The 57671-nt window shown below is 68.1% G+C and carries 43 protein-coding genes and 1 tRNA gene (2 of these 44 running past the window's edge); 26 read left to right on the top strand and 18 right to left on the bottom strand.

Annotated elements, in window-relative coordinates; translation table 11 throughout:
• The 5 genes from ABZ827_RS12020 to ABZ827_RS12000 all read left to right on the top strand — a co-directional run.
• Positions 1-1199 carry the 3' portion of an ArsA family ATPase gene (locus ABZ827_RS12020; protein WP_357236626.1) on the top strand. 94 nt of this gene lie to the left of the window's left edge, so only the last 1199 of its 1293 coding nucleotides appear in the window; its start codon lies off the left edge, out of view; its stop codon occupies positions 1197-1199.
• Positions 1196-1720: a hypothetical protein gene (locus tag ABZ827_RS12015; protein ID WP_357236200.1), complete on the top strand. Its 525-nt coding sequence runs from the start codon at positions 1196-1198 to the stop codon at positions 1718-1720. The genes ABZ827_RS12020 and ABZ827_RS12015 overlap by 4 nt, the downstream gene beginning before the upstream one ends.
• Positions 1717-2694 carry an ROK family protein gene (locus ABZ827_RS12010; RefSeq protein WP_357236199.1) on the top strand — a complete coding sequence of 326 codons (978 nt, stop codon included), beginning with the start codon at positions 1717-1719 and terminating at the stop codon, positions 2692-2694. The genes ABZ827_RS12015 and ABZ827_RS12010 overlap by 4 nt, the downstream gene beginning before the upstream one ends.
• 894 nt (positions 2695-3588) lie before the next feature.
• Positions 3589-4314, top strand: coding sequence for a lysophospholipid acyltransferase family protein (locus ABZ827_RS12005; protein ID WP_357236198.1), 726 nt, complete (start codon positions 3589-3591; stop codon positions 4312-4314).
• A gap of 21 nt (positions 4315-4335) precedes the next feature.
• Positions 4336-5061 (top strand): phosphoribosylanthranilate isomerase, encoded by a 726-nt coding sequence (locus tag ABZ827_RS12000; protein ID WP_357236197.1) that lies wholly within the window; start codon positions 4336-4338, stop codon positions 5059-5061.
• Here the strand turns inward: ABZ827_RS12000 and ABZ827_RS11995 are convergent.
• Positions 4970-5854: a hypothetical protein gene (locus ABZ827_RS11995; RefSeq protein ID WP_357236195.1), complete on the bottom strand. Its 885-nt coding sequence runs from the start codon at positions 5852-5854 to the stop codon at positions 4970-4972. The two genes, ABZ827_RS12000 and ABZ827_RS11995, sit on opposite strands and share 92 nt — an antisense overlap.
• A complete protein-coding gene (locus ABZ827_RS11990; RefSeq protein WP_357236194.1) occupies positions 5851-7164 on the bottom strand; it encodes a hypothetical protein in 1314 nt (437 codons plus the stop codon). The genes ABZ827_RS11995 and ABZ827_RS11990 overlap by 4 nt, the downstream gene beginning before the upstream one ends.
• Positions 7165-7331: 167 nt before the next feature.
• Here ABZ827_RS11990 and ABZ827_RS11985 point away from each other — a divergent pair, with 167 nt between their 5' ends.
• Both ABZ827_RS11985 and ABZ827_RS11980 read left to right on the top strand, forming a co-directional pair.
• The gene (locus ABZ827_RS11985; RefSeq protein WP_357236192.1) at positions 7332-8090 is read left to right on the top strand and encodes a sporulation protein; all 759 of its coding nucleotides are present in this window, start codon (positions 7332-7334) and stop codon (positions 8088-8090) included.
• A 396-nt stretch (positions 8091-8486) separates the two neighbouring features.
• Complete coding sequence (locus tag ABZ827_RS11980; RefSeq protein WP_357236190.1) at positions 8487-9764, top strand: FAD-binding oxidoreductase; 1278 nt, start codon at positions 8487-8489, stop codon at positions 9762-9764.
• Between the two features lie 125 nt (positions 9765-9889).
• Here the strand turns inward: ABZ827_RS11980 and ABZ827_RS11975 are convergent, their stop codons facing one another.
• Both ABZ827_RS11975 and ABZ827_RS11970 read right to left on the bottom strand, forming a co-directional pair.
• Entirely contained in the window at positions 9890-10306 is a 417-nt protein-coding gene (locus ABZ827_RS11975) for a cytochrome c oxidase subunit 4 (protein WP_357236188.1), read from the bottom strand.
• 13 nt (positions 10307-10319) lie between these two features.
• Entirely contained in the window at positions 10320-11408 is a 1089-nt protein-coding gene (locus ABZ827_RS11970) for a cytochrome c oxidase subunit II (RefSeq protein WP_357236625.1), read from the bottom strand.
• A 342-nt stretch (positions 11409-11750) separates the two neighbouring features.
• Between ABZ827_RS11970 and asnB the strand changes: the two genes are divergently transcribed.
• Positions 11751-13694, top strand: a complete 1944-nt coding sequence (gene asnB / locus ABZ827_RS11965) for an asparagine synthase (glutamine-hydrolyzing) (RefSeq protein WP_357236186.1) — start codon at positions 11751-11753, stop codon at positions 13692-13694.
• A gap of 83 nt (positions 13695-13777) precedes the next feature.
• Here asnB and ABZ827_RS11960 read toward each other — a convergent pair whose 3' ends face one another.
• Together ABZ827_RS11960 and ABZ827_RS11955 are read right to left on the bottom strand one after the other, a co-directional pair.
• The gene (locus tag ABZ827_RS11960; RefSeq protein ID WP_357236184.1) at positions 13778-14749 is read right to left on the bottom strand and encodes a carbohydrate kinase family protein; all 972 of its coding nucleotides are present in this window, start codon (positions 14747-14749) and stop codon (positions 13778-13780) included.
• A gap of 417 nt (positions 14750-15166) precedes the next feature.
• Positions 15167-15523, bottom strand: a complete 357-nt coding sequence (locus ABZ827_RS11955) for an iron-sulfur cluster assembly accessory protein (protein WP_357236182.1) — start codon at positions 15521-15523, stop codon at positions 15167-15169.
• A 251-nt stretch (positions 15524-15774) separates the two neighbouring features.
• Here ABZ827_RS11955 and ABZ827_RS11950 point away from each other — a divergent pair, with 251 nt between their 5' ends.
• The 6 genes from ABZ827_RS11950 (at position 15775) to ABZ827_RS11925 (ending at position 20734) form a co-directional block, all read left to right on the top strand.
• A complete protein-coding gene (locus tag ABZ827_RS11950; RefSeq protein WP_357236180.1) occupies positions 15775-16455 on the top strand; it encodes a DUF3043 domain-containing protein in 681 nt (226 codons plus the stop codon).
• A gap of 7 nt (positions 16456-16462) precedes the next feature.
• Positions 16463-17029: a bifunctional adenosylcobinamide kinase/adenosylcobinamide-phosphate guanylyltransferase gene (gene cobU, locus ABZ827_RS11945; RefSeq protein ID WP_357236179.1), complete on the top strand. Its 567-nt coding sequence runs from the start codon at positions 16463-16465 to the stop codon at positions 17027-17029.
• A gap of 209 nt (positions 17030-17238) precedes the next feature.
• Positions 17239-17910, top strand: a complete 672-nt coding sequence (locus ABZ827_RS11940; protein WP_357236177.1) for a maleylpyruvate isomerase family mycothiol-dependent enzyme — start codon at positions 17239-17241, stop codon at positions 17908-17910.
• Between the two features lie 176 nt (positions 17911-18086).
• The gene (gene cobT / locus ABZ827_RS11935) at positions 18087-19154 is read left to right on the top strand and encodes a nicotinate-nucleotide--dimethylbenzimidazole phosphoribosyltransferase (RefSeq protein WP_357236175.1); all 1068 of its coding nucleotides are present in this window, start codon (positions 18087-18089) and stop codon (positions 19152-19154) included.
• A 25-nt stretch (positions 19155-19179) separates the two neighbouring features.
• Positions 19180-19929, top strand: a complete 750-nt coding sequence (locus ABZ827_RS11930) for an adenosylcobinamide-GDP ribazoletransferase (RefSeq protein ID WP_357236173.1) — start codon at positions 19180-19182, stop codon at positions 19927-19929.
• 91 nt (positions 19930-20020) lie between these two features.
• A complete protein-coding gene (locus ABZ827_RS11925; RefSeq protein ID WP_357236171.1) occupies positions 20021-20734 on the top strand; it encodes an MBL fold metallo-hydrolase in 714 nt (237 codons plus the stop codon).
• 52 nt (positions 20735-20786) lie between these two features.
• On the opposite strand, the gene ABZ827_RS11920 is transcribed toward ABZ827_RS11925, so the two are convergent.
• The 3 genes from ABZ827_RS11920 to ABZ827_RS11910 all read right to left on the bottom strand — a co-directional run bounded on the left by ABZ827_RS11920 (position 20787) and on the right by ABZ827_RS11910 (position 23736).
• Positions 20787-21887 carry a branched-chain amino acid aminotransferase gene (locus ABZ827_RS11920; protein ID WP_357236169.1) on the bottom strand — a complete coding sequence of 367 codons (1101 nt, stop codon included), beginning with the start codon at positions 21885-21887 and terminating at the stop codon, positions 20787-20789.
• A gap of 95 nt (positions 21888-21982) precedes the next feature.
• Positions 21983-23077 (bottom strand): glycine cleavage system aminomethyltransferase GcvT, encoded by a 1095-nt coding sequence (gcvT, locus tag ABZ827_RS11915; protein ID WP_357236167.1) that lies wholly within the window; start codon positions 23075-23077, stop codon positions 21983-21985.
• Positions 23078-23124: 47 nt separating this feature from the next.
• A complete protein-coding gene (locus ABZ827_RS11910) occupies positions 23125-23736 on the bottom strand; it encodes a GNAT family N-acetyltransferase (RefSeq protein ID WP_357236165.1) in 612 nt (203 codons plus the stop codon).
• A gap of 197 nt (positions 23737-23933) precedes the next feature.
• Here ABZ827_RS11910 and ABZ827_RS11905 point away from each other — a divergent pair, with 197 nt between their 5' ends.
• On the top strand, positions 23934-25445 hold the full coding sequence (locus ABZ827_RS11905; protein ID WP_357236164.1) for a leucyl aminopeptidase: 1512 nt from the start codon (positions 23934-23936) through the stop codon (positions 25443-25445).
• A gap of 105 nt (positions 25446-25550) precedes the next feature.
• Here ABZ827_RS11905 and ABZ827_RS11900 read toward each other — a convergent pair whose 3' ends face one another.
• Entirely contained in the window at positions 25551-25904 is a 354-nt protein-coding gene (locus tag ABZ827_RS11900; RefSeq protein ID WP_357236162.1) for an oxidoreductase, read from the bottom strand.
• A gap of 253 nt (positions 25905-26157) precedes the next feature.
• On the opposite strand from ABZ827_RS11900, the gene sucB reads away from it, so the two are divergent.
• The 6 genes from sucB (at position 26158) to ABZ827_RS11870 (ending at position 31509) form a co-directional block, all read left to right on the top strand.
• Positions 26158-27900 (top strand): 2-oxoglutarate dehydrogenase, E2 component, dihydrolipoamide succinyltransferase, encoded by a 1743-nt coding sequence (gene sucB / locus ABZ827_RS11895; RefSeq protein WP_357236160.1) that lies wholly within the window; start codon positions 26158-26160, stop codon positions 27898-27900.
• Between the two features lie 11 nt (positions 27901-27911).
• On the top strand, positions 27912-28802 hold the full coding sequence (locus ABZ827_RS11890) for a TIGR01777 family oxidoreductase (RefSeq protein WP_357236158.1): 891 nt from the start codon (positions 27912-27914) through the stop codon (positions 28800-28802).
• Positions 28799-29326 (top strand): N-acetyltransferase family protein, encoded by a 528-nt coding sequence (locus ABZ827_RS11885; protein WP_357236156.1) that lies wholly within the window; start codon positions 28799-28801, stop codon positions 29324-29326. The genes ABZ827_RS11890 and ABZ827_RS11885 overlap by 4 nt, the downstream gene beginning before the upstream one ends.
• 2 nt (positions 29327-29328) lie before the next feature.
• Positions 29329-30102 (top strand): lipoyl(octanoyl) transferase LipB, encoded by a 774-nt coding sequence (gene lipB, locus ABZ827_RS11880; protein WP_357236154.1) that lies wholly within the window; start codon positions 29329-29331, stop codon positions 30100-30102.
• Positions 30099-31121, top strand: coding sequence for a lipoyl synthase (gene lipA / locus ABZ827_RS11875; protein WP_357236153.1), 1023 nt, complete (start codon positions 30099-30101; stop codon positions 31119-31121). The genes lipB and lipA overlap by 4 nt, the downstream gene beginning before the upstream one ends.
• A 100-nt stretch (positions 31122-31221) precedes the next feature.
• Positions 31222-31509, top strand: a complete 288-nt coding sequence (locus tag ABZ827_RS11870) for an antibiotic biosynthesis monooxygenase family protein (RefSeq protein WP_357236151.1) — start codon at positions 31222-31224, stop codon at positions 31507-31509.
• 139 nt (positions 31510-31648) lie between these two features.
• Here the strand turns inward: ABZ827_RS11870 and ABZ827_RS11865 are convergent, their stop codons facing one another.
• The 3 genes from ABZ827_RS11865 to ABZ827_RS11855 all read right to left on the bottom strand — a co-directional run bounded on the left by ABZ827_RS11865 (position 31649) and on the right by ABZ827_RS11855 (position 33140).
• Positions 31649-32539: a hypothetical protein gene (locus ABZ827_RS11865; RefSeq protein WP_357236149.1), complete on the bottom strand. Its 891-nt coding sequence runs from the start codon at positions 32537-32539 to the stop codon at positions 31649-31651.
• 228 nt (positions 32540-32767) lie between these two features.
• A tRNA-Met gene (locus ABZ827_RS11860) sits at positions 32768-32844 on the bottom strand.
• A gap of 92 nt (positions 32845-32936) precedes the next feature.
• On the bottom strand, positions 32937-33140 hold the full coding sequence (locus tag ABZ827_RS11855) for a hypothetical protein (protein ID WP_357236148.1): 204 nt from the start codon (positions 33138-33140) through the stop codon (positions 32937-32939).
• A gap of 114 nt (positions 33141-33254) precedes the next feature.
• On the opposite strand from ABZ827_RS11855, the gene ABZ827_RS11850 reads away from it, so the two are divergent.
• Positions 33255-33830, top strand: coding sequence for a hypothetical protein (locus ABZ827_RS11850; protein WP_357236146.1), 576 nt, complete (start codon positions 33255-33257; stop codon positions 33828-33830).
• Positions 33831-33928: 98 nt separating this feature from the next.
• Here the strand turns inward: ABZ827_RS11850 and ABZ827_RS11845 are convergent, their stop codons facing one another.
• The gene (locus ABZ827_RS11845) at positions 33929-34564 is read right to left on the bottom strand and encodes a LysE family translocator (protein ID WP_357236145.1); all 636 of its coding nucleotides are present in this window, start codon (positions 34562-34564) and stop codon (positions 33929-33931) included.
• 339 nt (positions 34565-34903) lie between these two features.
• Here ABZ827_RS11845 and ABZ827_RS11840 point away from each other — a divergent pair, with 339 nt between their 5' ends.
• Genes ABZ827_RS11840 through thiO form a run of 3 tightly spaced genes read left to right on the top strand, consistent with a single transcriptional unit; the run spans position 34904 to position 37522 of the window.
• On the top strand, positions 34904-35542 hold the full coding sequence (locus ABZ827_RS11840; protein ID WP_357236144.1) for a hypothetical protein: 639 nt from the start codon (positions 34904-34906) through the stop codon (positions 35540-35542).
• Position 35543: 1 nt separating this feature from the next.
• Positions 35544-36308 carry a glucose 1-dehydrogenase gene (locus tag ABZ827_RS11835; RefSeq protein WP_357236142.1) on the top strand — a complete coding sequence of 255 codons (765 nt, stop codon included), beginning with the start codon at positions 35544-35546 and terminating at the stop codon, positions 36306-36308.
• A complete protein-coding gene (gene thiO / locus ABZ827_RS11830; RefSeq protein WP_357236140.1) occupies positions 36305-37522 on the top strand; it encodes a glycine oxidase ThiO in 1218 nt (405 codons plus the stop codon). The genes ABZ827_RS11835 and thiO overlap by 4 nt, the downstream gene beginning before the upstream one ends.
• On the opposite strand, the gene ABZ827_RS11825 is transcribed toward thiO, so the two are convergent.
• The gene (locus ABZ827_RS11825; RefSeq protein WP_357236139.1) at positions 37408-38529 is read right to left on the bottom strand and encodes an FAD-dependent oxidoreductase; all 1122 of its coding nucleotides are present in this window, start codon (positions 38527-38529) and stop codon (positions 37408-37410) included. The genes thiO and ABZ827_RS11825 overlap by 115 nt on opposite strands.
• 16 nt (positions 38530-38545) lie before the next feature.
• On the opposite strand from ABZ827_RS11825, the gene ABZ827_RS11820 reads away from it, so the two are divergent.
• Entirely contained in the window at positions 38546-39931 is a 1386-nt protein-coding gene (locus ABZ827_RS11820; protein WP_357236138.1) for an FAD-binding oxidoreductase, read from the top strand.
• Positions 39932-40192: 261 nt separating this feature from the next.
• Here ABZ827_RS11820 and ABZ827_RS11815 read toward each other — a convergent pair whose 3' ends face one another.
• The 3 genes in view from ABZ827_RS11815 to ABZ827_RS11805 are tightly spaced (at most 8 nt apart) and all read right to left on the bottom strand, a layout consistent with a single transcriptional unit that may run on beyond the window.
• Complete coding sequence (locus ABZ827_RS11815; protein ID WP_357236136.1) at positions 40193-41773, bottom strand: MFS transporter; 1581 nt, start codon at positions 41771-41773, stop codon at positions 40193-40195.
• A gap of 8 nt (positions 41774-41781) precedes the next feature.
• Entirely contained in the window at positions 41782-52605 is a 10824-nt protein-coding gene (locus tag ABZ827_RS11810) for a type I polyketide synthase (protein ID WP_357236134.1), read from the bottom strand.
• On the bottom strand, positions 52602-57671 hold the end of the coding sequence (locus tag ABZ827_RS11805) for an SDR family NAD(P)-dependent oxidoreductase (RefSeq protein ID WP_357236132.1). 5799 nt of this gene lie beyond the right edge of the window; the window shows 5070 of its 10869 coding nt (coding positions 5800-10869); its start codon lies beyond the right edge, outside the window; it ends in the stop codon at positions 52602-52604. Before ABZ827_RS11805 ends, ABZ827_RS11810 begins: the two co-directional genes overlap by 4 nt.

Genomic DNA, 57671 nt, shown 5'->3' with positions numbered 1-57671 from the left:
CCCTGGACCAGGCGCATTCCCTCGGGGACGCACTGGGCTTCCGGTTCGCGCACGATGCCGGCGCGGTTCCCGGGATCATCCGGGTGGTCCCCGGCCTCGAAGTGATCGAACTCGATTCGCTCGCGCTGCTCGAGGAGCGTTTCCGGGACGTCGCCGATGTGCTGGCGGCGGATCCGGGCCACGACCACGGGTTCGATCTGGGTGCCCTGGACCCGGCCGAACTCACCGGTCTGCCCGGGGTGCAGGAGCTGCTGCTGCTGGTGGAGATCGCCCAGTACGCGGACGACGACGAGTGGGATGTGATCGTCCTGGACTGCCCGCCCACCGCCGATATGCTGCGCATCGTCACCGCCCCCGAAACCCTGCTCGGCTATCTGGACCGGATCTGGCCACCGCACCAGCGGATGATGAGCGCGGTCGGCACCGACCTGCGGCGCGCGGTCCTGGCGGCGACGACGCAACGGATCGTCGCCGCCGTCACCGAAGTCCGCGACCTGCTCGCCGACCGGGACCGCACCAGCGCCCGGTTGATCACGCTGGCCGAACGGGTGGCGGTCGCGGAATCCGCGCGAGTGCGGTCGGCGACGGCATTGCTCGGACTCCGCTTGCAGGCGGTCGTGGTGAACAAGGTGCTGCCTGCGGTACCGCCGCCGGGTCCGGAGCCGCAGCATCCCGCGGTGCGCTGGTATATGCACCGCTACGCCGAACAACTGGATGTGATCGGCGGCCTGCGCCGGTCGATGCCGGAGATCCCGATTCTGGTCGCGGCCCATACCGGCGCCGAACCGGTGGGCATCGCCCCGCTCGCGGGACTGTCGTGTGTCGTCGCGGCCGAGGGTGCGGTGTCCGAGAGCGGCACCGGCGGCGACGATTCCGTTCGATATGACAGCGGCCCCGGTATGCGCGACGATGCGGATTCGGCGGACCCGGTTCCCGCCGCCGCGGTGCCCGCCGTCCGATTGGAATCGGGCGCGGGGTTGCATTCGGTTTACGCGCTGCGTATCCAGCTTCCGGTGGCGGATCCGGCCACGCTGCGCCTGGGACGAGTGGAGGACGATTTGATCGTGGGAGCCGACGGCGTCCGCCGGCGATTACGCCTGGCGCCGGTACTACGGCGCTGCACCGTCAGCACCGCCGAACTCGACAACGGATACCTCGTCATCCGTTTCCGCCCCGACCCGCAGGAGTGGCCGAAATGACCGGGACCGACTATCGGCAGCCGGAGGGCATCGCCGAATTCGCCGACGAACTCCGCCTGCTCGCCGAAGCCGTGCTCGAACGAGTCGAGCCGGTGCTGCGCGACGCCGCTGCGGACGGCAAACCCGAGTGGAACAACTGCACCTGGTGCCCGCTGTGCGCCGCGGCCGCTTTGGTCCGCGGGGAACAGCACGAGGTCCTGGCGACTATCGCGGCACACGGTACAGCGATCGTGACCGTCCTACGGGAAGCTCTCGCCGGGGCACCGGTCGATCCGGTGACGTCGCATGATCACGGCACGGGAACCGCTGCCGCCGAAGATAATTCGCCCGGCCGGCCGACCGGACCGGCCGCGACCGACACCGCAGGCACCGATACCGGCGAACCGGGCGGCGAATCCGGCGCGGCGGCGGGCACCGGCACCGGTGACGCGGAACCGGCCGGCCCGGGCAGGCCGAGTTCCCGACGCGCCGCGCCGGGTAGATCCCGATACGTCGGCATACCCGTCAATATCAAGCCATGACCACCTCCTCCGGTTCGCGCACACCACTCACCGTCGGTGTCGATATCGGGGGTACGAATATCCGGGCCTCCGTGGTCGACGGAACCGGCGAAGTACTCGATACGGTGCAGTGCCCGACTCCGCATTCGGCCCCGGCCCTGGAAGCCGCGCTCGACCGCGCCGTCCGCGATCTCGGTGACCGGCACCGCATCGACGCTGTCGGCCTGGCCGCCGCCGGCTTCATCTCGGCGGACCGCAGCACGGTGCATTTCGCCCCGCATCTGCCCTGGCGGGACGCACCGGTCGCGAAACGCCTGACCGATCGCCTCGGCCTGCCCGTCCTGCTCGAACACGATGCCAACGCGGCGATGTGGGCCGAATACCGATTCGGTGCCGCCGCCGGCGGCCACAATGTGGTCCTGGTGGCCATCGGCACCGGAATCGGCGCGGCACTACTGATCGACGGCGCACTGTACCGCGGAACGCACGGTGTCGCACCGGAACTCGGGCATCTGCAGGTCGTCCCCCAGGGCCGCGACTGCGGCTGCGGTAAACGGGGGTGCTGGGAACGCTACTGCAGCGGAACGGCTTTGGCCGAGACCGCGATCGAACTACTGGCCACCGATTCCACGCCGTCGATGCTGGCGAAGGAGGTCGTCGCCGATCCGGGCGCGCTCACCGGCCGCCGGGTCGCCAATGCCGCCCATGACGGTGATCCGCTGGCACTGCGGGTGATGGCCGAGTTCGCCCGCTGGCTCGGGCTGGGCCTCGCGTTCGTGGGCGATATCTTCGACCCGGACCTGGTGGTGATCGCCGGCGGGGTGAGCAGTTCGGCACCGCTGTTCCTGGATGAGGCCCGCGAGGAATACGCCGCCGCGATAACGGGTCACGGGTACCGTCCCCTGGCCCGGATCCGGACGACCCAGCTGGGTGAGGCCGCAGGGATGATCGGTGCCGCCGAGCTCGCCCGCACTTCCCTGATCGCCGGGCGCTGAGTGGACCATCCGTGAAGGGGCAGGCCGTAATTTTGGAGCCGCTCCGCGGCTCGAGGTGGGGCCCTATTAACCCGGTTCTTCACTCCCGGCGCTCAGTCGCTGCGCTCCTTCGCTCTGGTCGCTCCAGAACCGGGCGGGCCCCACCCGGAAATGCTGACCCCCTGCGAAATGGTGTGGGAAGTCTGCGCTCAGTCGGTGCAGGCCCGGCGGACACAGCCTCCCCCGGCCGGAACGAACGGGCCGAACGCGAGCAGCGACCGACCGACCGACGAGTTAAAGACCCACGAATGAGCCCGGCTCCCACTCTTCGAGTTTGGTCAACCTTCGCGGGCGGGGCCCGCCCCGCTTCTGCAGCGACAGAGCGAGGGAGCGCAGCGACCGAGCGGCGGAGTGAAGAAGCGGGGTTAATAGGGCCCCGCCCTCGAGCCGCGGAGCGCCTCCAATAACACAGCCCGCCCCTTCACAGTTGGTCTACCTCCCGCTCCTCCGCGGCTGGTCTACCTCCCGGCCCTCCGCGAAATGGTGTGGGGAGTCTCCGCTCAGTCGGGGCAGAACCTGCGGACACAGCCGCCCCTGCCGGAACGAACGCGAGCAGCGACCGACCGGCGAAGAGTAAAGAACCGCAGATGAGCCCGGCTCCCCATTCTGCAAGGTTGGTCCGCCTTTGCGGGCGGGGCCCGCCCCGCTTCTGCAGCGACAGAGCGAGGGAGCGCAGCGACCGAGCGTCGGAGTGAAGAAGCGGGGTTAATAGGGCCCCGCCCTCGAGCCGCGGAGCGGCTCCAATAACACAGACATAATTAACACGGCTGGGCTTGGATGGCGTCTGTGACCGGCGGTAGAGTCGGGACCCGAGGCTCTTCATACTGCGATCCCGGTTCCCGGAGTAAGGACGTCATGTTCTACTGGCTGCTCAAGTTCGTGCTGCTGGGTCCGTTCATCCATCTCTACAACAGGCCCGAGGTGGAGGGCGTCGAGAATATCCCGGCCGACGGCGCGGCCATCATGGCGGGAAATCATCTTTCCTTCGCGGATTGGCTTTTCGCTCCGCTGTCGAGCCCCCGCCGGATCAACTATCTGGCCAAGGCCGAGTACTTCCACAGCCCCGGTCTCAAGGGGCGGTTCCAGAAATTCTTCTTCAGCGCCTCCGGCCAGTATCCGATCGATCGCAGCGGGGCCGACGCCGCCGAGGATGCGCTCATCGCGGCCCGTACCCTGCTGGACGAGGGTCGGCTGGTGGGTTTGTACCCGGAGGGCACCCGGTCCCCCGACGGCCGGCTGTACAAGGGCAAGACCGGTATGGCCCGGCTCGCGCTGGAAACCGGGGTTCCGGTGATCCCGGTCGCGGTGATCGGTACCAACGAGGTGAGTCCGCCCGGACCGTTCCGGTGGCGGCGCCGCAAGGTCACCGTGAAGTTCGGCAAGCCGATCGATTTCTCCCGGTACGAGGGTATGGGCGGTAATCGGTTCGTCGAACGCGCGGTCACCGACGAGGTCATGTACGAGCTGATGCGGATGTCCGGCCAGGAGTATGTCGACGTGTACGCGGCCAGTCTCAAAAAGGATGTTCCGTCCGGCCCGGCGTCACATACACCGCGGATTCCGGAGACCGCCGCGAGCTGAGCTCGGGCGTAGCATGATCACGTGACTGTTCGCGCGAAGGTTTGCGGGATCCGGTCCAGGGCCGACCTGGAAACGGCGGTCGGCGCCGGTGCGGACGCCGTCGGATTCATTTCCGGAACAACTCACACCAGCGAAGATGCGCTGACCCCCGAGGTCGCGGCGGAACTGTGCGCCGCCACTCCTTCCCTGGTCAACCGGGTCTTGGTGACCCATCTCGTGGACGCTCACGCCATTCTCGATCTCGCCGACCGGATCGGTGCCGATACCATCCAGGTCCACGGCCTCGTCGATCGTGACACGTTGCGGGCGGTCCACGACGGCGCGCACGGCCGCACCATTGTGCGAGCAGTTCACGTCACCGGTCTCGACGCGGTCGCCCGGGCCACGGATATCGCCGCGGACTGCGATGCCGTACTCCTCGATTCCCGTACCGCCGACCGGCTCGGCGGCACCGGTCGCACGCACGACTGGGCGGTCAGTGCCCTGATCGTCGGCGAACTCGCCCGCCTGGGCCGGCCGGTGATCCTGGCGGGCGGACTGACCGCGGACAACGTCGACGAGGCGATCGACGCTGTGCACCCGTTCGGCGTGGATGTGAACAGCGGTGTCGAAACCGAAACCGGGGACAAGGACTTCTCGGCGTGTGCCGCGTTCGTCAAGACTGCGCACGAGCGCGAGCCGGGCTACCCAGTTCCAGTCCGACGGCCCCGAGCACGAGGACTCCTGCCATCAGGGTCGCCACGGTGATTTCGGAGCCCACCACCATGGCTCCGGCCACCGTCGCGATCACCGCCTCGTTGAGCCCGACAAGTCCCGCGGTCACCTCGTCGAGATGTCGTAGCGCCAGCCAATAGCAGGCAAAACCCGGGCCGAGCAGCAGTGCCCCGATCGCGGCGAGCACCGCCGATTGCCCGGCTGTCGGCCCCTGTCCGATGAGCACCGCCAACCCGAACAGCGGCGTACCCAGTATCGCCGCTGTGAGCAGCTGCAGCCCTGCCGCCGACCCGCTGGGCCGGCCCGCGGATTCCCGGACCACCAGCGTGATCAACCGCGCCACACATGCCGCGCTCAGCAGCGCGAGCGCGCAACCGGCCAATGCGGGACCGAGCGCCGTATCGGCCGGTCGGTGCCCGGCGACCAGCCAGATCGCCGCGCCGATCGCGACCAGTTCCGCCGCGACCGTCACGGTGACCGCCCGCCGGCCGCGCACGATCCGCACCACGATCAGCAGTACGGGTGCCGTGAGGTGCAATGCGACCACCACCGGCAGTGGTCCGATATGCAGGGCGGCGACGTACGACACCAGATTCAGCACCTCGAGTACGCCGAGCCGCAGGAAGAGCCCCGGCGCACTCCGGAAATCTCGCCACGGAGCGGTCCCGCGGACCACCGCGAAGCCCAGTAACACCACCGCCCCGCCCACCGCCACCGGGACAGCCGCGGCCCCCGCGGCACCCACCCCGGCGATGCCCGCGCTGGATGCTCCCCACAGGCTGGTCGCCACGATGAGCAGGAGCAGCCCTCGCCAGGACTCCCTCACGAGAGCAGGAAGGTCACGACCGGCAGGATGACGGCGGTGTAGGCCGCGAACACAGCGGCGGCCGTCCGCCCCTTCGGCACCGACGGCAACCGGGTCGCGATCCCGGTATAGGTGCCGAGCGCGATGAAGAACGTGCCCCACACGACCAGTGAGCGGCTCGCGATCACACCTAGATCGTCGGCGAACAGTAGTGCCAGCAGCGCGATCGTCAGACCGGCGGGAGCCGCCGCGGCCAGAGTGAGCCCACCGGCGTAACTGTTCATCAACACGGTGCGCCCCCGATGGCCCACGACTTGCTGCGCGTCCCTCGGATGAGCACCCTGCTCACGGCAGATGATGTCGAAAACCACCCCCGGATTGACGCGCTCGTTCACCAGCCGGCGCACCGCGAGCATCGCCTCCAGACCCTGCACTGTCGCGAACGAGGTGATGAAACCACCGGCGGAAGTCCGGAACCCGCCACGCACGGCCGAGGCCTCCTGCGTCTCCTGCAGCTCGAGCAGTTCCACCAGACCGCGGCGCACTCCGGGGTCGAAAACGGCACGTTCCTCGGCCGTCACCACAGCACCGACGGCCAGGTGCAGGCCCAGATGGCGCCAAGTGGCCGCCATCAACCCGTCCCGGAACGACTCCTCCTCGGCCCCGGCCGTACCGTTTCGCAAGGCGTACAGCATTCGCTCCACCGTCAGCGTCCGGGCTTTGTCTACTCGTTTCCCTCCTACAGCCGCGATTTCCGGCCGGGACAGCAGCAGCGCGATATGCGCACACGCGTAGACCGGCTGTGCACGGGGATCGTCGTCGAGCATCATCGAGACCACCAGGGAAGTGCCCTGCACCAGCGCCTCGGCCGCCGACTCGTCGGTACCGGCCAGACCGGCGAGCGCGTGCAGGGCGGCCGTGGTGGCCGTGAGCGAGATGGGGCCGACCGACTCGGACAACCGCCATCCGCGACTGTCCGCATCCCGCGTGGCATACAGCTCCCGCAGGCACTGCACCACCACGGGATCGGTAGGCGGCACCCCGAGACAGCCCAGCGCCCGCAACCGCCAGGACAAGTCGATAGGCGACCGGAACACCCACTCACCGCTGTCGGTGTCGACGACATCGCGCCGCACCAGGGTGCGCACCTCGGGCAGCCGCGGAACCGGCCGGCCGGCCGAGGTCAGCGCGACCACGACCTCCGCGGTGTTCTGCGGATTCGGTAGAACATCGGACAACCACCCCCAGCCGGCGCCGCCGTTACGCACGCTGGCCTGACTGCGATGCAGCCATTCGACAGCCCAATCGATCCGCTGCTCGATATCGGACATGCGACCTCCTCCCGCACCGCCGAGGCCGGATTCCCCAGGCGCCCAGGACCGCTGACCACGCTACCGGTACGCTCCGACACGAAACGGGGGATTCGCCGCTGAGCGGCTGATCCGATCACCCCACGGCGATGGACGGATTCGCGGAGGGGCGCAGGGAGAGGGTTCGGATGTTCAAGACGCTGCTGGGCGCGCTCGGCAAGAATTCGGCCGAGGTGGAGACCGAGCTCTTCACACCGGGAGTACAGCCCGGACAGCCGGTCCAAGGGGTGATCCGGATTCGCTGTAAGGAGCGCCCTGTCCACATCAACGGGGTTGCCGTCGAGCTGATCACCCGGGCCGAACGCGAATACGACGACCGGGAGCACCTGGTCGATATGGCGTTCGCGCGGCAGCCGGTGTTCGGGCCGTTCGAACTACTCCCCGGCCACCCGCTCGAAGGCCGGTTCGAGTTGCTGACACCGTGGGAAACGCCGATCACTTTCTACAACGGGCGGCATCTGCACGGCACCGCGGTGGCGGTGCGCACCCGAGTCGATGTGGACGGTGGATTCGACGCCGCGGATACCGATCCCATCGGCGTGGGTGCCCTGCCCGCGCAGCATGTCGTGCTCGCAGCGGTCGAAGCATGGGGTTTCGGGCTGCGGCACGCCGATGTGGAGGCGGGCCGGGTGGACCGGATCCCGCATCAGCTCCCGTTCTTCCAGGAGATCGAATTCGGTCCTTCGCCCGGCTTTCCGGGACTGAACCAGCTCGAGGTGACCTTCCTGGCCGATGCACACGGTATGACTGTGGTGATGGAGGCCGATAAACGCGCTCTCCTGTTCTCCCCGGGGCGCGATGTACATGACGCCCTCCGCGTGGATTTCGCGACTTTCGAACAGGTGAACTGGGTGGATGTGATCGGGCAACGGTTGCGTCTGCTGTAGTCGTGGCGCCGCTTCGGCGTCGCCGGGGGCGGGGCAACCGTGCTCTCGGCGTTGACGATCTGACGTGCTCTCGGCATAGACCATCTGACGCGCTCGGCGTAGACCAATCTGGCCCTGCTTCCAGATGAACCATCCGTGAAGGGGCGGGCTGTAATTTTGGAGCCGCTCCGCGGCTCGAGGGTGGGGCCCTATTAACCCGGTTCTTCACTTCCGGCGCTCAGTCGCTGCGCTCCTTCGCTCTGGTCGCTCCAGAACCGGGCGGGCCCCACCCGGGAAGGCTGACAAACCGGGGAACGTGTGGGTTATGGGGTGGTGCGGGTCATGGTTCGCGGGTGGAGGGGGACGGATCCGTGATTCGATATCGCCGTCGCCGCCGGGCTGTGGTTAGCTCGTGCCATGAGCACGCCGCCCATTGTTTCTCCCGCCGAGTACCTGCCTCGCGACACGGCGGATGTCGTTCGCACCGTGCGGAATTCCAGAGACCAGTCCAGGCCGCTCACCGTCCACGGGGGCGATCCCGCCACCGACGGCCTCAGCCTGCCCGATCAGCAGACGGTGGTCTCGCTGCGCCGCATGAACGCGATCGTCGATCTCAACCTGGGCCGCCGGACCGTCCGGGTCCAGGCGGGCGCCCGGCTGTCCGATATCGATCGGCGGCTGAGCGCGCACGGGCTGGGACTACCGGTGGTCGGCGACCACCGGGATATCACCGCCGGCGGTTTCGCCTCGGTGGGCGGGGTGAGTACCGCCTCGCACCGGTACGGGATGTTCATCGATCAGATCGCAGACCTCGAATACGTCGACACCGACGGCCGGATCGGCACCTGCGGCCGCACCCACCACACCGAACGCTTCCACCGCATCATGGGTGCGGGCGGCCGGGCCGGCATCATCACCGCGCTCACGCTGGAGGCCGTCGAGGTCGACAAGGACAACACCTGGCTGTCCACCGATTCGCACCGGTTCCTCGATTTCGACAGTTTCGTGGACTACGCCTACAACGAGGTCGGCAAACCCCGCGACGCGGTACTGCAGGTGGGCCGCTGGGTCGATACCGCACCGCTCAAAGTGTCCCGACCGGCCGGCACCGGGCAGGTCCAACTGGGCACGGTCCGTTTCGGCCAGTGGTCCAGCCTCTACCCCACCGCGCCGACCCGCTCGCTGCGCGCCCGCCGCGAGGTCGGCAGCCGGGCCCGGAGATCGCTCGGTGCCATCGCCTCGGCCAGCAGCGGCAAAGCCGGTATGCCGGTCCGGAACGCGGCGGCCGGCGCGGTGATGTTCACCCCGAAGGTACTCACACTGCGCGACGCGGAGTTCCTCGCGGATACGGTGATCAGCTCCTCGGAACGCGGCCCCGCCTACCGGGTCGGCGTATTCGCACCGCTGTCCAACTACACCTCGGTCTTCTACCGCCTCTACGATCTGTTCAACGGGCACCGGGAACGCACCGGCTGCTTCACGGTGATCTCGGCGATGACCTACGGCGTGCGCTCGGCCTATCTGCGTGCCGAATCCACGGCCAACAGTCTCCCGGAGACCGACCACGGCCTGATCACCTTCACCTGCCGCCTCCGCCCCTATGCGCTTCCCTCCGAACAACTCCGCGATATCGTCACCGGCATCGACGAGATCTGCCAGTCGGAACACAGCATCCGCTACGAATCCTTCGACTGAATGGCGTAGACCAGTCTCTACACGAGAAACCCCGCCATCCGGGAGGACGGCGGGGTTTCTGCTGAGGCGCACGGGAACGGGCAGGTGAACTACCGACCTTGCGCCGACGAAGACGGCGCCGAAACTCAGTGCTTCTCGGGACCGAGGTAGTACTCGAAGACCAGACCGCCCGCAGCGGTGAGAATCAGGATGACACCCAGCCCGAGCAACCAGGGCTCGAAGAAAGCGAAGCCCAGCGCGGTAACCGAGGCCGCGCCCGCGAGCAGGATCGGCCAGGGGCTGCCCGGGGAGAAGAACCCGAGGTCGCCCGCGCCGTCGACGATCTCCGCGTCTTCGAAGTCCTCGGGCCGCAGGTCGAGGCGGCGGGCCACGAAACGGAAATACGTGCCGATGATCAGGGACAGGCCCGCGGTGAGGACGATCGCCGTGGTGCCGGCCCATTCGATACCGGTGCGTGATTGCGCGGTGAAGAAGCCGTAGATGATGCCCACGATGATGAAGAACACCGTGAGCAGTTCGAACAGTCGTGCTTCGATCCTCATCGGAGATCAGTCCTCACTTGCTCTCGGTGGCATCGGTTTTGAGGGTGCGATCGGTGTTGAACGGCTGCGTCGAGGTGGCCACCGGCGATTCGCCGATGGATTCCAGCGCCGCGGCGTTGGTCATACCGGATTCCCGGGCCTTGACGTAGTTCTGGAACTTCTCCGGCGTCACCGCACGGACCTCGAAGTTCATCATCGAGTGGAAGGTGCCGCACATTTCCGCGCAGCGGCCCACGAACGCGCCCTCACGCTCGATCTCGCTGATCTGGAAGACGTTATCGGAGTTGTTCTCCTTCGGGTTCGGCATCACGTCCCGTTTGAACAGGAACTCCGGAACCCAGAACGCGTGGATGACATCCGCGGCGGCCAGCTGGAACTCGATCCGCTTGCCGGTGGGCAGAACCAGGATGGGCACCTCGGTGCTCGAACCGACCGTTTCGATCTTGTCGTAGTGCAGGTACGAGAGAATATCGTTCTCCGGGCGGCCGTGGATCGGGCCCGGCTGCTCGTGGCCGTGGTCGTTCTTGCGCTCGGCGTACTCCTGCAGCTGTTCCTGGTTCAGGCCTTCACGCGCGGTGTCGATGCCGTTGTAGGTGAAGCCGTTCTTCAGGTCCACATTGCGGTAACCGAACTTCCAGTTCCACTGGAACGCGGTGACGTCGACGACCACGTCCGGGTTGTCGACCTTCTCGTGCACGTAGTTCTGCACGACCACGGTGAAGTAGAACAGCACCGCGATGATGACGAACGGGATCGCCGTGTAGGTCAGCTCGAGCGGCACGTTGTAGCCGGTCTGCCGCGGGAACTCCGGGGAGTTCTTCTTCTTGCGGTGGAAGATGACGGTCCAGAAGGTGAGACCCCAGACCAGCACACCCATGATGAGGGCGGCGACGACCGACCACGTCCACAGTTCCCGCATCCGGTGCGCCTGCGGGGTAACACCCGAGGGCCAGCCGAACCGCAACCACACATTGTCGATCGAGCAGCCGGAGACGAGGATCGCAGTGATCCCGAGGGAAACCGCCAGTCCGGCCCGCCGCAGCACACTACCCCGCCGCCGGGCAGGCCGTGCCCCGATCTCGTCGCTCGCCTTGTGCGCCACGCTCACGCCTTCCTGGTCGCCACACATACCGACATCGCATCCACGGCGGCGAGGACCCGCCTCCGGTGATACAGAAAAACAGCTCCTCGGCCGTTCGGGCGGCTCCGCGCACCACGCGGCACCACCCGGAACAGTCCGAGTACTACGCAGCGTAGACCAAACATGCGCCCGGTACGCCGTCGGGTCGGCTTCGACACTCCGCGCGACAGCGTAGCCGCAGAACGGAGGTGTATCGCACGTGGAAACCGGGGGTGCGGCATACTCGGACACTAGATTTCGCCCGCCGCGCCCGCCTTCCCTCGGCGCGGATCCCCGACCAGAGGAAACGAGGTCAGCGACGCAGTGTGTGGACTGCTCGGATTTCTGACGTCCGATAGTGCGGCGCCGGAGACAGTGGAACGGGTGTACGACGCCCTTCACTGTGTACGGCACCGCGGCCCGGACGAGCGCGGCACCTGGCACGACGATCGGTTGATCTTCGGCTTCAACCGGCTCTCGATCATCGATATCGAACATTCGCATCAGCCGCTGCGCTGGGGACCGGCCGATGATCCGGAGCGTTACGCCCTCACCTTCAACGGCGAGATCTACAACTATCTGGAGTTGCGGGAGGAACTGGCCCGCGACCACGCCGCCGAGTTCGGTGATCGGCCCATGTTCGCCACCGAGGGCGACGGCGAGGCCATCGTGGCGGCCTTCCACTATTGGGGCGCCGACGCCGTACGGCGGCTGCGCGGCATGTTCGCTTTCGCGATCTGGGATACCCGCGGCGAGGAATTGTTTCTCGCCCGCGACCCGTTCGGTATCAAACCGCTGTTCCTGGCCACCGGCCCCGGAGGCACGGCGTTCGGTAGCGAGAAGAAAAGCCTGCTGGAGCTGCTGCCCGATCTCGGCCTGGACGAATCCCTCGAGCATCGCGCGCTAGAGCACTACACCGTGCTGCAGTACGTCCCCGAGCCGGAGACCTTGCACGCCGGTATCCGCCGGCTGGAATCGGGCAGTTACGCGGTCGTGCGGCCGGGTGAGCGCCCGGTGACGACCCGCTACTTCGTACCGAAGTTCGATGTCCGCCCGTTCGCCGCGGGGAGCGAGGCGGCCCGGTACCGGGAGATCGCCGAGGCCCTCGAGGACTCCGTCGCCAAACATATGCGCGCCGATGTCACCGTCGGGTCGTTCCTGTCCGGCGGTATCGATTCCACCGCCATCGCGGCGCTCGCCATGCGGCACAACCCGAAGCTCATCACGTTCACCACCGGTTTCGAACGTGAGGGCTATTCCGAGGTGGATGTGGCGGCCGAGAGTGCCGCGGCGATCGGGGCCCGGCATATCGTCAAGGTCGTCTCCCCCGCCGAGTTCGCCGCCGCCATCCCGGAGATCGTCTGGTATCTCGACGACCCGGTGGCCGATCCGGCGCTGGTGCCGCTGTACTTCGTGGCCAAGGAGGCCCGTAAGCACGTCAAGGTCGTTCTCTCCGGGGAGGGCGCCGACGAGCTGTTCGGCGGCTACACGATCTACCGGGAGCCGCTGTCACTGGCGGCGTTCGACAAACTGCCGGGTGGGCTGCGCCGCCTGGCCGGCAAGGTGTCGGATCTGATCCCGGAGGGCACGCGCGGCAAAAGCCTGCTGCATCGCGGGTCGCTCACCTTGGAACAGCGCTATTACGGCAACGCGCGGAGTTTCAGCGACGCCCAGCTGCGGTCGGTACTACGGGAGTTCCGCCCGGAATGGACCCACCAGGACGTGACCGCCCCGATCTACCGGCAATCGGCCGGATGGGATCCGGTGACGCGGATGCAGCATCTGGACCTGTTCACCTGGTTGCGCGGCGATATCCTCGTCAAGGCCGACAAGATGACCATGGCCAATTCGTTGGAGCTGCGGGTGCCGTTCCTGGACACCGAGGTGTTCCGGGTGGCCGAACAGATCCCGCTGGAACAGAAGATCACCAAGGAGACGACCAAGTACGCGCTACGGCAGGCGCTCGAGGGCATCGTCCCCGGGCATGTTCTGCACCGCGCGAAACTCGGCTTCCCGGTCCCGCTGCGGCACTGGCTGCGGGGTACCGAACTCTACGACTGGGCCCGGCAGCAGATCATCGAATCGCAGACCGATCACCTGCTCGACAAGGCCGCTGTCACCGCGATGCTCGACGCGCACCGCGCCGGGGAGTCCGATCACAGCCGCCGGCTGTGGACGCTGCTGGTGTTCATGGTCTGGCACGGGATCTTCGTCGAGGACCGGATCAAACCGGAGATCGCCGAACCCACCTACCCGGTGCAGGTCTAGGGAAGCGGCGGCCCGGATAAGGCGAATGCCCCGCTCGTCGGACGAGCGGGGCATTCTTCATGCTGCCGGGTACCGGGGTTCGCTCAGCGCAGCAGGGGCTCGATCTCCGCGGCCGCGTCGGCTCCGTAGGCCTCACCGAGCCGCTTCAGCGCGGCATCGATATCCAGGCTCCACTCCTGGGTGCCCATCGTTTCCAGGACCAGGACCGCGATCAGCGAACCCAGCTCCGCGGACCGCTGCAGGCTCAGGCCCGCGGTATGGCCCGTGAGGAAGCCTGCGCGGAAGGCGTCACCGACGCCGGTGGGGTCGACCTTGGCGTTCTCCGGTACCGCGCCGACCCTCACCTCGGTGCCGTCGGTATCGACCACCAGCACACCGTCTTTGCCTAGGGTCGTCACCCGGATACCGACTCGCGCGGCGATCTCGTCTTCGGTGAGGCCGGTCTTCTGCTTCAGCAGACCCCACTCGTACTCGTTGGTGAACAGATAGGTGGAACCCTCGATGAGCTGCACCGCCTGATCGCCGTCCAACCGGGCGAGCTGCTGGGAGGGATCGGCGGCGAAGGGAACATGTAGTTCACGGCATTCGGCGGTATGCCGCAGCATCGCCTCGGGATCGTTGGCGCCGATCAGGACGAGGTCGAGGCTGCGCTGTTCGGCGAGGGCGGTGAGCGAGATATCGCCGGCCTCGCTCATCGCGCCGGGATAGAACGAGGCGATCTGCGCCATATCCTCGTCGGTGGTGCAGACGAACCGCGCGGTATGCGCCGTCTCGGAGACCCGGACCGCGGAACAATCCACGCCGTTTCTCTCCAGCCACTGCCGGTATTCGTCGAAATCGCGCCCCACCGAACCGATCAGCAGCGGAGAGCGGCCCAGCAGGCCCATGGCGTAGGCGATATTGCCGCCCACCCCGCCGCGGCGGATCACCAGATCGTCGACGAGGAAGCTCAGCGAGACATGCTCGAGCTGGTCGGGCAGCAGTGCGTCGGCGAAGCGGCCGGGGAAACGCATGAGGTGGTCCGTCGCAACGGACGCGGATACAGCTATGGACACGTAACTGGGCCCCTTCGGAAATAAGCGCGAACTAGAGGTAAACGGGGGCTTGCCCCGCCATCACCGTATCAATTCACCCGTACTACGACTACGTGTAGTAAAAGGTGACTGTGTTTTTGGCGCCGCCTCCGGCGTCGCGGGGTCGGAGCCCTATTAACCCCGCGTCTTCACTCCGCCGCTCAGTCGCTGCGCTCCTTCACTCTGTCGCTGCAGACGCGGGGCGGGCCCCGACCAACGGAGTAGACCATCCGGATGTGCAGAACGTGGGAAGGGTCGTAGCGGACAGGTGGTCCGAAGCCCCCGAGGTATCGGCCGCAGCATGGGTTCAGCCCGCGAGACAGTGGCGGCGAGGCCGCAAGCTGTCGCGGGCTGAACGTAGTGGCGCAGGGGTTCCGAAAACCCGCGGCGCCGCGGATATCAGTTGAAGGAGTCGCCGCAGGCGCAGGAGCCGGTGGCGTTCGGGTTGTCGATGGTGAAACCCTGCTTCTCGATCGTGTCGACGAAATCGATCGCGGCACCCTGTACGTAGGGGGCGCTCATCCGGTCGACGGTCAGGGTGACGCCGCCGAAATCTACGGTGAGGTCGCCGTCGAGGGTGCGGTCGTCGAAGAAGAGCTGGTAGCGGAGACCGGCACAGCCGCCCGGCTGCACCGCGATCCGCAGCGCGAGGTCGTCGCGGCCTTCCTGATCGAGCAGCGCCTTGGCCTTACCCGCGGCCGCGTCGGTCAGCTTGACGCCGTGGGTTTCGGTGGCGGTCTCGTTCTGCACAGTCATGAACTCTCCTATGGACAGCGTGGTCGGTCCGTGAACAGCGCACGGTTCAGGGTTCAACACCCTCGGACGGGCTGCTATTCCCCCATCTTGCCATCTCCGGCGCCGCCCGCCACAGCACCTGTCCCCCTTCGCGGCACGAACCCGTCGACACAGCGGGTGAGAACCGCCACGGCCCGGCTGGGCGGTGATCGGCCCCACCTGGCAACCGCCCGGCTTCCGAGCCGGTCAGCCGACCGATTAGCCTGGTCACCGTGAAGTTGTTTCGACGCGGTGAGTCCAGCGGTACCGACGTGCCCGCCGACAGCTCTCGGGCCGCGACCGCCACTGCGAATTCCACCGATGCCGACACGGCAGCGGCGAAAGCCGCCCCCACCGCGGGTAAGGGCCGGCCGACGCCGAGCCGGCGCGAGGCCGAGGGCCGCCGTCGCGGCCCGGTCGCTCCACCGCCCATGACCTCCAAGGAAGCGCGGGCCCGCCGCAAGGAGACCCGTGGCTCCAAGGAGGACCGCAAGGCGGCTTCCGCGGAACGCCGCGCCGCCGCGCAGGACCGCCGCGCCCGCATGCTCGCCGGTGAGGACAAATATCTGCTCCCGCGTGACCAGGGCCCCCTGCGGGCCTATGTCCGCGATATCGTCGACGCCCGCCGCAATCTGGTCGGCTTGTTCATGCCGATGGCACTGCTGCTGATCCTGTCCATGTTCGCGGCACCGGCGTGGCAGTCGATCATCACCCTGGCGATGCTGGTCATGATGGTGTTCATGATCGCCGAGGGTTTCCTGCTCGGCCGCATCGTCAACCGGCGGGTGCGCGAGCGCTTCCCCAAGGAGACCGATACCGGATACCGGCTGGGCTGGTACGCCTTCGTCCGCGCCTCCCAGTTGCGCAAGATGCGCGCGCCGAAACCGCGTGTCGGCCCCGGCGACGCGATCTGATCCACGGGTGTCACACCCCGATCCCGTACCGAGCGGGCCCGATCCGTCCGGTAACCGGCTGCGAACCCTGGTTCTCGGAGGTGCGCGGTCGGGGAAATCGGCCTTCGCCGAGTCCTTGGCCGGTAATGGGCCGGTCCGCTATCTCGCCACCGCTGTCCCCGATCCCGCGGATACCGATTTCGCCGCCCGGATCGCCGCGCATCGCGCCCGCCGCCCTGCCGATTGGACCGTCGTCGACGGTGCCGATCCGGCGACGGTGCTCCACGATGACCACCCCGGCGCGACCCTCGTCGACGATATGGGCACCTGGCTCACCGCCCGCCTCGACGCCCGCGGCGCCTGGGAGGAGCCGCGCGGCACGATCACACCGGATGTCGACGCGCTGATCTCCGCCGTAGCGCAGTACCCGGGCCGGCTGGTGCTGGTCACCCCGGAGGTGGGGCTCGGCGTGATCCCGGCGACCCGCTCCGGGCGGCTCTTCCGGGACGAGATCGGCACCCTCAACCAGCGGCTCGCCCAGGTCTGCGACAAGGTCTATTTCGTCGTGGCCGGCCTGCCGATGCTTCTGAAATAGGCCGCTCGGCCTCGAACTGAGGACAGTCGTGCCCTCGGTAACCAGGACCCGTACCCAACTCAGCATGCCGCGGAGCTGAATCGCCGGGGCGGAGCCAGGTAACCGGATTCGCGGCGGAGCAATCCGAGTGCGCGGATGCCGGAGCCCCTGGCAACTGCACACGGGTGAGCCTGCCCCGCCTGCCCGCTGCGGACGGTGTGTCTTCGCCGATGTCGGACGCTCATGCTTCGATCGGCACCGTGGAGACCATGCCGCGCGCCGACGTCTGGGCCGCAATTCACCGGGAGCGGGCCGCACTGGCCGATGAACTCGCCGGCCTCACCCCGGACCAGTGGTCCACTCCCTCACTGTGCGGACAGTGGACGGTCGAGGAGGTCGTCGCGCATCTCACCGCGGCGGCGAGTATCGGCCCGGTGCGGTGGATCCGCAGTATGCTCGGCGCTCGTTTCGACGCCGACCTGCACAATCAGCGCAGGATGCTGGAACATCGCGGCGCCGATCCCGCCGAGACGCTGGCTCGTTTCCGGGCGGTGATCACGAGTACGACGGCTCCTTCCGGGCACACCCCGGCCTGGCTGGGTGAGGTCGTGGTGCACGGTCAGGACATCCGCCGCCCACTCGGGCTGGCCGCGACCCCGGCCCCCACGGCGGTGAACGAGGTCGCGCGGTTCTTCGCCGCGCGCGATTTCACCGTTTCCGGACGCACGATCCGCGAAGGACTGCACCTCGTCGCGACCGACGGGCCGTTCGATATCGGCGCCGGACCGGAGGTCCGGGGCACCACGCTGGCGCTGGTGATGGCGTTGGCGGGCCGCGACGACTACTGCGCCGAACTGACCGGCGAAGGCGCGGCCACGCTGCGGTCCAGGGCGGCCGGGTGACCTTTTCGGTCTTTCGGCGCGCACGGTAGCCGGACCTCGAGTACACCGACGGGCGGGCGCCTCGCACTGTCCCGGAACGGTCCGGGCAATATTGTCGGAGAGTCGGCAGCCGGGACCGGGGACGGGTCGCCGGGCCGTGCGGCGCTCTACATCTACCCGATCGGAAGGCTCCAACAGTGACAGAGGGATTCGCACCCGTTACTCCGCCGGATGCCGGCGCCCGCGCGGCGGCCGAGCAGCGGCAGGCGTCGCTGACCAAACCGCAGGGGTCGCTGGGGCGGCTGGAGGAGCTGGGCAACTGGGTGGCGGCGTGCCAGGGGGTATGCCCGCCCGCGCAGTTCCAGCGGGCGCGGGTGGTGGTGTTCGCCGGCGACCACGGGGTGGCCGAACACGGAGTCTCGGCGTATCCGAGCGAGGTCACCGCGCAGATGGTCGCCAATTTCCGGGGCGGTGGGGCGGCCGTCAACGCGCTGGCCCGTGTCGCCGATGCCACGGTGCGAATCGTGGATATCGCGGTGGCCGCCGATACCGATCCTGCCGTGAGCGCGCACAAGGTCCGCCGGTCCAGCGGCCCGATCGACCGCGCGGACGCATTGAGCGCCGGCGAAGCGGCCGCCGCGCTCGCCGCCGGCCGGGCGATCGCCGACGAGGAGATCGACGCGGGCGCCGATCTGCTCATCGCCGGCGATATGGGTATCGGCAACACCACCCCGGCGACCGTGCTGATCGCCACCCTCACCGCGACCGAACCGGTCCGCGCGGTGGGCCGCGGCACGGGCGTCGACGATAACGGCTGGATGCGTAAGGTCGCCGCGATCCGGGACGCCATGTGGCGCGCCCGGCCGGTGGCCCGTGACGGTATCGAATTGCTGCGGGTGGCCGGTGGCGCCGATATCGCGGCGATGACCGGTTTTCTGGCGCAGGCCGCGGCCCGGCGCACGCCGGTGTTGCTCGACGGGTTGATCGTGACGGCCGCGGCGCTGGTCGCGGAGGATCTGGCGGCCGGCGCCTCGGCCTGGTGGGTGGCGGCCCACCGCTCCACCGAACCCGCCCACACCGCGGCGCTGAGCAAGCTGAAACTCGAACCGATACTGGGCTTGGAGATGCGGCTCGGGGAAGGTTCGGGTGCGCTGACGGCACTGCCCGTATTGCGTTCCGCCGTGGCCGTGCTCGCCGAGATGGCGACCTTCGCCGACGCCGGTGTCAGCACGGCCGCCGCCCCTTCCGTCGATCTGCAGAAGTGACCGCACCGCATCCCGGGCCGGCACCGTGCTGACCCTCCGTCTCACCTTCTCCTGGCTCACCGTGTTACCGGTGCGCGGTCCGGCCGAGGTCGACCGCCGCGCGGCGGCGCGGGCGATCGCACTGGCACCGGTCGCCGGAATCGCCCTCGGGATCGCGGCGGCGGCGGTGCTGTGGCTGCTCGCGCCGGCGGGCGCCGCGGCCGGATTCGTCGCGGTCGCGGTACTGGCCCTGCTGACCCGGGGTATGCATCTGGACGGGCTGGCCGATACGTTCGACGGCCTCGGTGTCTACGGGCCGCCGGAGCGCGCCCGGGAAGTCATGAAAAGTGGCGGTGCCGGGCCGTTCGGGGTGGCGGCCATCGTGGTGGCCGCCGGTATCCAGGCCGGCGCGTTCACCGCCCTGGCCGCTTCCGGGCATTGGTTCGCGGTGGTCGTCGCGGTGGCGCTGGGCCGGGTCGCGGTCGTGGCCGTCTGCCGCCGGGGTATCGAACCCGCTCCCGATACCCGGTTCGGTGCCCTGGTCGCGGGAACGCAGTCCCGGACAGCGGTCGTGGTGTGGGGTGTGGGAGCCGCCGTGGCGGCGGTCTTCGTCGTACCCGGACTCGCCTGGGCCGGGACGCTGGTCGCGCTGCTCGCACTACTGGCCGCCGTACGGCTGGCCGATCACGGTGTCCGCCGCATCGGCGGCCTCTCCGGCGACCTGCTCGGCGCGGCCGTCGAACTCACCACCGCCCTTGCCGCCTTGGGCTTCGCGGTGGCCGCGAATTCTGTCTGAGCCACAAAGCCGGACCGTTCTGATGTCACCCCACCTCAATATTGCGAACGCAGCGTCTCACCGCCGCGGCACTGCCCATAAGGTGGGAGGCATGTCAGCCGAGCGTCTCTATTTCCGTCAACTGCTGGCCGGCCGGGATTTCGCCATCGGCGACCCGATCGCCACGCAGATGCGCAATTTCGCCTATCTGATCGGTGACCGGGACACCGGCGAATGTGTCGTCGTGGACCCGGCCTACGCCGCGGGCGATCTGGCCGGTATCGCCGAGAGTGACGGCCTGAAACTGTCCGGGGTACTGGTCACCCACCACCATCCCGACCATATCGGCGGCTCCATGATGGGTTTCACGCTGCGCGGGGTGAAGGAACTGCTCGAACAGACCACCGTCCCGGTTCATGTGAACGACGAAGAGAAGTCCTGGGTGTCGAATGTCACCGGGATCGCCCCCAGTGAGCTCACCGGGCACGGCCACGGCGACAAACTGGGTGTCGGCGCCTTCGATATCGAATTCCTGCACACCCCGGGCCACACCCCCGGCAGCCAATGCTTCCTCGTCGACGACAAACTCATCGCCGGTGACACCCTGTTCATCGATGGGTGCGGCCGGACCGATTTCCCGGGCGGGGATTCCGAGGCGATGTTCGCCAGCCTGCGGTCGCTGGCGGATATGCCGATCAACCCGGAGGTCTACCCGGGCCACTGGTACTCCGCCGACCCGCATGCGTCCCTGGACGCGATCCGCGATAACAACTACGTGCTGCGCCCGCGTTCGCTGGCCGAATGGCATGCCCTGATGCCCGGCTGATACCGCCGGTCCGGGTACCGGTATCCGCCCGGTACCCGGATATCCGCGGGGCTCAGAGCACCCGCATCCACTGGTGGACATCGGCGAAGGTGCCGCGCTGGATCCCGGTGAGGGTGTCGCGCAGGGCCATGGTCACCTCGCCGGGCTCGCCGCCGCCGATCGAGAATTCGCCGTCCGGGCCGCACACCGAACCGACCGGGGTGATGACTGCCGCGGTACCGCAGGCGAAAACCTCGGTGATCTCACCGGATTCCGCCCCCTTGCGCCAGTCCTCGACCGAGATCTTGCGCTCGGTGACCGGGTAGCCGGAATCGGCGGCCAGGGTCAGCAGCGAATCACGGGTGATACCGGGCAGCAGCGACCCGGACAGTTCCGGAGTCACCAGCCGGGCGTCGGCCCCGGAGCCGTACACGAAGAACAGGTTGTTGGTGCCCATCTCCTCGACGTAATTGCGCTCGCAGGCATCCAGCCACACCACCTGATCGCAGCCCTTGGCGGTGGCCTCGGCCTGCGCCAGCAGCGAGGCCGCGTAGTTACCGGCGACCTTCGCCTCACCGGTACCGCCCGGTGCGGCCCGCACGTATTCGGTGGACAGCCACACCCGCACCGGTTTCACACCGCGCGGGAAATAGGCGCCGGCCGGCGAGCCGAGCAGCAGGTACTTGTACGAGGAGGCCGGTTTCACACCCAGCCCCGATTCGGTGGCGAACATGAACGGCCGCAGGTACAGCGACTCCTCACCGCCGGCGGCGGGCACCCACGACGCGTCGACCTCGAGCAGCTGGCGCACCGATTCGACGAACAGTTCTTCGGGTAGTTCGGCCATCGCCATCCGGCGCGCGGAGCGGCGGAACCGGGCGGCGTTCTGATCGATCCGGAAACACGCGACCTGCCCGTCCGGCTGCCGGTATGCCTTGAGGCCCTCGAAAATGGCCTGCCCGTAGTGGAAGACCATGGTCGCCGGGTCCAGGGTCAGCGAACCGTAGGGTTCGACGACCGCGTTGGTCCAGCCGTCGGCGTCGGAGTAATCGATGGTGACCATATGGTCGGTGAAGAACCGGCCGAACCCGGGTGCCGCCAGAATCTCCTGTACCCGCTGCGCCGGGGTGGGCGCAGGATGAGGGATACGGGCGAACTGTGCAGCAGCGGTCATGACCAGCAGTCTATGTCCTGTGTCCGCGCCGAATCCGCGGTGGTCTGTTGTTGTGTGACCCACGAGTCTCTACCGGCCCGGGGCGGCCACCCGGTTCAGCTGGTATGCGGGGTGACGAACGGTGGCCGCACCACGGTGCAGCGCAGCGACCGGCCCCGGACGTCGACCTCGACCTCGCTGCCCGGTGTGAGCGCCGGGTCCAGCAGCGCCAGGGCGATCCCGATCTGCCGGGTCGGCGAGAAGGTGCCCGAGGTGGTCACCCCGACTTCGCGGCCGTCCCGGCGCACCGTCTGGTTCTCCCGCGGGATACCGCGGTCGAGCGCCTCCAGGCCCAGCAGCGTCCGGCGGGCACCGGCCGCCCGTTCGGCCGCGAGGGCGGCCTTGCCCCAGAAATCCGCCTTCGCCCAGCCGACGGCCCAGGAAGCCCGAGCCTGTACCGGCGTGATCTCGGTGGACAGTTCGTGGCCGTGCAGCGGGTAGCCCATCTCGGTGCGCAGGGTGTCGCGGGCGCCCAGTCCGGCGACCTGGCCGCCGGCCGCCCGCACCTGCTCGAGCAGCGCCCGGAACAGCGTTTCGGCCCCGGCCCAGCGCGGCAGCAGTTCGTACCCGTGTTCACCGGTGTAGCCGGTCCGGCACACCCGCACGGGCTGCCCGCGCCAATCGGCGTCGGTGAACGCCATATACGACAGATCCGTGGGCAGTCCCAGCTCCGTGAGGACCTGCTCCGATTGCGGACCCTGCACCGCGAAGACCGCGTACTCACGGTGCTCGTCCCGCACGGTGATCTGCGGCGGCGCGGCGGCCGCGAGCAGTTCCACCACCGTGGCGGTGTTCGCCGCGTTCGGTACCAGGAAGATCTCGTCGTCACGGACGAAGTAGGTGATGAGATCGTCGACCACGCCACCGTCGCCGGTGCAGCACAACGTGTACTGCGCTTTACCCGGACCGATCCGTCCCAGATCGTTGGTCAGTGCGGAGTTCACGAATTCCGCCGCCCCCGCGCCGCGTACGGTCGCCTTGCCGAGGTGACTGACATCGAACAGCCCCACCGAATCCCGTACCGCGGTGTGCTCGGCCACGGTCCCCGCGTAGGAAACCGGCATCTCCCAACCGCCGAACGGCGCGAATTTCGCACCGAGTTCGACGTGAACTCCATGGACAGGTCCCTGTTTCAGCCCGGCGTCACTCACCCGGCGAGCTTATCCCGGCCCCGCCGCGGCACGGGTGGGCCACGCGATCAGGCCTCGAACCACATGGGGATGAGTGTCGGACCGTCCTCCGGCAAGGTATGGGTCTCGCCCGTTCGCACGAATCCCTGCCGGGCGTACAGGCGCGACGACCGCTCGGTACTGGCCTCCAGATAGGCCGGCATCCCCGCGGCCGCCAGCGCCCGGGTGCGGTCGCCGAGGATCGCCGCGCCGGCACCCTGCCCTCGATACCGGGGAACGGTGACGATCAACTCCAGGTAGCGATGCGGGAACCGCCGGGGGTGTTCCCGGGCCAGTAACTCGGTGACATACGCCGAGCGCTGCAGCGGACGGATATCGGGCGCCCGCTCGGCGTGTTCACGGGCGGTGGCCGCGTCGGCGAGCAGGCGTTCGGCGGAGGTGACCGCCTGCCAGACCGAGACCGCCCAGATCGCGCCTTCGGCGCCCGCGATCCAGATCTCGTCGTCGCCGAGCCCGCGTTCGATGATCTCGGGCAGATAGATGTCGAGGAATTGATCCAGCGGATGTCCGCGCATGATCCATTCCGTCACCGCCTCGTCCGGAGTCGCCTCGCGCAGCGCCACCATCAGCGAGTCGAAATCGCCTGGTTCCGCCCGCCGCACACTCAGTTCCGCACCCACGACGCCGCCTCCTTGTGAATGGTGTTCCCGTGAGCGAACTTATGCGGCTCACCACCACATCACCATTATTTCGGCACGGTATTTCGGATCCCGGATCCGTCCCCGTGACCCTCGTACCGGGCCGCGACCGGACGTGGACACGCGCCTGAACAGTGTCGCGATGCGGCACCCGAGCGCCACCGAATAGCCTGAAGGCCATGACAGCAGTCGCAGATCGTCCGCTCGGACCGGAATTGGCACGTACCCAGACCATCGAGCCCGGCACCGATGTCCTCGTCGTCGGTGTGGCCACCAGCGACGACGGCCCCGTCCTGGTGCCCGAGGACCTCTTCGGCGATGTGCTCGGCACCGACCTGCGCGCCCGGCTGCTCGATCAGGTGACCGCGGTCGGCGGTACCGGCAAAGCCGAACAGTTGATCCGCGTTCCGGCGCCGGCCGGGCTGGACAATGTCGCCAGTGTGCTCGCCGTCGGGCTCGGCGGCGCCGCGGACCTGGACGCCGAGCAGATCCGCCGCAGCGCCGGTGTCGCCGCCCGCTCGCTGACCGGGGTCACCCGCGCCGTCACCACGCTGTCCGGCCTGGATATCGGCGCGGCTGTGGAAGGTTTCTACCTCGGCGCCTACTCCTTCACCCCGTTCCGCTCCGCGAAATCCGCGCCGAAACCGGAGGCCGCCCCGCTCGCCCGGGTGGAACTGCTGGTCCCCGAACCGGATTTCGGTGGTGACGCCCTGCTCCGCGCCCAGCTGACCGCCGAAGCCGTGGCCACGGCACGCGATTTCGTGAACACTCCGCCCAGCCACCTCTATCCGGCCGAATTCGCGCGTCGGGCCGAACTACTGGCCGAGGGCGCGGGGCTCGAAGTCGAGGTGCTCGACGAGAACGCGCTGGAAACCGGTGGCTACGGCGGTGTGCTGGGGGTCGGCAAGGGCTCCTCGCGACCGCCGCGGCTGGTCCGGCTCGCCTACCGGGGCGGCGATAAGAGGGTCGCGCTGGTGGGTAAGGGCATCACCTTCGACACCGGCGGTATCTCCATCAAACCGGCCGCGAATATGGAGAACATGACCTCGGATATGGCCGGGGCCGCGGCGGTGGTGGCGACCACTCTGCTCGCCGCCCGGCTGAGCCTGCCGGTCACCGTTATCGCCACCGTGCCGATGGCCGAGAACATGCCGTCGAGCACCGCCCAGCGCCCCGGCGATGTGCTGACCCAGTACGGCGGGACAACGATCGAGGTCACCAATACCGACGCCGAGGGCCGGCTGGTCCTGGCCGATGCCATGGTCCGCGCCGGTGAGGACGACCCGCACTATCTGATCGATGTCGCCACCCTGACCGGGGCGCAGATGGTCGCCCTGGGCACCCGCACCCCGGGCGTGATGGGTACCGACGATTTCCGCGACCGGGTCGCCCGGATCTCCCGTGAGGTGGGCGAACACGGCTGGCCGATGCCGCTGCCCAAGGAGCTGCGCGCCGATCTCGATTCCAAGGTCGCTGATATGGTCAACGCGACCTCGCACCGCTGGGGCGGGATGCTGGTGGCCGGCACCTACCTGAAGGAGTTCGTGCCCGAGGGGGCCCAGTGGGCCCATATCGATATCGCGGGTCCGGCGTACAACACCGGCGGCCCGTTCGGTTATATCGGCAAGGGCGGTACCGGTGTTCCGGTCCGCACGCTCATCGGGGTGCTCGAGGATATCGCCGCGGAGTAGGTGCCGGTGCCGAATCTCGGGTCCCGATCGGGCCCGAGGTTCGGCACACCGCGAATCGGTGGAGCCGGGCGGCTCGCCGGGATACAGCCCGGGGATTCTTCGCGCTCATTCCTCGCCGAGTTCGCGCTCGATCGCACGTTTGCGTTCGATCCGGCGGCGCTCGTCGTAGTCACGCATCCGCTGCGGGTAACCCGTCCGGCCGACGTCGTACACCGGGATCCCGAGATCGCGGGCGAGCCGGCGCGCACCGCGTTCGCCGACGATCCGGCGGGTCCATTCACCATCCGTGGCTACCAGCACCACGGTGACATCGGTCACAGTTGTTTTCGGTTCGACGAAACCTTCGACGCCGGTGTGTGTACGCACCCACTCCGACAGGTACCCGATCTCGGGTGAACGCCTGCGAGAAACACCGCCACGCCCAGCCGCGACGCGACGGAAACGATCGAATATGCCCACCGCGCCCGACCTCCACTTCTCCCTCGAACCCGCCGTACAGGGCGGTGATTCCATGGTGCCGGATACCAGAATTGGATGCCCTCGGGTAACCGCGCGACACGGCGGGTGCAAGGATGGTTCCCGGAACAACAACCACACGGATCTCCGGCGCCGCGCAGAATGAACGCCGGCTGGAGCACCGTCGCGACCCGCGGCGCGATCCTCCGGAACGAACTGTTGTAGACCCGTCGAGCAGTTAGAGGAGTCAACGGACATGGCCTTCTCCGTCCAGATGCCCGCTCTTGGTGAGAGCGTTACCGAGGGAACGGTGACACGGTGGCTGAAACAGGAAGGAGACACGGTCGAGGTCGACGAGCCGCTGCTCGAGGTCTCCACCGATAAGGTCGACACCGAGATCCCGTCCCCCGCGGCGGGTGTGTTGACGAAGATCGTCGCCAATGAAGACGATGTCGTCGAGGTGGGCGGCGAACTGGGCGTTATCGGTGAGGCCGGCGAATCCGCCGCTCCCGCGCCCGCCCCGGAACCGGCTGCCGCCGAACCCGAGCCCGCCCCCGCACCCGCGCAGGAAGCCGCACCGGCCCAGGAGCCGGCACCGGCCCCGCAGCCCGCGGCGGCGTCCGCATCGGCATCCGGTACCCCGGTGAAGATGCCGGAACTGGGCGAATCTGTCACCGAGGGCACCGTGACCCGGTGGCTCAAGGCGATCGGCGACGAAGTCGCGGTCGACGAACCACTGCTCGAGGTCTCCACCGACAAGGTCGACACCGAGATCCCCTCCCCCGTGGCCGGCACCCTGCTCGAGATCACCGCGAACGAAGACGATGTGGTGGAGGTCGGCGGCCAGCTGGGCGTTATCGGCTCCGGCGCCCCGGCGACCGGATCCGCCCCTGCGCCCGCACCGGCCCCCGCCGCGCCCGCTCCGGCACCTGCTCCCGCACCGGCACCGGCACCGGCCCCCGCACCGGCACCGGCCCCCGCACCGGCACCGGCCCCCGCACCGGCTGCGGCTCCCGCCGCGCAGGCTCCCGCGCAGTCCACCGGTAACGGCGCCACCCCCTACGTGACCCCTCTGGTCCGGAAACTGGCCGAGGAGAACGGCGTCGACCTGTCCACCCTCACCGGTTCCGGTGTCGGCGGACGCATCCGCAAACAGGATGTCCTCGCCGCCGCCGAGACCAAGAAGGCGCCCGCCGCCCCGGCAGCTGCCCCGGCCGCGGCAGCTCCCGCTGCCAAGGCTCCGGCCGCTCCCACCCCCAGCCCCGCTCTGGCGGCACTGCGCGGGACCACGCAGAAGGCCAACCGGATCCGGCAGATCACCGCGACCAAGACCCTGGAATCGCTGCAGACCACCGCGCAGCTCACCCAGGTACACGAGGCCGATGTCACCAAGATCGCCACGCTGCGCAAGAAGGCCAAGGCCGAATTCGCCAAGCGTGAAGGCGTGAACCTGACGTTCCTGCCGTTCTTCGCCAAGGCCGTGGTCGAAGCGCTCGGGGCACATCCGAACGTGAACGCCAACTACGACGCGGACAGCAAAGAGATCACCTACCACGCGTCGGTGCATCTCGGGATCGCCGTGGACACCGAGCAGGGTCTGCTGTCGCCGGTGATCCACAACGCCAGCGATCTCTCGCTGGCCGGTCTGGCCCGCGCCATCGCCGATATCGCCAACCGGGCCCGCACCGGCGGCCTGAAGCCCGACGAGCTGGCCGGTGGCACCTTCACCATCACCAATATCGGTAGCCAGGGCGCCCTGTTCGACACCCCGATCCTGATGCCGCAGCAGGCGGCGATGCTCGGTACCGGCGCGATCGTCAAGCGGCCCACCGTGGTCACCGACGAGTCCGGTAGCGAATTCATCGGCGTCCGCTCGATGTGCTACCTGCCGCTGACCTACGATCACCGCCTCATCGACGGCGCGGATGCCGGGAGGTTCCTCACCACCATCCGGCACCGCCTGGAAGAGGCGGCGTTCGAGGCCGATCTCGGCCTGTAAGGGCACAGATAATGCTGGTTGTGGTGGCCGGTTCGTCCGGACTGATCGGCACTGCTCTCGTGGCGGCATTGCGCCGCGACGGGAGTCAGGTGATCCGGTTGGTCCGGCGCCCGGCCGCCGCGCCCGACGAACGTCGCTGGGACCCTGTCCAGGGCGAGCTCGACCCTGCCATCCTCGACGGCGCGGACGCGGTGGTGAACCTGTGCGGGGCCGGGCTCGGCGATAAACGCTGGTCCGGCGCGTACAAACAGGAGCTCCGCGACAGCCGTCTGACCCCCACCGATGTTTTGGCGAGCGCCGTCGCGCGGGCCGGTGTGGCGACTCTGGTGAACGCCAGCGGTATCCACTACTACGGTGACACCGGCACTCGCGCGGTCGACGAAACCGGTCCTCCCGGTACCGGATTCCTGCCCACCCTGTGCGTCGACTGGGAGGCCGCCACGCACGCGGCCACCGAGGCGGGGACCCGCACGGTCCTGCTGCGCAGCGGGGTGGTGCTCGCCGGAACCGGCGGTATGCTGCCGCAGCTGAAGGCCCTGTTCCTGCTGGGCCTGGGCGGCCGGCTCGGCAACGGCCGGCAGTATCAGCCGTGGATCTCGCTCGACGACGAAGTGGGCGCGATCCGCCACGCACTCACCACCGAATCGGTACGCGGCCCACTCAACTCGGTGGGTCCGGCGCCGGTCACCAACGCCGCGTTCACTCGCGCGCTCGGCCGGGCTCTGCATCGCCCGACCCCCCTGCTGGTACCGGGTTTCGCGTTGCGGCTGGCGGTCGGCGAATTCGCCGACGAGGCGATCCTGCACAGCCCCCGCGCACTACCGGGTGTCCTCGAGGAGACCGGTTACGAATTCCGCCATCCGACCATCGGCGCGGCGCTCACCGCCGCCGTGGGCCGATGACCCCCACCACCGCCACCCTGGTCCGCGATGCGCGGACCGGTGATCTACCCGCGATTCTGGAGATCCACAACCGGGCGATCGCCGAAACCACCGCCATCTGGGACGACGAGCCCGTCGACCTCGGCGACCGGCAGGCATGGTTCGCCAACCGCACCGCGCACGGCCGCCCGGTGCTGGTGGCCGAGGTGGACGGGGAACTCGCCGGATACGCCAGTTACGGCCCGTGGCGACCCAAATCCGGTTACCGGCACACCGCCGAGAACTCGATCTATATCGCCGATCGTTTCCAGCGGCGCGGTATCGGCGCCGCCCTGCTGGCCGAGTTGATCGCCCGCGCCGAGCGGGCCGGGGATATCCACGCCATGATCGCGGTCATCGAATCGGGTAATGCCGGTTCCATCGCGCTGCACGAACGGTTCGGTTTCCGCACCGTCGGGATACTGCCCGAGGTGGGCCGCAAATTCGGCCGCTGGATGGATCTGACGCTGATGCAGCTCACATTGGAGATGAGCGTAACGTCGTGATCGTGAACAACACCCGCACCGCAACCCGGTCGGCACGGTACGACAGCACCCCCGTCGACGTGCGCGATCTGGGCCTCATCGAGTACCGCCAGGCGTGGGAGCTGCAACGCGAACTCGCCGCGGGCCGCGCCGACGGCCACGGTTCCGACACTCTGCTGCTGCTCGAACATCCCTCCGTCTACACCGCGGGCCGCCGCACCGAGGAGGCCGACCGGCCGAACGACGGCAGCCCGGTGGTCGACGTCGATCGCGGCGGCAAGATCACCTGGCACGGCCCGGGGCAGCTGGTCGGCTATCCGATCATCCGGCTCGCCGAACCGATCGATGTGGTCGATTACGTCCGGCGCCTCGAACAGGCCCTCATTCAGGTGATCACCGATATCGGTGTCGAATGCGGACGGGTGCCCGGGCGATCCGGGGTGTGGCTCGCCGCGTCCGGCCTGCTGCCGGAGCGCAAGATCGCTTCCATCGGGATCCGGGTACAGCGCGGGGTCACCCTGCACGGTGTCTCGCTGAACTGCGATCCCGATCTGGGTGCGTTCGGCGCCATCATCCCCTGCGGCATCCGCGATGTGGGCTCCACGAGCCTGAGTCAGGAACTCGGCCGTACGGTCCCCGTCGCCGAGGTCCGGCCGCGGCTGGCCGAAGCGATTCCCGCCGCGCTCAATGGCGAGCTTCCGGTTACCGAGCACGATATTCCGCAGGCCGTCACCCCGGCTTCCGCGGAACCCGCCGCCGCGACCGCGGCCCGCGATCCGAAAGGTCCTACCGCATGACCTCCGCCCAAGCTCCTGCCGGCCGCAAACTGCTGCGTATCGAGGCCCGCAACGCGGAGACCCCGATCGAACGCAAACCCAGCTGGATCCGCACCCGCGCCACCATGGGCCCCGAGTACACCGAACTCAAGGGTCTGGTGAAACGCGAGGGCCTGCACACGGTCTGCGAGGAAGCGGGCTGCCCCAACATCTTCGAATGCTGGGAGGACCGCGAGGCCACCTTCCTCATCGGCGGCGAACAGTGCACCCGCCGCTGCGATTTCTGCCAGATCGATACCGGCAAACCGTCCCCGCTCGACCGTGACGAACCCCGCCGCGTCGCAGAAAGCGTCCAGGCCATGGGCCTGCGCTACTCCACCATCACCGGTGTCGCCCGCGACGATCTGGAAGACGGCGGCGCCTGGCTGTACGCCGAAACCGTGCGCGCCATCAAGAAACTCAACCCGAACACCGGCGTCGAACTGCTCATCCCGGATTTCAACGCGAAACCCGATCAGCTGGCCGAGGTGTTCTCCTCCCGCCCGGAGGTGCTGGCCCACAACCTGGAAACGGTCCCCCGGGTCTTCAAACGGATCCGCCCCGCCTTCCGCTACGAACGGTCCCTCGAGGTGCTCACCGCCGCCCGCGCCGACGGCCTGATCACCAAATCGAACCTGATCCTCGGGATGGGCGAAACCCCCGACGAGGTCACCCAGGCCATGCGCGACCTGCACGAAGCGGGCTGCGATATCCTCACCATCACCCAGTACCTGCGCCCCTCGCCGCGCCACCACCCGGTCGACCGCTGGGTGAAACCCGAAGAGTTCGTGGAACATTCGAAGGTCGCCGAGGAGATCGGTTTCGCCGGCGTGATGGCCGGCCCCCTGGTCCGCTCCTCCTACCGCGCCGGACGCCTCTACGCCCAGGCCATGGCCCACCACGGCCGTCCCATCCCCGAAACCATCGCCCACCTCGCCGCCGAAGGCACCGCCTCCCAGGAGGCAAGCGCGGTCCTGGAACGGTTCGGGTCGCGCGCCTGACCCGAAACGCCGGAATCACGGCCCGAGCCCGATCGGGCCGATGAATCGGGTGGCGCGAACCGGTCGGCACAGGTGAACCCACCGAACCAGGAGTGCACCCATGGTCATCGTCGCCGGACATCTGCTCGTTGCACCGGAAGGCCGGGAGGCCTACCTCGCCGGCTGTGTCACCGTGGTCGAACAGGCCCGGTCCGCACCCGGCTGCCTCGATTTCGCGATCAGTGCGGATCTCACCGATCCTGCACGGATCAATATCTTCGAGCGCTGGGAAACCCCGGAGGCGGCGGAGTCCTTCCGCGGTGCCGGTACCGGCGAGGACCAGACCGCGGCGATCCGCACCGCGGCCGTGGCGGAATACGAGATCGCCGCGGTCCGCTCCCTCTCCTGAACGCGCCGCCTGTCAGAAGTCGTCCGAGTAGTCCTGCGTGATCCAGCGGTCGGGACGGATCGTGAACAGGACCGATTCCAGGCCGTCCGTCTCTCGGCGAACGCACGCCCGGCTTCGGAGCCGAGGTAACGCGTGGCCCCTAAGCGTCACCACGCTCCAGCGCGTTGAACGCAGTTTCCAGTGGCGCCCATCCGTTGGTCGTGTCGTGCGGTGTGCCCTCGCTCGCGTTCCAGTAGCGCAAGTTGTAATCGCCGTCCCCGGGCGCGAGCGTGCGCATGTTGGTGTGGGCGAGGTCATGCTTCGCGTCGGACAGGTAACGGTATTTGTGCTGGGCCGGCCGGTCCTTGTCGATACCGGAATCGCCGCTCGCCGTCTTGTCCTCATCGGACCCGACGAAACTCCAATCGATACCCTGCGCCCAGCTCTGGTCGAGGCCGTTCTCGGGCGCGTGGAGCACTTCCAGGAATTTCGAACCCGGCACCATCGAGTCCCACTGCGCGCTGTCGTACTTGGACTTGTCGATGATCCCCTGGTGGGGAGTGGACAGCGTGACGACATCGCCGACCTTCAGCTTCGCCGCCGGAAAGCCCTCCCAGCCCATGGCCGAGCCCAGCAACGCCACTCGGGTCACGAGCCCACCCATGGAGTGCGCGACGATATCGACCGACTGGCCCGTACGCGTGTTGGTGTCGTAGATGTGGTTGGCGAGTGCCGCAGCCACATCCTTGATCCGAGTGTTGACATCGGCGTCGCCGAGGTCGACATCGCAGTTGCTGTCCTCCGCGTAGTACCCGACGGTGTGAATCGACGACCTGTCGATTCCCTTGGACCCGAAGTAGTCGATCGCATTGCCCCACAACGAGGAACAGTCCGAATCACCGGAGTCGTTGTAACCGTGGACCAAATAGACGGGATCGCCCCCGTTCGCAGCCGGGGCGGCACTCGCAGTCGGCGCCACGGCCGCGGCCAACGCTCCCACGGTGACGGCAGCCACAAGCGTGGCCGCCGCACGGAGTCGCATCGTGCCCATACTTCTCCTCTCACCAGCGTTCCTCGCACGCTGTTCTCGAACCTCCGGGACCGTATCAGGGGAGGCCGGTACCACGAAGTCCCCCATGTCTGCCCCGGCATCCCTCGGCATCGCAAAAGCTGAGCCCGACGCCCGGCCTCGGGCGTACGACTCCAAGGGCGGCTTCGCCTGATGATGCCGACCAATGCGAAAACGGCCCGGAACCGATTGGTTCCGGGCCGTTCCACCTGGTAGCGGGGACAGGATTTGAACCTGCGACCTCTGGGTTATGAGCCCAGCGAGCTACCGAGCTGCTCCACCCCGCGTTGCGTTGACTACCGTAGCGCACGACCGGCGCCGAACCAAAACCGCGCTCCCGGCCGGATCGCGGCCGTCCGACGGACCCACACCTCACCCATCAGAATTCGACGCGCCGCACAGCAAAGCAGGAGTCGCCGATGCGGGTCTCGAGGGCCTCGAACTGCCGGATGTAGGACAACACCGAGGACCGGGGAACCGATTGCGCTCGCATCGCGTCCAAACCTATGGGTGTGCTGAACTGTGCACCGAGACCGATACGACCACGAACGATATTCGGCCAGCGCCGGCGAGGATTGCCCATGAGTGAGCCATTGAAGGTCGACCCGAACGCACTCGATACCTTGGCCGCGGCGCTGCAGGTCATCGAAGCGGACGACGAGTACTTCCGCGAACGCAACCAGCGGGGGTGGTTGGTATGAAACTACCGCTGACCGTTCATCCGGAAATCGGCCCTCCGGACACCGACTCTCCGTGGCACCTGGTCTTCGCTTCTCGCCTCCCCGATGTTTGTGCGAAGCACGGCAGAGATGCCGTGGAGCACCGCGACCAGCAGCTGACCTTCTACCGGACACGGCGGGGCGGCCGACAGGTCAACGCACTCCGGCTGATACTGCGGCTCCTGACGATCTGGCAGTTGAGCCTGCTGCCCCGGATCGATCCCGATATCGTCGTGCACGCGCAATGGCCTGTCTGCCCGGCCTGTCTCGCACCGGCACGGGTCTATCGGGCCGTGGGAACCGCACTCATCGCGTTGGCGGCCCTGAACGTCGTGGCACTACTGCTCATGACCGCGGCGTATATCCGGCCACCGTCCTGGCTGGCCCTGGCGATCTTCCCCGGTTGGATACCCTTCGGACTTCTCGTGATCATGTTCTTGTTCCGCAGTGGCGAGACGTTCGTCCTAGCGCGGATCTCACCGGATCTGCGGGAGGCCGATATCGTCTCGCATCCACGATTCGACCAGGCCGTGGCAGGCGAGCTCGCCGAATAGCCCGCGGCCATACGCGACGCTGGACCGGTTCGGGTCGCGGGCGTTGCGCACTACCGGCTTCCATAATCCGCGAGCGGCGTAGCAGGCGAATACGACTGCTACGCCGCGAATTCCGGCATCGGCAGGTCCCCCACAGCGACCTGGAGTCCCAGCCCGATGAGCACGGCGGCGGTCACCATATCCATCAACCGGCGGTTGCGGGGCCGGACGAAGATCCGTTGCAGGCGGGAGAAACCGACAGCGACCAGCAGCATCCACACCAGGACCGGCGCCACCATGAGGACGCTCAGCTCGACCTTGCGCAGCAGTGGCGAACCGGCCGGCAGGAAGTGGGCCATCAGCGCCACCAGGAACAGGATGGCTTTCGGGTTCGTCGTATTGACCAGGAACCCGCGGCGAAACGGTGCGGGCTGCGGGACGCCCGGCAGGTCGCCGAGTGTCTCCTGCTGGATCGACTTCGACAGCGACAGTAGTAGTTTCGCGCCGAGGAACAGCAGATAACAGGCGCCGACCGCACGAATGACGGCGAATGCTCCGGGTACGGAGGCAACTGTCGCGCCGATACCGATTACGGCAACAGCGGTATTCACCGCCATACCGCAGGTGATTCCCAGCGCGGCGGTAATACCCGCACGCAGGCCGTCAATTGCGGAGTAACGGGTAACCAACGCGAAATCGGGCCCCGGCAACACTGCGCCGAGAATCGCCGCGAGCGCGAACGGAACCAAATCCATCCCACTCACTTCAGCGGAACCCCGTATCGTCGGACAACGAATGGATACAACCGGGCGATACAGTGGCCTCGGGCCGTACGGCGAGCAACGAGTCCGTCCTCGCATTCCGCACAGGGAACATCGCGCCAGTCTCGCAGGCAACGGACCGTACGATATTCCCAAATCCGGGAAACGTGAGAATAGTGACAATGTAGCCCAGGCGGGGCTCGATCCCCAGATCACTGCCGCGCATTCAGGTTCCGGGGCGGTTACCACTGCCGGGAACAGCACCCCGCGTGCCGCCGGCCAGGGATGCTACGTTCCCCGTGCTATTCATGGGACGATGAGGGAATCTGAGCTATGACAGGGTCGACATCACTCGATACATATATCAAGTCGGTGTACGGAGATATCGAACCGGAATCCTGCCCCTTCACCGAGGCGGAGATAAAGGAACTCGAGGACACGAACGAACTTCTGGTATATATGCCCAGCGGTCGCACACCGGCCGAGTTGTGCGATATGTGGGGTTTCCGGATCAACGTGGACTTCACCTCCGAGTCATATATCCGCACCGTGATGAATGACGAGAGTCACTGGTTCATCACCTCGAATTCATCGTCCCCGGAACTGCTGTATCGCAGCGGTCAGGAAGCCCGGCGGAATTACGAAGACGAAGGTTTGCACGGGTTGGACCTCCGCCGGTACCTCGCGTTCGCCGCGGCCTTCCGGCATCGATGGGGTACTCTCCCGGATCAAAAGTACTGGTGTTTCCTGTTGTCCGGTAGTTATGACCGCAGCGGGGTATCCGTTGTCGGATTCGACGGACGGGGCGTACTGAGCCACCACGGCTGGATGCGGAACTTCCGCGCGAAATTCGCGGGGTCACGGTATTCGGTGCTGGCGCCGCGCCTGGAGGTGACGGCGGAAACCGAAACGCTGTCCCGCGCGTACCGGGGGCAGCGGAGCAAAATCGGCCTCGAAGCCGCGATCGACTGATATGGCCGAGCAGGTTCTACACGGCCGGACCGCACTGATCACCGGAGCGGGAGCAGGAATCGGCCGGGCCTGCGCGGTCGCGCTGGCCCGGGCGGGCGCAACCGTGGTGGTCACCGATGCCGATGCCGACGCCGCGGATTCGACCGCGCACACGCTTCGTTCCGAAGGCGCCCGGGCGACCGCCCTGCGGGCAGACGTCACCCGGCCGGACGAGGTGGCCGAGGCTGTCGAGTACACGGTCCGGGAATTCGGCCGGCTGGATTGCGCGGTCAACAATGCCGGTGTCACCAGCGCACCCGCGGATACTGCCGATATCGCCCGGACCGATCTGGAACGGATACTCGCGGTGAACGTCACCGGACTGTGGCAGTGCATGCAGCACGAGCTGAAGTCGATGGTGGAAACAGGTGGCGGGACCATCGTCAATCAGTCGTCCTCACTGGGAATGGTCGGTGTGCGCGGGTCCGCGGCCTATGCCGCGAGCAAACATGCCGTGCTGGGGTTGACCCGCTCGACGGCGCTGGAGTACATCGAGCGCGGAATCCGGGTCAACGCCGTCTGCGCCGGACCGGTGCGGACAGCTATGTTCGACCGTTTCCTGGGCGACGATCCCGAAGCCGCAGCGGGGCTGCGTGCGGCGAGCCCTATCGGCCGGTTCGCCGAGCCCGAGGAGGTCGCCGAGGCCGTGCTGTGGCTCTCTTCGCCACTGTCCTCGTACGTGGTGGGACACGGACTGGTGGTCGACGGCGGATGGAGCACGCAGTGAGCACAGATGTGATCGTTGTCGGCGCGGGCGCCGTCGGTCTCGCGGTTGCCCTCCGGCTGGCCGAGTCGGGGTCCACGGTCACCGTGGTGGATGCGGACGAGCCCGGGCGCAAGGCGTCGTGGGCGGCGTCGGGGTCGTTATCGCTGATCCTGCCGCAGGCGGCACCGCGGCCGCTGCGGGAACTCGCCGCGGCGAGCTGGGATCGATGGCCGGATTTCAGCGCGCAACTCGAACAGCGGTCCGGGATGGAAGTTCAACTCCGCCGCAGCGGTCTGGTGCGGCTGATGTTGTCGGAAGCGAGCACGACCGCGACCGTCGAGAGCCGCGAATGGCTTGCCGCGCACGGCCATCGAAGTGAGTGGATCGATCGAGACGGGATCGCGGAGCTGACGCCCGCGGCGACGGATCGCGTGGATCGGGCCCTGTATCAACCGGACGTGTGGCAGCTGCGCCCGCCGCGACTGATGCGCGCCCTGCTCGAGGCCGCGGCACGTACCGAGCGCATCACCGTTGCCCCCTTCAGCCCGGTGGCCCATCTGCTCGTGGAGGGTCCACGAGTACGCGGCGTTCGATTGACCACCGGGGCGGACCTGTTCGCGCAGGAGGTCGTGGTGTGTGCCGGTGCCTGGGCAGACCGGTTGCTGAACCCGATCGCCGGTATCACGATGGCGATCCGGCCGATTCGCGGCCAATTACTCTGCCTGACAAGACCTTCCGATTTGCGGCCCGGATCTGACGCCATTCTGCTCGGCGAGGGGAACCACTACCTTATTCCGCGCAGCGACGGCCGGTTGGTGGCCGGCTCGACTTTCGAGGATTCCGGGTTCGACGACCGTGTCACAGCGGGCGGTCTCCACGAAATACTCAGCGGTGCACTCGATTTCGCCCCGAAGATAACTGAAGCACCGATCGTCGCGCACTGGGCCGGTCTGCGTCCGTCGACCCCGGACGGTGCGCCGTTGCTGGGGAGACCACAGGACGTGGACGGTCTGGTGGTCGCCGCGGGACACTTCCGCGACGGCCTGCTGCTGACTCCGGTGACCGCCGATATCGTGCACGCGGTGATCAACGGCACGCAGCCACCTCTGGACCTGACCGCCTACGCGGTCGGCAGGCCGTCCCCGGTGGCCGGTGATTCACCGGGCCCGCACACGGTAACGGCGTCGGACGAATACTCGGTGCGCCCATCGGTCAGCACATCGGCAACCAGCTGACCGACGACGGGAGCGAATTTGAAGCCGATCCCGGAACACGCGCATACCGCCGCGACCCTGCGAGTCGGACGCGCGACGGTCAGTGCGCCATCGGGAGTGTTCGTGTACCGGCATACCGTGGAGCGCAGCCCGGGCCGGGTGCCGACCGCGGGCAGTCGATCGCGCAGCTGCGCGAGATCGTCCGATACGGTCGCGGGGTCCACGCCGGTGGCAGGATCCAGGGGATCGACCAGTACTCCCGTGGAGAACCGGCCGAATTTCGCGGCGCGCCCCCCGACTGCCGGGAACAGCCCGAACGGCGTCGGATCCTGGTCGAAGATCACGAACGGTGCCGGTGTGGGAACGGGGTCGGCAAGCCAGTGCACGACCGCCCGTTCCACCGACAACTCCGGCATTCCGTCCAGCTCCATGGCGGCCGCCCACGCGCCGGTGGCCAGCACCAGCCGCTCGGTGGTGACCGTCTCCGCACCGATTCGAACGCGTACCGGGCCATCGGTGTTCGTGAGGTCGATGGGATCCGCCGTATGCCCGAATTGCAGGCGGGCGCCGGATCGAACGGCCCGCGCACGCAGCGCCGCGACGCAATCCTCGGCCAGCAATATGCCCGCATCCGGCTCGAGCACCCCGTACTCGTCCGCGGCGATTCGAACACCGGGCAGTAGGTTCCGCATTTCGGTGCGGGTCAGCACCCGGGATCCGGATGCCGCGAACTCCGCCGGATCGGCACAGACGGTGACGCCTCCGGTCGGAACGAACAGCGGGCGGGCAGCATCGTGTTCCAGGTCCGCCCACAGTCGCGCCGCCGCGCGGCCGGCCGCTGTCAGCGCCGGCTTGCCGGGATGCGCACGAAACAACCGGGAACCACCGAAGGAAGCTCCGTCACCGTCGTGTTCGGGGCTTCGTTCGACGCCGAGTACCGACAGGCCCTTACGCGCCAGCGTGTCGGCGCATGCACTGCCCATCACCCCCAGTCCGATAACCAGCGCATCGTAGTGAACTGTTCGCATCCATCCTCCGGAGAGTATGACCATGATCGACCGGCACGACCGTATCCGAACCCTGCTCGACCGAGATTTCCGTGGTGCCGTCATCGATCCGGGCCACGCCGATTATCAGTCGGCTCGCCGGGTCTGGAATGGGATGATCGACAAGAACCCGTCGCTGATCCTGCGGCCGGAAGACGTACCGTCCGTACAGGCCGCGGTACGGATCGCCGGAGAGCTCCAGCTGCCCGTGGCCGTGCGCGGTGGCGGGCACAATATCGCCGGCAACGGCACCTGCGACGGCGAAATCGTCCTGGACCTGGGCCTGCTCGGAGGTCCGGAGATCGATCCCCGGCAGCGTACGGCCCGGGTACCGGGTGGAATGACCTGGGGACCCCTGGATCGAGCCACCCAGGCACACGGGCTGGCCACCGTCGGTGGGATGGTGTCCACCACGGGTGTCGGTGGGCTCACGCTGGGCGGCGGCGTCGGATGGCTCATGCGCAGCCACGGGCTCACCTGTGACAACCTGATCTCGGCCGAACTCGTCACAGCCACCGGTGAACTGCTCACGGTCTCGGACCGGGAACACAGCGACCTGATGTGGGCACTACGGGGTGCCGGCGGAAACTTCGGTGTCGTCACCGACTTCACCTACCGGCTGCATCCGGTCGATACGGTCGTCGGGGGGTTCGCCATGTATCCGCTGGACCGCGCCGGCGAGGTGCTGCGGTGCTACAGCGATTACTGCGAAGGCTGTCCGGACACTCTCACCACCCTGGCCGTGCTGACCACCGCTCCCGGCGAACCATTCGTTCCGGAGAGTATGCGCGCGAAACCGGCGCTACTCATCGCGGTCTGCGCCGTCGGCGGTGGCGCGGCCGACGATGTGGCTGCGCTGATCGCCGCACTGGGCGAGCCGATTGTGAATCTCATCGGCCCCATGCCCTACAGCGATATGCAGTCCATGCAGGACCCGACCGCCCCGCACGGTTCCCGGAACTATTGGAGATCCGGTTTCCTGCCCGATCTGTCGCCGGACACCATCGATCGGCTGGTCGAATTCGCGGCGAGCGCACCGTCGGCAATGACCCAGATCCATCTGCACCAGATGGGCGGCGCCGTAGCGCGCGTTGCCGGTGACGCGACTGCCGTTCCGTTCCGGGACGCGCCGTTCATGCTCAACATCGTCACTATGTGGGCCGATCCCGACGACGACGCGATCAACCTGGAATGGCTCGCAGACTGCTGGCGCAAGATCGAGTCGGCGACCCGGAGCTCCTACTCCAACTTCCTCAGCGACGACGAAGCCGACCGTTTCCGGACCGCCCATTCCGCGCCCACCTGGAACCGGTTGCGCGATATCAAAACCGAGTGGGATCCGGACAATATGTTCCGGTTCAACCAGAACATCCCACCCAGGTGAACCGAGGTACCGAGTATGCGGTCGGCAGATCGGAAACGGCCCCGGCTGTGACTTCATATGCCACGACCCACCAGCCCGTCCTGGTGGTCAACGGCGACCACGACCGGATGGTCCCCGGCTGATCGCCACCTATGAGCGCTGAGGCACTCGGGCCGACGCCCAGATCTCCGTCTGTGGGTTCGTCCGGCGGGATCTGTGCATCGCCATGCGGACCGGGCAGTATCCGACGAGTGCCGTCCGGCTCGACCCGGCACATCCGTCCTATGCGGTGTCGAGTTCCGAAATCGTCGGGGCCGTGGCGGTCTCGAATGTGCCGGGTTGCCGGCGGACGAATATCGCGACCGGGACCGCGGTGATCAGCAGCGCGACGCCTGCGACCGCGAGGGCAAGATGGGTGGCGTCGGTGAACGCGTGCCGGATGGCGTTGCCCACCGGTCCGGCGACGGCGGGCGGGAGGGCCGAGCCGTGCTCGCCCGCCGCGGCCGCGGCCACGACGGCGTCGGTGACCTGCCGGGGCAGGTCGGCAGCGCGGAGTTCGTCCCCGAGGTTGTCGGCGAACCGCGTCGTCAGGATGGTGCCCAGAACGCTGGCACCCAGCACATTGCCGACCTGGCGAAACAAGTTGACCGTTGCGCTGGCCATACCCGCCTGGTGTGGTGCGACGCTGTTGACCGCCGCCGCGGTAGCGGGTGCGACGAGCATGCCGCTGCCGATACCCGCGAGCAGTAGTCCGGGCCAGATCCGGCCGAACCCGGTAACGGGTGGACTGGCAAGGAGCGCGAAGATACCCGCGGCCATGACTATGAGGCCGAGGGTGAGCATCCTCGCGAACCCGATGCGCTGCACGATGCGGGCGGCGACGGCGCTGATGAGGACGAAGGGGCCGAACATCACCAGGAGCCGCACGGCGGCGGCGAGGACCGTGATTCCCTGCACGTGCTGCAGGTAGAGCACGGTGACCAGTGCGGTGCCGGTGAATCCGAGCAGGGTGACCGCGGCTGTCCCCATCACGGCGCTGAAGGATCCGGATCGGAAGAGCTTCACGTCCAGCATGGGATCGGGATGGCGGGCTTCGTACCGGATGAACGCCACCAATGACACGGCCAGCACGGCGTAGGCACACAGGATGCGGACCTCGGTATATCCCAGTGAGCCGCCTTCGATCACGGCATAGGTCAGTGCCCCGATGGCGACCGTGCCCAGCACCATCCCGACGGGATCGAGCGCCCGGGACGGGAGCCTGCTCTCACGAATCAGTGTCACCGCGCCGAGCAGGGCAACCACCCCGAGTACCACGTTGATCAGGTAGATCGCATGCCAGGAGAACGCACCCACCAGCACGCCCGCTCCCAGCGGACCGATCGCCAGGCCGATTCCGGAACTTCCGGCCCAGATACTGACGGCCTCGGTGCGTTCGCGCACATCGGCGAAGGTGTGGCTGATGATGGCCAGGCTGGTGGGCAACACCATCGCGCCGCCTATTCCCATGATGGCCTGGGCGGCTACCAATACGACCGTGCTGTGCGCGGCGAATGCCACGGCGCTGCCCGCCGCGAAGACGGCCGCGCCGGTGGCGAAGGTCAGCCGCCTGCCGATGAGATCTCCGACGGTCCCGCTGCCGAGCACCAGGCTGGCCACGACCAGGCTGTAGGCACTGGCGATCCAGACGGCCATCGACGACGAGGGGTGCAGATCGGCCTGGATGGTGGCGAGCCCTCCGAGCGTGGAGGAGACATTCACGAAGGCCATCATCGGGCCGATGCACACCACGGCCAGAATCCACCACCGACCACGGGACGTTGCGTCGCGACCGGCGGATACGGTCACCTCATTACGTGTCACGGCGTTCCTCACTGAGTTGAAATCTGCTGGTCGATGAGTGCGAAGAGTTCGTCGGCACTGGCCGACTCGACGGCGGCGCGATCACTTCCGGGCGAGGATTCGCCGGCGTGGAGTGCTTCGGCCAGCAGTGAGCGGATCCGCTCGGCCAGACGTTCCTTCTCCCGATCCGACGTCATGGTCGCGAACAGCGACTGCAGCGAGTCGATCTGTTCGTCGGCCGCCGATATGGTCGATGTGGCCGACCATCGCGAACTCAGCAGCTTCGCGACCGCGGCGGCGGCCGGGTAATCGAACACCAAGGTCGACGGTAGTTTCATCGCTGTCTCCTCCGCGAGACGGTTTCGCAGTTCGACGCCCCCGAGCGAATCGAATCCCAGTTCGTTGAACGGGATTTCGGGATCGATGGCCGCGGCGGACGGATGTCCCAGAACCGCCGCGGTGAGTTCACGTACGAATTCGAGTATCAGCTCGTCTCGCTGCTCCTCCGGCGCGGCGGCGACCCGCGCGGCGAACCGGCCGGTGCTGCCGCCCGGCACTCGACGCGCTCGCGCGGGTACCAGGCTCTCCAGTACCTCGGGCAGCAGCCCGGTCCCGGCATGCGCCGCCAGTGCCGCCCTGTCGAATTCGACACAGGCGGCCACCGGTTCGTCCGAGGCGATCGCGGCGTCGAACAGTGCGGTCCCGTTGTCGTTGCCGAGCACCTCGATGCCCAGTCGTTCCCACCGCGCCACGGCGGCTCGGTCCATCGCGCCGGTCATGCCGACGTCTTGGTTCCACGGTCCCCACGCCAGCGAGAGCGCGGGTAGCCCCTGCGCGCGGCGGGCATGCGCGAGTCCGTCGAGGAACGAGTTCGCCGCCGCGTAGTTGCCCTGTCCGGGTGCGCCGAATATCGCTGCGACGGAGGAGAACATGATGAAGGCCGACAGATCGTGGCCCCGGGTCAGCTCGTCCAGGTGCAGGGCGCCGTCGACCTTGGGCACGAGCACCCGGTCGATCTGCTCGGCGGTCAGTTTCTCGAGCGTCGCATCGTCGATCACCCCCGCGGAATGAATCACCGCCGTCAATCGATGTTCCGGCGCGATCGAATCGAGCACCGCGGCGATATCGGCGCGATCCCCGACATCGCATGCGGCAACACGCGTTTCGGCTCCCAGGGCAGTCAGTTCGGCAACCAGGTCCGCGGCGCCCGGGGCTGCTTCACCCCGGCGCGACACCAGTAGCAGGTGCTCGACACCGTGCGTCACCACCAGATGCCTGGCCAGGACCGCACCCAGACCACTGGTGCCGCCGGTGATCAATACCGTGCCGTGCCCGAACATCGCACCCCGGTCGAGCGACTGTGGTTCGTCGGTGACCGCACCGCCGGACAGTCGCGGTACGAACATCTGCGAGTCGCGGACCGTTGTCTGTCCCCGATCCGATTCGACCGTAGCGCGCACGACATCGGCGTCCATCATGCCGTCGTGATCGAGTAGCGCGATCCGGCCGGGATGTTCGGACTGTGCGGTGCGGACCATGCCTGCCACCGCGGCGGCGGCCACATCGACCGGCTCGTCCGCCACGGCCGCCGCACCGCGAGTCACCACCACCAGACGAGCGTCGGCCAGCCGCTCGTTCGACAACCACGACCGCAGCATCGTCCAGACCGCGTGAACCGAAGCCCGCACCTCGGCGGCACGTGCGCCGGAGGACGCGGTAGCGACCCCGTCGGCGAGCGAGTAGACGACCAGATCCGGAATCTCCTCGGCCGCGGCCAATTCCGCGATGTCAGGAAAATGCCGGTCGATCCCGGACACCCTCGTCGACCCAACTGTAGCCATGACGCTGGTGGTGGTGGCAGCAGCCCGATCGGCGCGGACCCATCGCAGGTGCAGTGGCGCCGCACGGCGAGCCGAGCTCACGGTCAAGGCCCGGACATCGACCGGGCGCGCGGTCACGGCATCGACCTTCAGCACGATCGAACCGGTGTCGTCGACGACGACCATTCCGATCTGCCCGCTGTCGTCGCGGACCACTCGCACACGCACCGCCCCGGCACCGGAACGCCACACCCGCACTCCCGCGAACGAGAACGGCAACGGCACCTGCCCGGCGGCCAGACCGTCGGACAGGCTGTCGATCGCCACGTGCAGACAGGCGTCGAGCAGTGCCGGATGCATGGCGAACGCCGCGGCCGAACCGCTCACCGAGTCGTCGAGTGAAACTTCGGCGAAGGTCTGCTCGCCGCGAGTCCACACCGCGGTCACACCCTGGAATATCGGGCCGTATTCGAAACCACGCCGCGCGAGCAGATCGTAGAATGACCCGTCGCCCGACGGCACCGAACCGGCCGGAGGCCAGCTCAGCTCGTCCCACCCCGGGGCGACGCCGACGGCAGCGGTCAGCACACCCCTCGCGTGCAGCACCCACGGATACTCCGCGGCCGAGTCCCCCTCGGTGGCGGGGCGGGAGTAGATCGCGAAGGCGCGCCGTCCCTCCTCATCGGGTGCGGCGAGGCTCAACTGTAAATCGACCTCGATGCCGTCGGCCAGTACCAGTGGGGATTCGAGTAGCAGTTCCTCGATGACGCCCACCCGCAGTCGTGCACCCGCGCTCAGCGCCAACTCCGCGAACGCCGTCCCGGGCAACAACACCGAACCGAATACCGCGTGGTCGGCGATCCACGGATGCGTCCGCAGCGACAACCGCCCGGTGAACAACCACTCGTCCCTGCCGGCTACCGGTACCGCATTCGCCAACAGCGGATGCCCGAACGTTCCGGTCACGACCCCTGCCGGTGGCTGCACCCAATAGCGCCGGCGCTGGAACGCGTAGGTCGGCAATGCCACCCGATCCGTGCCACGCCCGGCGAACACCAGCGGCATATCCGGCTCCAGCCCCGCCGCGTGCGCCTGGGCGAGGAGGGTGACGAACGCGACCGTCTCGTCGATGGTCCGACGCGACGACGCCGTCACCAGCATCGACTTCGTCTCCCCTCGCGGATGCCCGGCCAGACACTCGGCAGTCATCGCAACCAGCACGGCGTCCGGACCGACCTCCACGAATCTGCGCACACCGGCCCCGACCAGGGTGTCCACACCGGGAGCGAATCGCACGCAGGCCCGAACCTGCGCGACCCAGTACTCGGGATCGCAAATCTGCGAACCCGCCGGTGCCCCGGACACATTCGACACGATCGGCAAGAATGGCTCCCGATACGTCAACCCCTGTGCCACAGCCCGGAATTCGTCGAGCATGGGATCCATCAACGCCGAATGGAAGGCATGCGAGACCCGCAGTCGCGTGGTCTTCTTACCCTCTTCCGACAGCCGCCGGGCGATCGCGCCGATCACCTCCGCATCTCCCGACAGGACCACCGACTCCGGACCGTTCACCGCCGCCAGCGACACGTGATCGCCGAATTCGCCGAGTACGCGCACCGCCTCGTCTTCCGGCACGGCTACCGCCAGCATCGCCCCGCCGGCCGGCAACGCACCCATCAACCGGCCCCGCGCCGCCACCAGCGCGCACGCGTCCGCGAGCGACCACACGCCCGCCACGTACGCCGCCGCCAGTTCACCGATCGAATGTCCCGCAACAACATCCGGCGACAGGCCGAACGATTCCAGCAACCGGAACATCGCCACCTCGAACGCGAACAATGCCGGTTGGGTGAACTCCGTCCGATCCAGCATCTGCCCCGGATCGGTGAACATGACCTCTTTCAGCGACCGACCGAGCCGGCTGTCGAACTCGGCGCACACCTCGTCCAGCGCGGCCGCGAACACCGGAAATGCCTGATACAGGCCCGAACCCATCCCTGTTCGCTGCGCACCCTGACCGGTGAACAGGAACGCGGTTCGCCCCGAACTCGCGATGCCGTCGACCACTCCCGGCAGCGGCGAACCCGCTGCCAGCGCGGCCAGGCCCGCGAGCAACTCCTCCCGGTCGCGCCCGACGACGGCGCCTCTCCGGTCGAGCCGTGCGCGCGTCTCCACCAATGAGCGTGCCACCGACCACATATCGATGTCCGGGCGATCGGCCAACCATGTCCGCAACCGGTCCGCCTGTCCCCGCAGCGCCTGCTCCGACTTCGCCGACAACATCAGCGGCACCACGGAAACATCGGCGGCGGAGTGGCTCAGACGCACAACGGGTTCGTCGCCGCGCTCGGTTACTACGGCCGACGACGGCACAGCCGGCGCTTCCTCGACAATGACATGCGCGTTGGTACCGCTGATCCCGAACGACGAGACACCCGCACGCCGTACCCGGTCGCCGGTCGGCCACGGTTCGGGCTCGGTCAGAACCCGGACCGAGCCGGCCGGCCAATCCACGTGCGGCGACAACGCGTCCACGTGCAGTGTCTTCGGCACCACCTGATGGCGCAGCGCCTGCACCATCTTGATCACACCGCCCACCCCCGCGGCCGCCTGTGTATGGCCGATATTCGACTTGAGTGCGCCGATCCGCAGCGGCCGATCCGACCGCTCCTGCCCGTAGGCGGCGATCAATGCCTGTGCCTCGATGGGGTCGCCCAATGCCGTCCCCGTCCCGTGCGCCTCCACCACGTCCACGTCCTGCGGACGCACACCGGCATCGGCCAGCGCGGCCGCGATCACACGCTCCTGTGAGGGACCGTTCGGCGCTGTCAGCCCATTGCTCGCGCCGTCCTGATTGACAGCGCTGCCACGGACCACCGCGAGGATGTTGTGCCCCAGCCGCCGCGCGTCCGACAGGCGTTCCAGCACCAGTACGCCCGCGCCCTCCGACCAGGCCACACCGTCGGCGGCGGCCGAGAACGCCTTGGACCGGCCGTCGGGAGCCAGACCGCGCTGCCGGGAGAACTCCACGAACACCGTCGGCGTGGCCATCACCGTGGCACCGCCCACCAGCGCGAGGGAGCTTTCCCCCTGGCGCAGGGCCCGGCACGCCAGATGCAGTGCCACCAGCGATGACGAGCATGCAGTATCCACCGTCATCGCCGGGCCTTCCAGCCCCAGCGAATAGGCCACCCGCCCGGACACCACACTGCCCGCGGCGCCGGTGGCGACATAGCCCTCCACTTCGGGCCCACCCAGGCGGGTCAGGGCGTCGTAGTCCTGGTACATCACGCCGGTGTAGACGCCGGTGTCACTGCCCCGCAACGTGGTCGGGGCGATCCCCGCATGTTCCAGTGCCTCCCACGACACCTCGAGCAGCAATCGCTGCTGAGGATCCATCGCGATCGCCTCACGCGGGCCGATTCCGAAGAAGCCCGCGTCGAAATCGGCCGCGTTCATCAGGAAGCCGCCCTCGCGGGCGTAGGACGTGCCGGGATGGTCGGGGTCCGGATGGAACAGCCGGGCGGTGTCCCACCCGCGATCCGACGGAAACTCGCTGATGGCGTCCGCGCCGGAGGACACCAGATCCCACAGATCATCCGCGGATTCGACGCCGCCGGGATAGCGGCATGCCATTCCGACGATCGCGATCGGCTCGTCGGCTCGCACCCGGCGCGTGGACTTCTGCTGCTTCGGCGTCGCCGAATCGCCCATCCGGGACCCGATGAAGGTGGCCACCGCCCGGGTGGTGGGGTGGTCGAAGACGAGGGTGGACGGCAACCGCAGGCCGGTTGTCGTGGTGAGCCGGTTGCGGAACTCCACGGCACCCAGTGAATCGAAACCCATCGCACTGAACGGTTTCTCGATATCGACGAGATCACCGGCGGCATATCCCAGCACCGCGGCGACCTGGCCACGGACGAATTCGAGCACAGCCGCGTCGCGAGCATCCGGTGCCAGCGAAGCCAGCCGCCGCACCAGGTCCCCGCCCCCGGTCGCGCGGCGCGCGGACGGCACCAGCGACCGCAGCATCGAGGGCAGCAGTCCCGCCCCGGCCGCGACAGCCAACGCCGCCGTGTCCAGATCGACCGCGGCGACGAACGGAGCACCGGCGCCACCGGCCAGATCGAACAACTCGAGACCGTCGGATTCGGCGAGCGGGCGAGAACCCATGCGCGACAACCGCTCCAGGTCCGCGTCGCCCAGCTCGGCGGCCATTCCACTGCGCCCGCCCCATGGCCCCCAGGCCACCGACACCGCGGGCAGGCCCGCATTGGCGCGGCGGAGTGCCAATGCGTCCAGCACCGAATTGGCCGCCGCGTAGTTGCCTTGTCCGGGCGATCCGACTACCGCGGCAACGGAGGAGAACAGGACGAACGCCGACAGATCGGAGGTGAGCTCGTGCAGATGCAGTGCCGCGTCGACTTTCGGTGCCAGCACGCGGTCGACCTGCTCGGCGGTGAGTGTGTCGACGGTGCCGTCGGCCAGCACGCCGGCGGCGTGGATGACCGCGGTCAACGCGGGGCCGTCGGAGATATCGCCGAGCAGCGCCGCCACAGCGGCGCGATCGCTCACATCACAGGCCGCCACCCGGGTTCGAGCCCCGAGTTCGGCCAGTTCGGCCACCAGTTCGGCGACGCCCTCCGCCCGCTCGCCGCGCCGAGATACCAGCACGAGTTCGCGTACCCCGTGCCTGCCGGCCAGATGTCGCGCCACCAGCGCGCCCAGCCCCCCGGTACCACCGGTGATCAGCACCGCGCCCGGGCCGAGATCGATGGTCCGCGCGGCAGCCGCGTCGCGGCGAATCAGCCGGGGCGCCAGCAGCGCACCCGCGCGCACCGCCAATTGCTTCTCGTCGGTGGCCACGGCCGCCGAGATCAGCTCCGGGGTCACCGCGCTGTCACCGTCGACGTCCAGCAACAAAATCCGGCCGGGATTCTCCGACTGCGCGCTCCGCAGCAGACCCCAGACGGCCGCGGCGGCCAAATCGGGTTCTTCGCCGGGCAACCCCGCACCATCGCGCGTCACCACCACCAGTCGGGCGTCGGCGGTGGGCAGGCGCAACCAGGATCGCACCGAAGTCAGGACCGCGTGCACGCGATCGCGCACGACGGCCGCCGTCCGGGAACCGACCTCGCCGTCCACAGCGCGGCGATCGTGGCCGTCGGCGAACCACACCAGCACATCCGGAGCGTCGCCGGTGGTGTCGTCGGGTTCGGCAGCCAGGTCCGGGTAGGTCCGTGCGAATCCGGGCGCGGCCACCGCGGCGATCAGCAGGCCGTCCACTTCGTGGGACGCGTCGACCCGGCCGACTTGACTCCATCGCACGTCGTAGAGCCCGCGGTCGGCGATCGATCGATCACCGCGCAGCGCCTGGCTGTTCACCGGGCGCGCCCGCAGCGACTCGACGGTCAGCACCGCAGCGCCGGTGTCGTCACCCAGTTCCAGCCGCATATTGTCACCGGCGCGCCGGATGCGCACCTGTACGGCGGTCGCTCCCGGGCGATGCAACCGCACGCCGCCGAACGAGAACGGCAGTGGCACCTGTCCGGACGGCAGATCCGCGGCCAGCTCCTGTACCCCGGCATGCAGCGCGGCGTCCAGCAGCGCGGGATGGATACCGAATCGGCCACCGTCCACGCCGGCTTCGGCGGGCAGCCGCACATCGGCGACCACATCACCACCATCGCGCCCGACGCGGCGCACCCCCTGGAATACGGAGCCGTAATCGAATCCGCGCGCGGCCAGCCCGTCATAGAGAACGTCACCGGGGATCTCGTCGTCCTCCGGGTTGTCCTCGACCTGGTAGGCCATATCGCCCAACTCCCCGCCGGGGGCGAGAATGCCATGCGCATGGGTGGTTCCACTCGCGCCCGCGGACCGTTCGTCGACGATCCGGGACGCCAATACGAATCGCCTGCGTCCCTCGTCATCGGGCTCTTCGACCGCGATCTGCACGTCGACCTCGGTCCGCTCATCGAACCGCAGCGGCGCTTCCAGCACCAGCTCGTCGACGACCTCGACACCGAGGCGAGCGCCGACCGCCAGGGCCAGCTCCACGAACCCTGTTCCCGGGAGCAGGATCTGGCCGAAAACGGTGTGATCGGCGATCCACGGATGCGACGCCAGCGACAGCCGGCCGGTGAACAGCCATTCGTCCCTGCCCGCCACCACGATCGACCCGCCGAGCATCGGGTGGTCGACTACCGTCACACCGGCACGGCCGACATCGCCGCGCACGGCGGTGGGAGCCAGCCAATGGCGCTGATGCTGGAATGCGTAGGTCGGCAAGCCAATTCGGTGTGAACTGCGGCCCGCGAACAGCGGGCTCCAGTCCACTTCCAGCCCCGCGGCATGCGCGGCGCCCAGGAATGTGGTGAACTGCGCGACTTCCGCACAACCACGCCGGGCGGCAGCGGCCACCACGTTCCGCTCGGTCGCGGATTCCTCGGCAAGGCATTGCCGTGTCATCGCGGCCAGGACGGCGTCCGGGCCCAACTCCAGGAACCGCCGGGCCCCGGTCGCGACCAGTGCGCGCACACCGGGCTCGAACCGCACAGCCGCACGGACCTGGCGCACCCAATACTGCGGATCGGTCAGTTCCCGGTCCACCACAGTGCCGGTCACGTTCGACACCACCGGAACGGCCGGCTGGTGATAGGTCACTCCCGCTGCCACCGAGTGGAATTCGTCGAGCATCGGATCCATCCGCGCGGAATGGAAGGCGTGACCGACCCGCAGCCGGCTGGTCTTGCGACCCCGCTCGGCGAGCAGCCGCTCGACGTCGTCGACCGCCTCCGTGTCGCCGGACAGCACCACAGCCACCGGTCCGTTCACCGCGGCCACCGACAGCCGATCGGCGTATCCGGCTACCAGCTCGATCGCCTCGTCTTCGGTGACCGCCGCCGCCAGCATCGCACCGCCGCCGGGCAGGGCACCCATCAGCCGTCCCCGGGCCGCCACCAGCGCACACGCGTCCGCCAGCGACCACACCCCCGCCACATACGCCGCCACCAGCTCGCCGATGGAGTGACCCAGCAGCACATCCGGTGTCACACCGAACGATTCGACCAGCCGGTAGGCCGCCACCTCGAACGCGAACAACGCGGGCTGGGTGAATTCCGTCCGATTCAACAGGGTCGCATCGGCATCGCCGTCGGCGGCGAACATCACGTCCTTCAGCGCCCGACCCAGCAATGGGTCGAATTCCGCGCATACCTCGTCCAGCGCCGCCGCGAACACGGGGAACGCCGCGTACAGTTGCCGACCCATTCCGGGTTGCTGCGCGCCCTGGCCGGTGAACAGGAACGCCGTGCGTCCCGTGCTCACCACGCCGTCGACCACACTCTCCGACGAGGCACCATCGGCGAGGGCCGCAAGTCCCGCCAGCAGTTCCGCCCGGTCACGGCCCACGATCGCCGCGCGCCGGTCCAGCAGCGCCCGCGACGTGATCAGCGAATGGGCCACATCCCATACATCCGCGCCGGGGTCATCGATCAACCACTGCCGCAGCCGAGCCGCCTGCGCGCGCAGGCCGGGTTCCGACTTCGCCGACAGGAGCCACGCGACGACATCGGAGTTCGTCTTCGGCGTCATCGACTCGGCCGCTTCCGGTTCCGGAGCAGCCCCGGCGACCGGTTCGGCGGGAGCCTCCTCGACGATCACGTGTGCGTTGGTGCCGCTGGCCCCGAAGGACGAGACACCCGCACGGCGCACCCGCTCACCCACGGGCCACGGCTGGGCCTCGGTGAGCAGGCGCACGGTGCCGGCCGACCAATCCACGTGCGGCGTAGGTGAATCCACGTGCAGTGTCATCGGCAACATCTCGTGCCGCATCGCCTGAACCATCTTGATCACACCGCCCACCCCCGCCGCGGCGGACGTGTGACCGATATTCGACTTGAGTGAACCCACATACAACGGCCCGTGCTCACGCCGCGCGCCGTAGACGCCGATCAGCGCGTGCGCTTCGATCGGATCCCCGAGCATCGTGCCGGTCCCGTGCGCCTCCACCGCGTCGATGTCGCCGGGTTCCAATCCGGCATCGGCCAATGCCTGTGCGATCACTCGCTCTTGCGAGGGACCGTTGGGTGCGGTCAGCCCCTTGCTCGCGCCGTCCTGATTGAGCGCGCTGCCGCGAATGACCGCCAAGATGTTGTGTCCCAGGCGTTGCGCATCCGAAAGGCGTTCGACGACCAGCATGCCGATGCCCTCGGAGAATCCGGTCCCGTCCGCGGCCGCCGCGAATGCCTTGCATCGGGCATCGGTGGCGAGCCCGTGCTGGCGGGCGAATGCGATCAGATGGGACGGATCCGACATCACCGTGACGCCGCCCGCCAGGGCCAGCGACGTTTCTCCGTTGCGCAGCGCCTGGCACGCGAGATGCAGTGCCACCAGCGACGACGAGCACACGGTGTCGATCGACATCGTGGGCCCCTTGAAGCCTAAGGTGTAAGCAACCCGGCCGGATACCACGGAGTTGCCCGCACCGAGGTAGGCATGGCCTTCCGCTTCGGCGCTCAGTGCCGGGTCGCCGACCCGAGGTCCGTAGTACTGGTGGAATACGCCGGTGAAGACGCCGGTATCGCTGCCGCGCAGCGACATCGGGTCGATGCCCGCGTACTCGAGAGCTTCCCAGGATGCCTCCAGCGCCAGGCGCTGCTGGGGGTCCATCATCGCGGCTTCCCGCGGGCCGATCCCGAAGAAACCCGCGTCGAAATCGCCTGCCGAATACAGGAATCCACCTTGACGGGTATTGGTCGTGCCGGGGACGTCCGGGTCCGCGTTGTAGAGGTTGTCCAGGTCCCAGCCCCGGTCGGTCGGGAATTCGCCGATGGCGTCGCCGCCGGAGGCCACCAGGTCCCACAGTTGCGCGGGCGATTCCACACCGCCGGGATAGCGGCAGCTCATCCCGACGATCGCGATCGGCTCGCGCGCGCGCTCCTCCAAGTCCTGGATGCGCTTGTTGGCGGCGCGCAGATCCCTGGCGAATTTCCGCAGCGACTGGGTGAGTCGTTCCTCATTGCTCATGGTCGACCGAACTCCTCGTCAAGCAGGTCCAATAATTCGCTGCCGGAATGCTCGGCAAGGTCGTCGTCGTATTCCTCGTCCTGCCATCGATCGCCGAAGTGCGACCGGAGACGGTCGCCGATACCGAGCAGTGCGGTAGCGGCAGCGGGGTCGTCACCGGCCGCGACGAGGGCCTGTTCGACCATCGCCTCCAACCGGGCGATATCGACGGGTGCGGAAGCGGCGGCCGGTGGGGCCGGGGGTGATGCCGAGATCAGCTGTTCGCGCAGATATCGGGACAGCTCGACCGGGGTCGGGTAGTCGAACACCATCGTCGAGGACAATTGCAAGCCGGTGGACTTCGACAGCCGGTTGCGCATATCCACACCGGCCAGCGAATCGAATCCGAGTTCATCGAATCCCCTGTCGGCCCGGATATCTCCCGGCGATGAATGCCCCAGGACCGCGGCAGCCTGCTCGAGGACGAGGTCCAGAACCGCGCGATCGCGCTTGTCCTCGGGTACCCGGTCCAGTACGAAACCCTGTGATGATCCACCCGCCGCGGCGGCGGGCCGAGAAGGCAGGGCGATCTTTCGCAGGACCGAGGGGATCGTTGCGATATGCGCCTCCCGCCGAAGAGCGTTGACGTCGAGACGGAACGGCATGAGCGCGGACACGCCCGCCGAGGTCGATCCGATGCCCACGGCGGTATCGAACAGCCGAAGACCGTCCGCGGGCGCCAGCGGATGCACGCCGAGGCGGGCCATGCGTGCGGCACCCACGTGATCCAGGGTGCCGCCCATACCGCCCGATCCGGCCGCGGTGGGCTCCCATACCCCCCAGGCGAGGGCCACCGCGGGCAGCCCGTCGGCGCGTCGCCGTGCGGCAAGCGCGTCCAAGAAGCTGTTGGCAGCCACGTAATTGGCCTGCCCCGCGGCGCCGATGACGGCGGCCATCGACGAGAACAGTACGAAGGCGGAGAGATCAGCGTTCCGCGTCGACTCGTGCAGGTTCCATGCCGCGTCGGCCTTCGGCGCGAGCACGCGGTCCAGTTGCTCGACGGTGAGCGTCGCGATCGTCGCATCGTCGAGCACACCCGCGGCATGCACCACGGCCGTCAACGGATGTTCGGCCGGTATCGATTCGAGCAGTGCCCGCAACGCGGACCGGTCCGCGACGTCGCAGGCCGCGATGCGCGCGGTCGCCCCGAGCTCGCGCAGTTCGGATGCCAATTCCGTCGCGCCTGTCGCCCGATCGCCACGGCGGGACACCAGGAGCAGATGCCGTACGCCGTGCTCGGCAACCAGGTGACGCGCGACCATCGCGCCCAGCCCGCCGGTGCCCCCGGTGATCAGCACGGTGCCGGCGCCGAATGCCGGTCGTACGCCGGCGATCACCTCCGATCGCCGCAGCCGCGGCACCAGCATCGTGTCTGCCCGCACAGCCACCTGCGGTTCGTCGGCCGCCAGCGCCGACAACACGGTGCCGGCCGACAGCGGGGTGGACGTGGACTGCCGGTCGAGCAGGACGATCCGGCCGGGATACTCGGACTGCGCACTGCGCACCAGGCCCGCCACCGTGGCCGCCTCGAGGTCCGGTGTCTCGCCGGGCAGTCCGAGACCGTTGTGGGTGACCACCACCAAGCGCGACCGCTGCGACGGATCCTTGTCCAGCCATCCCCGCAGCAGCTGTAGTGCCGACCGGGCCCGCTCATGCGCGGCAATGGTGACATCGTCGTTTCGCGCAGCCGCGTCCGACCACACCAGCACAGCGGGCATCGCACGATCCGATACCAGGCTGTCGAGATCCGGATAGTGGTCCCGCACCCCGGCAATCGAGGCCGGCCCCAGTGCGACAACCTCGTCGGTCACCGGCACGCCGGGCGCGGGGGGAGCCTCCGTCCATTCCATTTCGTACACTCCGGCGTCACCCGCGAGCGGGCGGCGGAACTGGGTGACGTCATAGGGCCGCATGACGATCTCGTCGAAGGAGACCACCGGGTTGCCGTCGCCGTCCACCGCGGCCACGGCGAGAACGTCCTCGCCTTTCGCCACGGCGATCACCCGCAACGGACCGGGCCTGCGGACATCGTGGAATCGGATGCCGCCCCACCGGAACAGCAGCATGCCGCGGCTCGGGTCGGAGCTGGGCTCCGGCCACACCAGACGGGCCATACCCGCATGCGCGATGACGTCGATCAGGCCCGGATGCAGCAGGAAACCGTCCGAGTCGACGGCCGGATCCAGCGCAACCTCGCTGAACACGGCGTCGCCACGCTGCCAGGCGCGTTCGATGCCGCGGAAGGAGGGACCGTATTCGAGCCCCGATACGGCTTCGATATGCGCGGGTACCCATTCCGGGTCGATCGGGTCCGCGTCCGAAGGCGGCCACGGCTGCGCCCGAAGCCGCTCCAGCAGCGGCTCGACCGTCGGCCGGTCACCGGTGAGAATGCCGCTGGCGTTTCGTACCCACTCGCCGTCACCCACCCGGTAGTGCACCGTGCAGTGTCTGCGACCCGTATCGTCCGCATGGTCGACAAGCACCTGCAGATCGATGTCGGCACCGTCCTCCGGCGGGAAGATGGGTGCCTCCAGCGTGAGCTCGTCCACCCCCGCGCAGCCGAACCGTGGTCCCGCCGCACACAACATCTCCACCAGTGTCGTGCTCGACACGACCATCGCGCCGTAGCTCACGTGATCCGCGAGCCACGGATGGGTCCGGCGCGAGAGCCGGCCGGTGAGCATCCATTCGTCCTTGCCCGCGACCTGCGTCACGCCGGTCAGCACCGGGTGCCCGGATACTCCCGGCGACGCCCCGCCGGCAACCGGTTGCAGCCAGTACCGCCGATGCTGGAACGCGTAGGTGGGCAACGAAACCCGCGACACCGGGCGATCCGCGTACAGCGACGTCCAATCCACACCGGCACCTGACACATGCGCTTGTGCCAGCGCGGACACGAACTGCGCGGCCTCGTCGGCCGAACGACGGGCAACCGGGACCACCGTCGACGCGGCCTCCACATCCGGAATCTCGGCCAGACATTGCCGGGCCATCGCGGACAACACGGCATCCGGCCCGATCTCCACGAACCGCCGCACCCCGGCCTCGGCCACGGTGGCGATCCCGGGCGCGAACCGCACACAACCGCGCACCTGCTCGACCCAGTAACCCGGATCGGTCACCTCGGCACCGGCCACGACGCCGCTGATATTCGACACGATCGGGATCTTCGGCGGGTGATAGGTCACGCTATCGGCCACCAGCCGGAACTCGGCGAGCACGGGATCCATTCGCGCCGAATGGAATGCGTGGCTCACCCGCAACCGGTTGGTCTTTCGTCCGCGTCCGGTGAGCACACGCTCGATCGCGTCGATGACATCCACGTCTCCGGACAGCACCACCGACGACGGCCCGTTGACCGCCGCGATCGAGACCCTGCTGCCGTATTCCGCGACGATATCCGTCGCGTCGGCCTCCGTGATGGCCACTGCAAGCATCGCTCCGCCCTCGGGCAGAGCTCCCATCAACCGCCCGCGGGCGGCGACCAGACGGCAGGCGTCCGGCAGCGACCACACCCCCGCCACATACGCGGCGGCCAGCTCACCGATCGAGTGCCCGATGAGCATGTCCGCGGCGATACCGAACGATTCCAGCAACCGCGACAGCGCCACCTCGAACGCGAACAGCGCGGGCTGGGTGAATTCGGTGCGGTGCAGTAGCCCCTCGGTGTCGTCGAACATCACCGCGAGCAGACCGGGTGCGGAATCCGCTTCCGGATCTGATGTCAGAACCGCGTCGAACTGTGCACACACCTCGTCCAGAACCTGCGCGAACACCGGGAATGCCGCATAGAGGTCCTTCCCCATCCCGGCACGCTGCGCGCCCTGCCCCGTGAACAGCAACGCCGTCTTCCCCGCCGCCGCGACACCCTCGACCACACCGGAAGACACCTTCCCCGCCGCCAGATCTGCCAGACCGGACAGGATCGCGTCGCGCTCGGCACCGACGACCGCGCCCCGGAATTCCATATGGGAGCGGAAGGCGGTCAGGGAGTAGGCGACATCGGCGATCTCTCGTTCGGGTCCGGTCACCATCCAGTTCAGGAGCCGATCCGCCTGCGCCCGCAACCCCGCCTCGGATTTGGCCGACACCAGCAATGGCAACGGGAGCGCCGACGAAGTTCTGTTGGGTGCCGATTGAATTCGTTGTCGTGGCGCTTCCTCCAGGATCACATGCGCATTGGTTCCGCTGACACCGAACGATGACACTCCCGCGCGTCGAACCCGGCCGTTGTGCTGCCACCGACGCGGCTCGGTCAGCAACTCCACATCGCCGGCCGACCAATCCACATGCGGGCTGGGCACATCCACGTGCAACGTCTTGGGCAGCGTCTCGTTCCGCAACGACTGCACCATCTTGATCACTCCGGCTACGCCCGCGGCGGCCGAGGTGTGCCCGATATTCGACTTCAGCGAGCCGATCCGCAGCGGCGCTCCCGGCCGGTCCCGGCCATAGGCGGCGATCAATGCCTGCGCCTCCATCGGATCACCCAGTGTCGTCCCGGTGCCGTGCGCCTCCACCGCGTCGATGTCGGCGGGCCGCAACCCGGCGTTGGCCAGGGCCGCCGCGATCACCCGCTCCTGTGACGGACCATTCGGCGCGGACAGGCCGTTCGACGCGCCGTCCTGGTTGATCGCAGTCCCCCGCACCACGGCAAGAACGTCGTGGCCCAGCCGGCGGGCATCCGACAACCGCTCCAGCACCAGCATTCCGACGCCCTCGGAAAACGCGACACCGTCGGCCGCGGCGGAAAACGATTTGCATCGTCCGTCCGGCGACAGCCCACGCTGCCGCGCGAAGTCGACGGAGAGATAGGGATCGGCGTAAATCGTCACCCCACCCGACAAGGCCAGCGATGCCTCACCCTGCCGCAGCGCCTGACAGGCCAGATGCAGTGACACCAACGACGACGAACACGCCGTATCCACGGTGACCGACGGTCCTTCCAGACCGAACACATACGACAGCCGGCCCGAGATCACGCTGCCCTGGGCGCCGGTGAGCCGGTAACCCTCGAACTCGGGGGT

The organism is Nocardia sp. NPDC019395 (assembly GCF_040632335.1).
Taxonomy (GTDB): domain Bacteria; phylum Actinomycetota; class Actinomycetes; order Mycobacteriales; family Mycobacteriaceae; genus Nocardia.
Note: the sequence above shows the minus strand (reverse complement) of the source record. Positions and strands in the feature narration are given on the sequence as shown.

Excerpts from the sequence above, each read along its gene's own strand:
- ABZ827_RS12015 (WP_357236200.1), top strand. The coding sequence starts at position 1,196 with ATGACCGGGACCGACTATCGGCAGCCGGAGGGCATCGCCGAATTCGCC.
- ABZ827_RS12010 (WP_357236199.1), top strand. The coding sequence starts at position 1,717 with ATGACCACCTCCTCCGGTTCGCGCACACCACTCACCGTCGGTGTCGAT.
- ABZ827_RS12005 (WP_357236198.1), top strand. The coding sequence starts at position 3,589 with ATGTTCTACTGGCTGCTCAAGTTCGTGCTGCTGGGTCCGTTCATCCAT.
- ABZ827_RS11990 (WP_357236194.1), bottom strand. The coding sequence starts at position 7,164 with ATGTCCGATATCGAGCAGCGGATCGATTGGGCTGTCGAATGGCTGCAT.
- ABZ827_RS11985 (WP_357236192.1), top strand. The coding sequence starts at position 7,332 with ATGTTCAAGACGCTGCTGGGCGCGCTCGGCAAGAATTCGGCCGAGGTG.
- ABZ827_RS11980 (WP_357236190.1), top strand. The coding sequence starts at position 8,487 with ATGAGCACGCCGCCCATTGTTTCTCCCGCCGAGTACCTGCCTCGCGAC.
- ABZ827_RS11975 (WP_357236188.1), bottom strand. The coding sequence starts at position 10,306 with ATGAGGATCGAAGCACGACTGTTCGAACTGCTCACGGTGTTCTTCATC.
- ABZ827_RS11955 (WP_357236182.1), bottom strand. The coding sequence starts at position 15,523 with ATGACTGTGCAGAACGAGACCGCCACCGAAACCCACGGCGTCAAGCTG.
- ABZ827_RS11940 (WP_357236177.1), top strand. The coding sequence starts at position 17,239 with ATGTCGGACGCTCATGCTTCGATCGGCACCGTGGAGACCATGCCGCGC.
- ABZ827_RS11925 (WP_357236171.1), top strand. The coding sequence starts at position 20,021 with ATGTCAGCCGAGCGTCTCTATTTCCGTCAACTGCTGGCCGGCCGGGAT.
- ABZ827_RS11920 (WP_357236169.1), bottom strand. The coding sequence starts at position 21,887 with ATGACCGCTGCTGCACAGTTCGCCCGTATCCCTCATCCTGCGCCCACC.
- ABZ827_RS11905 (WP_357236164.1), top strand. The coding sequence starts at position 23,934 with ATGACAGCAGTCGCAGATCGTCCGCTCGGACCGGAATTGGCACGTACC.
- sucB (WP_357236160.1), top strand. The coding sequence starts at position 26,158 with ATGGCCTTCTCCGTCCAGATGCCCGCTCTTGGTGAGAGCGTTACCGAG.
- ABZ827_RS11890 (WP_357236158.1), top strand. The coding sequence starts at position 27,912 with ATGCTGGTTGTGGTGGCCGGTTCGTCCGGACTGATCGGCACTGCTCTC.
- ABZ827_RS11885 (WP_357236156.1), top strand. The coding sequence starts at position 28,799 with ATGACCCCCACCACCGCCACCCTGGTCCGCGATGCGCGGACCGGTGAT.
- lipA (WP_357236153.1), top strand. The coding sequence starts at position 30,099 with ATGACCTCCGCCCAAGCTCCTGCCGGCCGCAAACTGCTGCGTATCGAG.
- ABZ827_RS11870 (WP_357236151.1), top strand. The coding sequence starts at position 31,222 with ATGGTCATCGTCGCCGGACATCTGCTCGTTGCACCGGAAGGCCGGGAG.
- ABZ827_RS11865 (WP_357236149.1), bottom strand. The coding sequence starts at position 32,539 with ATGGGCACGATGCGACTCCGTGCGGCGGCCACGCTTGTGGCTGCCGTC.
- ABZ827_RS11855 (WP_357236148.1), bottom strand. The coding sequence starts at position 33,140 with ATGGGCAATCCTCGCCGGCGCTGGCCGAATATCGTTCGTGGTCGTATC.
- ABZ827_RS11850 (WP_357236146.1), top strand. The coding sequence starts at position 33,255 with ATGAAACTACCGCTGACCGTTCATCCGGAAATCGGCCCTCCGGACACC.
- ABZ827_RS11845 (WP_357236145.1), bottom strand. The coding sequence starts at position 34,564 with ATGGATTTGGTTCCGTTCGCGCTCGCGGCGATTCTCGGCGCAGTGTTG.
- ABZ827_RS11840 (WP_357236144.1), top strand. The coding sequence starts at position 34,904 with ATGACAGGGTCGACATCACTCGATACATATATCAAGTCGGTGTACGGA.
- ABZ827_RS11835 (WP_357236142.1), top strand. The coding sequence starts at position 35,544 with ATGGCCGAGCAGGTTCTACACGGCCGGACCGCACTGATCACCGGAGCG.
- ABZ827_RS11825 (WP_357236139.1), bottom strand. The coding sequence starts at position 38,529 with ATGCGAACAGTTCACTACGATGCGCTGGTTATCGGACTGGGGGTGATG.
- ABZ827_RS11820 (WP_357236138.1), top strand. The coding sequence starts at position 38,546 with ATGACCATGATCGACCGGCACGACCGTATCCGAACCCTGCTCGACCGA.
- ABZ827_RS11810 (WP_357236134.1), bottom strand. The coding sequence starts at position 52,605 with ATGAGCAATGAGGAACGACTCACCCAGTCGCTGCGGAAATTCGCCAGG.